This window comes from Chitinophaga sp. 9-1-y, from assembly GCF_059511905.2.
The window spans coordinates 7,261,884-7,319,554 of sequence record NZ_CM197955.1 but is presented as its reverse complement, the minus strand read 5'-3'; the positions used below and the strand labels follow the sequence as shown (position 1 = coordinate 7,319,554).

At 45.0% G+C, this 57,671-nt stretch carries 50 protein-coding genes (2 of these 50 cut by a window edge); 23 read left to right on the top strand and 27 right to left on the bottom strand.

Annotated elements, in window-relative coordinates:
* Positions 1 to 1,038: the 3' portion of a transporter gene (locus tag AC5ZC7_RS29100; protein ID WP_496160922.1), read on the top strand. The gene continues 156 nt to the left of window position 1, outside the view; only the last 1,038 of its 1,194 coding nucleotides appear in the window; the start codon falls outside the window, past its left edge; it ends in the stop codon at positions 1,036 to 1,038.
* Here AC5ZC7_RS29100 and AC5ZC7_RS29095 read toward each other — a convergent pair.
* From AC5ZC7_RS29095 to AC5ZC7_RS29085, 3 genes are all read right to left on the bottom strand, one after another.
* Positions 1,035 to 3,590, bottom strand: a complete 2,556-nt coding sequence (locus tag AC5ZC7_RS29095; RefSeq protein WP_496160921.1) for a DUF3857 domain-containing protein — start codon at positions 3,588 to 3,590, stop codon at positions 1,035 to 1,037. The two genes, AC5ZC7_RS29100 and AC5ZC7_RS29095, sit on opposite strands and share 4 nt — an antisense overlap.
* 72 nt (positions 3,591 to 3,662) lie before the next feature.
* Complete coding sequence (locus tag AC5ZC7_RS29090; RefSeq protein WP_496160920.1) at positions 3,663 to 4,700, bottom strand: DUF2891 family protein; 1,038 nt, start codon at positions 4,698 to 4,700, stop codon at positions 3,663 to 3,665.
* A 63-nt stretch (positions 4,701 to 4,763) separates the two neighbouring features.
* The gene (locus tag AC5ZC7_RS29085; protein WP_496160919.1) at positions 4,764 to 5,999 is read right to left on the bottom strand and encodes a geranylgeranyl reductase family protein; all 1,236 of its coding nucleotides are present in this window, start codon (positions 5,997 to 5,999) and stop codon (positions 4,764 to 4,766) included.
* Positions 6,000 to 6,170: 171 nt separating this feature from the next.
* Between AC5ZC7_RS29085 and AC5ZC7_RS29080 the strand changes: the two genes are divergently transcribed.
* The 5 genes from AC5ZC7_RS29080 (at position 6,171) to AC5ZC7_RS29060 (ending at position 10,447) form a co-directional block, all read left to right on the top strand.
* Positions 6,171 to 6,470 carry a YbaB/EbfC family nucleoid-associated protein gene (locus tag AC5ZC7_RS29080; RefSeq protein ID WP_496160918.1) on the top strand — a complete coding sequence of 100 codons (300 nt, stop codon included), beginning with the start codon at positions 6,171 to 6,173 and terminating at the stop codon, positions 6,468 to 6,470.
* Between the two features lie 161 nt (positions 6,471 to 6,631).
* On the top strand, positions 6,632 to 7,918 hold the full coding sequence (locus tag AC5ZC7_RS29075) for a PepSY domain-containing protein (protein WP_496160917.1): 1,287 nt from the start codon (positions 6,632 to 6,634) through the stop codon (positions 7,916 to 7,918).
* Positions 7,919 to 8,289: 371 nt separating this feature from the next.
* A complete protein-coding gene (locus AC5ZC7_RS29070) occupies positions 8,290 to 8,655 on the top strand; it encodes a DUF7674 family protein (protein ID WP_496160916.1) in 366 nt (121 codons plus the stop codon).
* Entirely contained in the window at positions 8,642 to 9,184 is a 543-nt protein-coding gene (locus AC5ZC7_RS29065) for an N-acetyltransferase (protein WP_477077773.1), read from the top strand. The genes AC5ZC7_RS29070 and AC5ZC7_RS29065 overlap by 14 nt, the downstream gene beginning before the upstream one ends.
* Positions 9,185 to 9,322: 138 nt before the next feature.
* The gene (locus tag AC5ZC7_RS29060) at positions 9,323 to 10,447 is read left to right on the top strand and encodes a TPR end-of-group domain-containing protein (protein ID WP_496160915.1); all 1,125 of its coding nucleotides are present in this window, start codon (positions 9,323 to 9,325) and stop codon (positions 10,445 to 10,447) included.
* A gap of 6 nt (positions 10,448 to 10,453) precedes the next feature.
* On the opposite strand, the gene AC5ZC7_RS29055 is transcribed toward AC5ZC7_RS29060, so the two are convergent.
* From AC5ZC7_RS29055 to AC5ZC7_RS29035, 5 genes are all read right to left on the bottom strand, one after another.
* Positions 10,454 to 11,137, bottom strand: coding sequence for a DUF2306 domain-containing protein (locus AC5ZC7_RS29055; RefSeq protein WP_496160914.1), 684 nt, complete (start codon positions 11,135 to 11,137; stop codon positions 10,454 to 10,456).
* A 1-nt stretch (position 11,138) separates the two neighbouring features.
* Positions 11,139 to 11,894 (bottom strand): hypothetical protein, encoded by a 756-nt coding sequence (locus tag AC5ZC7_RS29050; protein WP_496160913.1) that lies wholly within the window; start codon positions 11,892 to 11,894, stop codon positions 11,139 to 11,141.
* Between the two features lie 29 nt (positions 11,895 to 11,923).
* Positions 11,924 to 12,631: a hypothetical protein gene (locus AC5ZC7_RS29045; protein WP_496160912.1), complete on the bottom strand. Its 708-nt coding sequence runs from the start codon at positions 12,629 to 12,631 to the stop codon at positions 11,924 to 11,926.
* A 76-nt stretch (positions 12,632 to 12,707) separates the two neighbouring features.
* Positions 12,708 to 13,721 (bottom strand): GTPase ObgE, encoded by a 1,014-nt coding sequence (gene obgE, locus AC5ZC7_RS29040; protein WP_496160911.1) that lies wholly within the window; start codon positions 13,719 to 13,721, stop codon positions 12,708 to 12,710.
* Positions 13,722 to 13,892: 171 nt separating this feature from the next.
* Positions 13,893 to 14,480, bottom strand: a complete 588-nt coding sequence (locus AC5ZC7_RS29035; RefSeq protein ID WP_496160910.1) for an adenylate kinase — start codon at positions 14,478 to 14,480, stop codon at positions 13,893 to 13,895.
* Between the two features lie 280 nt (positions 14,481 to 14,760).
* Between AC5ZC7_RS29035 and AC5ZC7_RS29030 the strand changes: the two genes are divergently transcribed.
* On the top strand, positions 14,761 to 17,745 hold the full coding sequence (locus tag AC5ZC7_RS29030; protein ID WP_496160909.1) for a glycoside hydrolase family 3 N-terminal domain-containing protein: 2,985 nt from the start codon (positions 14,761 to 14,763) through the stop codon (positions 17,743 to 17,745).
* Positions 17,746 to 17,829: 84 nt separating this feature from the next.
* Here the strand turns inward: AC5ZC7_RS29030 and AC5ZC7_RS29025 are convergent, their stop codons facing one another.
* Positions 17,830 to 18,285 (bottom strand): hypothetical protein, encoded by a 456-nt coding sequence (locus AC5ZC7_RS29025; RefSeq protein ID WP_496160908.1) that lies wholly within the window; start codon positions 18,283 to 18,285, stop codon positions 17,830 to 17,832.
* 216 nt (positions 18,286 to 18,501) lie between these two features.
* On the opposite strand from AC5ZC7_RS29025, the gene AC5ZC7_RS29020 reads away from it, so the two are divergent.
* Entirely contained in the window at positions 18,502 to 19,518 is a 1,017-nt protein-coding gene (locus AC5ZC7_RS29020; RefSeq protein WP_496160907.1) for a COX15/CtaA family protein, read from the top strand.
* A gap of 203 nt (positions 19,519 to 19,721) precedes the next feature.
* Positions 19,722 to 21,956 carry a patatin-like phospholipase family protein gene (locus AC5ZC7_RS29015; RefSeq protein ID WP_496160906.1) on the top strand — a complete coding sequence of 745 codons (2,235 nt, stop codon included), beginning with the start codon at positions 19,722 to 19,724 and terminating at the stop codon, positions 21,954 to 21,956.
* 1 nt (position 21,957) lies between these two features.
* Here the strand turns inward: AC5ZC7_RS29015 and AC5ZC7_RS29010 are convergent, their stop codons facing one another.
* Positions 21,958 to 22,902, bottom strand: a complete 945-nt coding sequence (locus AC5ZC7_RS29010) for an alpha/beta fold hydrolase (RefSeq protein ID WP_511911288.1) — start codon at positions 22,900 to 22,902, stop codon at positions 21,958 to 21,960.
* 320 nt (positions 22,903 to 23,222) lie between these two features.
* On the opposite strand from AC5ZC7_RS29010, the gene typA reads away from it, so the two are divergent.
* Positions 23,223 to 25,031 (top strand): translational GTPase TypA, encoded by a 1,809-nt coding sequence (gene typA / locus AC5ZC7_RS29005; protein WP_496160905.1) that lies wholly within the window; start codon positions 23,223 to 23,225, stop codon positions 25,029 to 25,031.
* Between the two features lie 220 nt (positions 25,032 to 25,251).
* Here the strand turns inward: typA and recA are convergent, their stop codons facing one another.
* The 5 genes from recA to AC5ZC7_RS28980 form a co-directional block, all read right to left on the bottom strand.
* Positions 25,252 to 26,262, bottom strand: coding sequence for a recombinase RecA (gene recA / locus AC5ZC7_RS29000; RefSeq protein WP_496160904.1), 1,011 nt, complete (start codon positions 26,260 to 26,262; stop codon positions 25,252 to 25,254).
* A 584-nt stretch (positions 26,263 to 26,846) separates the two neighbouring features.
* Positions 26,847 to 27,542 (bottom strand): hypothetical protein, encoded by a 696-nt coding sequence (locus AC5ZC7_RS28995; RefSeq protein WP_496160903.1) that lies wholly within the window; start codon positions 27,540 to 27,542, stop codon positions 26,847 to 26,849.
* A 10-nt stretch (positions 27,543 to 27,552) separates the two neighbouring features.
* The gene (gene rpoN / locus AC5ZC7_RS28990; protein WP_511911287.1) at positions 27,553 to 28,977 is read right to left on the bottom strand and encodes an RNA polymerase factor sigma-54; all 1,425 of its coding nucleotides are present in this window, start codon (positions 28,975 to 28,977) and stop codon (positions 27,553 to 27,555) included.
* 184 nt (positions 28,978 to 29,161) lie between these two features.
* Entirely contained in the window at positions 29,162 to 29,761 is a 600-nt protein-coding gene (gene rnhB, locus AC5ZC7_RS28985; RefSeq protein WP_496160901.1) for a ribonuclease HII, read from the bottom strand.
* Positions 29,762 to 29,851: 90 nt separating this feature from the next.
* On the bottom strand, positions 29,852 to 30,289 hold the full coding sequence (locus AC5ZC7_RS28980) for a hypothetical protein (RefSeq protein WP_496160900.1): 438 nt from the start codon (positions 30,287 to 30,289) through the stop codon (positions 29,852 to 29,854).
* Positions 30,290 to 30,495: 206 nt separating this feature from the next.
* Here AC5ZC7_RS28980 and AC5ZC7_RS28975 point away from each other — a divergent pair, with 206 nt between their 5' ends.
* The 9 genes from AC5ZC7_RS28975 to AC5ZC7_RS28935 all read left to right on the top strand — a co-directional run bounded on the left by AC5ZC7_RS28975 (position 30,496) and on the right by AC5ZC7_RS28935 (position 40,740).
* Positions 30,496 to 32,658 (top strand): S46 family peptidase, encoded by a 2,163-nt coding sequence (locus AC5ZC7_RS28975; RefSeq protein ID WP_496160899.1) that lies wholly within the window; start codon positions 30,496 to 30,498, stop codon positions 32,656 to 32,658.
* A 147-nt stretch (positions 32,659 to 32,805) separates the two neighbouring features.
* Complete coding sequence (locus tag AC5ZC7_RS28970; protein WP_496160898.1) at positions 32,806 to 33,984, top strand: porin; 1,179 nt, start codon at positions 32,806 to 32,808, stop codon at positions 33,982 to 33,984.
* A gap of 11 nt (positions 33,985 to 33,995) precedes the next feature.
* Positions 33,996 to 35,426, top strand: a complete 1,431-nt coding sequence (locus AC5ZC7_RS28965) for a DASS family sodium-coupled anion symporter (protein WP_496160897.1) — start codon at positions 33,996 to 33,998, stop codon at positions 35,424 to 35,426.
* 22 nt (positions 35,427 to 35,448) lie between these two features.
* Complete coding sequence (locus AC5ZC7_RS28960) at positions 35,449 to 36,117, top strand: succinate dehydrogenase cytochrome b subunit (RefSeq protein ID WP_496160896.1); 669 nt, start codon at positions 35,449 to 35,451, stop codon at positions 36,115 to 36,117.
* A 6-nt stretch (positions 36,118 to 36,123) separates the two neighbouring features.
* Positions 36,124 to 38,034, top strand: coding sequence for a fumarate reductase/succinate dehydrogenase flavoprotein subunit (locus AC5ZC7_RS28955; protein WP_496160895.1), 1,911 nt, complete (start codon positions 36,124 to 36,126; stop codon positions 38,032 to 38,034).
* Positions 38,035 to 38,049: 15 nt separating this feature from the next.
* Complete coding sequence (locus tag AC5ZC7_RS28950) at positions 38,050 to 38,796, top strand: succinate dehydrogenase/fumarate reductase iron-sulfur subunit (RefSeq protein WP_496160894.1); 747 nt, start codon at positions 38,050 to 38,052, stop codon at positions 38,794 to 38,796.
* Positions 38,797 to 39,007: 211 nt separating this feature from the next.
* Positions 39,008 to 39,346, top strand: coding sequence for an IPT/TIG domain-containing protein (locus AC5ZC7_RS28945; protein ID WP_496160893.1), 339 nt, complete (start codon positions 39,008 to 39,010; stop codon positions 39,344 to 39,346).
* A 90-nt stretch (positions 39,347 to 39,436) separates the two neighbouring features.
* Positions 39,437 to 40,231, top strand: a complete 795-nt coding sequence (locus AC5ZC7_RS28940) for a DUF6597 domain-containing transcriptional factor (protein WP_496160892.1) — start codon at positions 39,437 to 39,439, stop codon at positions 40,229 to 40,231.
* An 80-nt stretch (positions 40,232 to 40,311) separates the two neighbouring features.
* Positions 40,312 to 40,740, top strand: a complete 429-nt coding sequence (locus AC5ZC7_RS28935) for a VOC family protein (protein ID WP_496160891.1) — start codon at positions 40,312 to 40,314, stop codon at positions 40,738 to 40,740.
* 73 nt (positions 40,741 to 40,813) lie between these two features.
* On the opposite strand, the gene AC5ZC7_RS28930 is transcribed toward AC5ZC7_RS28935, so the two are convergent.
* The 11 genes from AC5ZC7_RS28930 to rlmD form a co-directional block, all read right to left on the bottom strand.
* Positions 40,814 to 42,232 carry an META domain-containing protein gene (locus AC5ZC7_RS28930; RefSeq protein WP_496160890.1) on the bottom strand — a complete coding sequence of 473 codons (1,419 nt, stop codon included), beginning with the start codon at positions 42,230 to 42,232 and terminating at the stop codon, positions 40,814 to 40,816.
* A gap of 109 nt (positions 42,233 to 42,341) precedes the next feature.
* Complete coding sequence (locus AC5ZC7_RS28925) at positions 42,342 to 43,247, bottom strand: hypothetical protein (protein WP_496160889.1); 906 nt, start codon at positions 43,245 to 43,247, stop codon at positions 42,342 to 42,344.
* Positions 43,248 to 43,263: 16 nt separating this feature from the next.
* Entirely contained in the window at positions 43,264 to 43,884 is a 621-nt protein-coding gene (locus AC5ZC7_RS28920; RefSeq protein WP_496160888.1) for an alpha-ketoglutarate-dependent dioxygenase AlkB, read from the bottom strand.
* Positions 43,885 to 43,925: 41 nt separating this feature from the next.
* Positions 43,926 to 44,567: a DNA-3-methyladenine glycosylase family protein gene (locus AC5ZC7_RS28915; protein ID WP_496160887.1), complete on the bottom strand. Its 642-nt coding sequence runs from the start codon at positions 44,565 to 44,567 to the stop codon at positions 43,926 to 43,928.
* Positions 44,568 to 44,625: 58 nt separating this feature from the next.
* On the bottom strand, positions 44,626 to 45,618 hold the full coding sequence (locus AC5ZC7_RS28910) for a M28 family peptidase (protein ID WP_496160886.1): 993 nt from the start codon (positions 45,616 to 45,618) through the stop codon (positions 44,626 to 44,628).
* A gap of 20 nt (positions 45,619 to 45,638) precedes the next feature.
* Positions 45,639 to 47,135, bottom strand: a complete 1,497-nt coding sequence (gene cysS, locus AC5ZC7_RS28905) for a cysteine--tRNA ligase (RefSeq protein WP_496160885.1) — start codon at positions 47,133 to 47,135, stop codon at positions 45,639 to 45,641.
* A gap of 159 nt (positions 47,136 to 47,294) precedes the next feature.
* Positions 47,295 to 48,401 (bottom strand): endonuclease/exonuclease/phosphatase family protein, encoded by a 1,107-nt coding sequence (locus AC5ZC7_RS28900; RefSeq protein ID WP_496160884.1) that lies wholly within the window; start codon positions 48,399 to 48,401, stop codon positions 47,295 to 47,297.
* 64 nt (positions 48,402 to 48,465) lie between these two features.
* Complete coding sequence (locus AC5ZC7_RS28895) at positions 48,466 to 49,563, bottom strand: endonuclease/exonuclease/phosphatase family protein (RefSeq protein WP_496160883.1); 1,098 nt, start codon at positions 49,561 to 49,563, stop codon at positions 48,466 to 48,468.
* Between the two features lie 123 nt (positions 49,564 to 49,686).
* On the bottom strand, positions 49,687 to 50,619 hold the full coding sequence (locus AC5ZC7_RS28890) for a rhomboid family intramembrane serine protease (RefSeq protein WP_496160882.1): 933 nt from the start codon (positions 50,617 to 50,619) through the stop codon (positions 49,687 to 49,689).
* Between the two features lie 47 nt (positions 50,620 to 50,666).
* Entirely contained in the window at positions 50,667 to 51,491 is an 825-nt protein-coding gene (locus AC5ZC7_RS28885) for a rhomboid family intramembrane serine protease (protein ID WP_496160881.1), read from the bottom strand.
* A 6-nt stretch (positions 51,492 to 51,497) separates the two neighbouring features.
* Positions 51,498 to 52,913: a 23S rRNA (uracil(1939)-C(5))-methyltransferase RlmD gene (gene rlmD, locus AC5ZC7_RS28880; protein ID WP_496160880.1), complete on the bottom strand. Its 1,416-nt coding sequence runs from the start codon at positions 52,911 to 52,913 to the stop codon at positions 51,498 to 51,500.
* 120 nt (positions 52,914 to 53,033) lie between these two features.
* On the opposite strand from rlmD, the gene AC5ZC7_RS28875 reads away from it, so the two are divergent.
* The 3 genes from AC5ZC7_RS28875 (at position 53,034) to AC5ZC7_RS28865 (ending at position 56,189) form a co-directional block, all read left to right on the top strand.
* The gene (locus AC5ZC7_RS28875; protein ID WP_496160879.1) at positions 53,034 to 54,443 is read left to right on the top strand and encodes a DUF5106 domain-containing protein; all 1,410 of its coding nucleotides are present in this window, start codon (positions 53,034 to 53,036) and stop codon (positions 54,441 to 54,443) included.
* A 277-nt stretch (positions 54,444 to 54,720) separates the two neighbouring features.
* Positions 54,721 to 55,335, top strand: a complete 615-nt coding sequence (locus AC5ZC7_RS28870; protein WP_496160878.1) for an outer membrane beta-barrel protein — start codon at positions 54,721 to 54,723, stop codon at positions 55,333 to 55,335.
* A gap of 170 nt (positions 55,336 to 55,505) precedes the next feature.
* Entirely contained in the window at positions 55,506 to 56,189 is a 684-nt protein-coding gene (locus AC5ZC7_RS28865) for an outer membrane beta-barrel protein (RefSeq protein WP_496160877.1), read from the top strand.
* Between the two features lie 312 nt (positions 56,190 to 56,501).
* Here the strand turns inward: AC5ZC7_RS28865 and metF are convergent, their stop codons facing one another.
* Complete coding sequence (metF, locus tag AC5ZC7_RS28860) at positions 56,502 to 57,455, bottom strand: methylenetetrahydrofolate reductase [NAD(P)H] (RefSeq protein WP_496160876.1); 954 nt, start codon at positions 57,453 to 57,455, stop codon at positions 56,502 to 56,504.
* A gap of 163 nt (positions 57,456 to 57,618) precedes the next feature.
* On the opposite strand from metF, the gene lptB reads away from it, so the two are divergent.
* Positions 57,619 to 57,671, top strand: partial view of an LPS export ABC transporter ATP-binding protein gene (lptB, locus tag AC5ZC7_RS28855; RefSeq protein WP_496160875.1) — the 5' portion only. 709 nt of this gene lie beyond the right edge of the window; the window shows 53 of its 762 coding nt (coding positions 1-53); it begins with the start codon at positions 57,619 to 57,621; its stop codon lies beyond the right edge, outside the window.

The following is a 57,671-nucleotide window of genomic DNA, read 5'->3' as shown; positions in this document are numbered from 1 at the left end:
AAAAATCAAAATGAAACAGCCGACTTCCTGGTAATCAATAAAACCATCACCAATGGCATGATGGGGCACTCCTCCAAAAGTATTTTTACCCCGGAAGAAATTGCCACTATTAAGCAACAACCTTTCGTACAGGCCTTTGGGTTAGTTACCTCCAGCCAGTATAAAGTAGTCATACAAGCGCCCGGCGATCTGCATTTTGCAACAGATATGTTCTTTGAGGCCGTGCCGGATAGCTTTTTGGATGTGAAAAATGAAGACTGGAAATGGAACGTGGGGGATCGTACCATTCCCATTATTTTGCCAAACGACTTTCTTAATCTCTATAACTTCGGATTCTCACTAAGCCAGGATCTGCCACAGATTTCACAGGAAACAGTGAAAGCGCTGCCTTTGCAGGTAAGCATTTCCAACAACCTGGTAGCAGATCCGTATATGGGCCATGTGGTGGGCTTTTCCGATCGTATTTCTTCCTTCCTGGTCCCTGCTTCGTTCATGGCCTGGGCCAATGAAAAATATGGAACCGGCACCGTGGTGGGGACTTCCAGGGTGATCATTAAAACGCCGGACCCTTCTAATCCGGCGCTGGTAAAGTTCCTGGAAGATAATGGTTATACCACCAACCAGGATAAACTGAAGTTCAGTAAAACCAGGTTGATTGTACAAACCATTGTATCTGTAGTAGGATTTTTTGGATTGATATTGTTGTTCTTTGCCTTGTTGGTGTTCAGCATGTTTATACAGCTGGTCATTGCTTCCTGTAAGCGGGAAATCCAGTTGCTGGTAATATTAGGCACAGCGCCGAAACAGTTGCAACGTTACCTGATGAAGCAATTTGTTCCCATCTATATTATTATAGGTATTGTATCATTGATGATAGTAACGGCATTACAGTATTGGGCGTCCGGCACTTTAGCCTCGCATCAGATGGAGGTAAGCGCCTGGCCGGGCATACCCGTATTTGCAGGCACTTTACTGGTGCTGGCATTGGTATACATCGTTAACCTGCTCACTGTACGCAAATACGTAAACGATATTTAGGATTCCCGTTTCTCCTGGTACGGAACTACAAAGGTTGTTTTTGCCCGCTCTGAGGTAAGCAGGTAAGGCACCCAGATGGCCATACGCAACAGCGGCCACAGGATTGAATTCAGTCGGAGTAAACTTTCTTGTTCATTGGTGTGGAAGTAGTATCTGCTGAGGGTATTATCTGTATAAATAAATACCGCTGAAATAAAGTAGTACGTAGCGAGGGCAAAAGGAAAGGTATCCCGCCGGTTAAAGAATAAAACTGCCAGTAATACGCTGTAGCTGAGCAGGAATACATTGATCACCATTTCCATAACCAGGAAAAGCTGCACCAGTGTGATATTGCCCAGATCCTTCCTGGCGGAAGTTTCTGTCCAGAAAGAATAGTCGAATACCGCCATTTTGCACACGTTGGCCAATTCTCCCATAGGGCTGAATATTAAGCCTATGGCCAGTATCGCTAACCCACCGCCAATAGGGATGCCCGAAGGCGCTTCCACGGATGGTGTTACAGAGTGTTTATAATAAACAGTTCCCAGGTAAGCAAATACCCCGGCAAATAATACTGCCAATACGATAGCCAGCCAGTTGCCACGTGTACCGTGTGGTCCGGCAATAGGCGTCAGATCGGGTTTCCACGTTAAATCCAGTGTAGTAACTTCACTCATTCTTTTCAGGTCTTTCACGTACTGTGGGATGAATTTTACTGGTACATGATCACTGAAAGTTTTGAAGCGATAGCCCAGGGTCACTACGTTGCCGCGTTTGGAGGCAGTATAGTCGAAGGCGTAATAGTCGTTTTGAATATGCACAGGCGTTTGATCCAGCGACCACTCAATGGGCGTATGCAAGATGAGCTGGTAGTCCAGGTCGTAAGGGTAGCGCAGGGTTACCGGCACCTTTCGTTTTTCGTCGGATATAAAAGACAGCACATCGTAAAACGATTGTGCAGTGGCGGAAAACAGCAGTTTGCTGGTAGCACTGTCTTGTTTCCAGAGGTCGTGAATCAGGTAGTTTTCCCGGATATGGACCACATTGCCGGAGTCCTGGGTATTGATAGAATCCTTGATAGCTACATCTCCATATAGTTTTCTATAATAGTTGAGATAGGATTTTTCTTTATCCTTCATGCTGGTACCTGCCAGGTCTGCACGTTGAGCATCTGCTGCGTCCCGGTGGTAGGCGGTCATTACTTCCAGGTGGCCATCTTTATTGTCATTGTCGGGCAGGGTAAAAGTTTCGCGCACCACAATGCTGCCACGGGTAGTGGGCTTGATGGGGGTGAGTTGGGTAGTAGTATCTGTGATCACCAGTGCCTGTTGATAATCCGGTTCACAGAAGTCGGCCAGGGTGCCGCGCTGATAGGTCATAGTGCCGTCCAGCCAATAAGTTTTGCCATCCAGGATTACCTGTGCAATAGCATGGTTAAAGGCACTGGGAGAGGGCAGGGCGTCGCTTACGGTGCCTTTATTGTCAGTATTTACATAGGCCATGTTAGCGGTGATGCCGTTGGCGCGGAGCATGGTGCAAAGTAAAAGCGCTTTGTCTTTGCAATCGCCGAAACGCTGCATTAGCACACGGTCAGGTACATTGGGGCGGTGTGAATATTCTCCCATTTCAATGCCCATATAGCGGATATCGTCTTGTACAAACCGTAAGGTTTGCAGGAGGTAGGTGCTTTTATTGCCGTTGGCGGCTTTTTTGAGCGCGGCAATTTTATTGGTTAAAGCGGTGCCGGGAGCGGGCATGGTATTAATTTTCCTGGCCCAGTCGGCTACTTCTTTCCAGGAGTTGTATTGGCTTACCTGTACGCGGGTAAATGGATTGTACCAGGAAGGAACGTAGTTGGCGTTTTCCGCTTCCCGCACGTCCACATGATTCCACTCATATATATTGAAACCATTCCAGCTTTTTTGAACAGGCGTACTGGCATTATTGTATAGCTTAAACCGGATGGGCCTTTGGGGACTTACGATCAGGTTTTTATAGTAGTTAACGATGGGTTCATAAGCAACAAAATAAATGCGGCTATCGAGCTTTCCGTCAAAGATGGGGTTGTCGCCGGTAACGGAATAGGCGTATTCAATCTGATCGCCTTTTCTCACATCTTCTAAAATGAGATAGGCCGTATAAGTACCGCTATAAATAAAGCGGGACAGGTCTTGTTCTTTCTGTAACAGTTTGAAAGCCGCGTTGGGCAGACGGTTAATTTCCTTGCCATCACGATGGATCACTATTTTATGGAAAGAGAGTTTTTCGTATTGGGGGTCATAGTCAACCGAAATCTCAGAGCCGTTTTGAATGCCGGCTTCTGAAATGATTTGACGGATGAAGTGTTGATAATTGCTTTTCAGCTCTACCTGTCTTTGTTCTTCCAGCAGCAGCAAATAGTAGCCATCGCTGATATTTTTAGCATTGGGCTTTTTCGTCAGGTCCGGGGAATAGGGTACCAGCCATGCCGGCGTGGGGCTGGTGTTTACTTTCTGGGCAGTGGCGATGAAGAACGATACTATCAATAATATTGACAATATTGATTTCAAGGCGAGGGCAGTATTAGGGCGCATAATCGCGTTGGTTGATATTCCTTTCGGACAGAACTATAGCTTTAACAGGGATAAGAAATTTCAGTAGGAAAATTACGGTTGTTTTCCGACAGTTAGCATATAAACAGCAAAGGAGGCGAGCCAGTGTTCACCGGCGTAGTTGCCGCTGAAAACTTGTTGCAGACCGGCTTCCATGTGTTGATGTGCCAGTTGACGGATGGCGGCTTCATTTTTGCCGCCATGTGCTGCGATGGCTTCCAAACACCAGGTACGGCTAAGGTTGAGTCCATCGAGGTGCACCAGTTTACCGTCGGTACGATCTTTTACCTGTGCAATCGGCAGGATATTTATCTTGTTTTCGAACAGGCCGGGTAAAAATGCGTATAACCATTTGCGGTAGTCGGGTTGAGGCATTACGCGACGCATCAGGTCCGCTTCTTCCAGGCTGGGCGACAGGAAATCGTATCCGCCGGGCTCCCAGGCAACCGGTGCATTTTTATCTGCTGCATAGAAGCGCATCGCCGCATCATGTATCGCTTTTTGAAGCGCTGCATCTTTGGCCGTGATGGCGTAATCCCAGGCCAGGCATAAGCCGAATGCGAGGTTGGTATGTTCACCTACCCGGATCGGATACATGATTTTATCCAGGAACTGGACATAGGCCGTAGAAAACTGTGTAGCCAATGGTTGCAGGTTTCTGCTCAGTTCCTTGCCCAGTGGGTCGTTCCAGGTGAGGAGCTCATTTTGTAGTTGCAGCAGCCAGCTCCAGCCGTAGATGCGCTCAAAGCTTTTGTTATCAGCGGTGCTGAACAGTTGTTGTTCAATTCTTATGTTTTCGGCAGATAGATGCGCGGCCAGTTTACTTCTGATGGTACTGGCTTTGGCCAGATCCGGGTATGACTTTAACAGGCGTACCAGCATCCAGTGACCGTGTACACTGCTATGCCAGTCGAAGCAGCCATAAAAAGCCGGGTGATAATTTTTAGGAGCAGTGAGTAGCGAGCTATCGGTAAACACAATGCCCGTTTTGTAAGGAAATTCCAGGTCCAGGCATTTCAGGGGCAGGTCCGCCAGTTTGTTGGCGATTTCAGGAGTAAGGCGGGTAGCTGCCGGCTGTATTTGTGCGCTCATAGTCAATGAGGTGAATACGATGATGGATAATTGGCTAAGGAATTTCACTTCGGGAAAATGCTTTTATCTGTTAAATAACAATTTTACGTAGAACATAGGTTTGCCCAGTTTCTTGCGCAAATCTACTTCATGGAACATACATGACATCAGGTCTTTTAACTGCTTGTTGCGGGAACCCATCTTCATCAGCATGTTAAACAGCCAGGGATATTTGATGAGTTTCTGCAGTTTGGTGCTGACCTGAAGCTCCGGACCCAGGATGCGGTATAGGTTTTCATCGTAGGCGTCGAAGAACTTGTCTGAATAATCGTTGGCGGCAATAGCGGCAGCAGCTTGTTGGGCGGCAATTCTACCGGAATAGAGTGCGTTGCCGATCCCTTCTCCCGTAAAAGGATCTATCAGGTAGCCGGCATCACCTACCAGCATGTAGCGGTCGCCGTGTAGTTTTCTTTTTTTACTACCCAGTGGAAGACCATAACCGTCAATGCTGCCTACCAGCTCTGCATTGGCAAAGCGTTCTTTCATCACAGGGTCGGTGGCCAGGGTGTCCAACATCAGCTGTTTCAGGTTCACTTTGTTATTACGGGCGGAGTTGCTGAGCATTCCTACGCCCACATTGGCTTCGCCGTTGGGCAGAGGGAATATCCACAGGTATCCGGGGAGCATATTTTTCAGGAAGTGCAGCTCAATGAAGGCATCGGTATGTAACCCGGATATGCCTTTGTAGTAGGCGCGGATGCCAGCTACATAATGCTCCGGCTCCATTTTAATGCCTGCCACATCTTTGGTAAAGCCGGAGTGGGCGCCGTTAGCCACAATAACGATATCCGCTTTTACCTGGAAAGTACCGTCTTTGCTGGAAAGTAGGTAGCCATCTGGTTGGAGTTCATATTTATCGATGCTCACGCCTTCGAATAAACGAATTTCGGAGCGGCGTTTCATCTCATCCACCAGGAAATTATCGAAGTCAATACGTTTGCACACAAACCCGCGGGGATTGCTCATATCTTGCTGATAATCCGGCCGGTAGGGGATATCCATACCAATGCGATTCGGTGCCACAAAGGTAACACCCCAGCTATCCATTTTAAACATGGCTTGCTGTAAGCGTTGTCCAATACCTTTATCGATGCGTTCGAGTAATGTCAATACTTTACCACTTAGTCCATCTCCACAAACTTTGTCCCTGGGAAATACTGCTTTATCTACTACTATGCACTCAATGCCAAGCTGGGCCAGTTGGAGGGCTGCGGTGGCACCGCCGGGGCCTGCTCCTATAATACAAACTTTTGTCTTCATCAGGTTATAATAATATTATATGGTTACCTGTCGGTAAGATACGTAATTGTTGCTTGCCCTGTTTTGTATGTTGAATAGTAGTAATATTTGAGAAGGAGTTGGTTACCAGACAATTTCTTCTGCCGAAGGCGGAAAATATTATCTTTGCTGTTCTTACAAAACACACGAAACATGTTTGATATACTTGGAAAGCTGACGCAGATCAAGCAAAAAATGGCGGAAGGAAAAGAGCGCCTGGCCTCAGTAACGTTATCCGCAGAAGCCGGGGATGGTGCCGTAAAAGTAACTGTAGACGGTAACCGCCAGGTGAAAAGCATTGATATTGCTGAACGCCTGTTTGCGCCAGAGAACAAAGAAGAAATGGAAGACCTGCTGCTGACGGCATTAAATCGTGCCCTGAAAGATGCAGAAAACTCCTGGGAAGCAGAAATGAAGAACGCTGCCGGCGGTATGCTGGGAGGTTTGATGTAATATATTTGACCGAAAAAGCGCCCCCACAGGAAGCGGGGCGCTTTTTTATGCCCTGTACCAAGCGGATTCTATAGAAATTCCGCATTAGATAAATCATTTTCCGGTTTCGAGTTACCAATACCCCGCGCGCGTAGTTTCTTTGCACCACGACCAATTTGGATATGAAAGTTTTTTTTAGACGCATTCATTTATACCTGGGCCTCGCTGCCGGCCTGGTAATCACCATCAGTTGCCTGACTGGTGCATTACTGGTTTTTGAAAAGGAGTTGACAGAAATGTTCAACCACGATCGTTACTATGTACAGCCAGCCGGTGAACGGCTGCCACTGGACAAAGTAGCCGAAATGGTGCAGCAACAGGTGCCCGGCGCCCGGATTTCCCGCATACAGCTTTTCGCAGATCCTGCGCGGACCTTACAGGTACAGTTGGAAGAAGGAAAGAAAGGCGGAAAAAAAGAAGGTAAGAACGAGGCAAAAGGAGAGAGGAAGGCGATTGGAAAAGAAGGTGCTATGAAGGAAGAGGGGAAAGTAGCTTCCATGGGCGATCAGAAAGATAAAAAAGAGGGAGCTGCACCTAAAAAAGAGAAAGCTGCTGGCCGTACGGCTTTTGTAAACCCCTACACCGGTAAGGTGGTAGAGTTATACAGCTATTCCAAAACATTTTATTACCAGGTATTTTCCCTGCATCGCTGGCTGCTGGCTGGTCCTACCGGCAAAGCAATAACCGGCGCCAGTACCTTGATATTTTTGTTTATCCTGATCACCGGTATCATCCTCTGGTGGCCTAAAACAAGGAATATTTTAAAGCAACGTATCAAAGTAAAATGGGACGGAGGTTGGAAACGCCTGACACATGATTTGCATGTGGTGTTGGGGTTCTATGCGTCTATTTTCCTTTTTGTATCTGCGTTTACAGGCTTAACCTGGTCGTATGAATGGTTCAGCAATGGCTTTTATGCAGCATTAGGTACCTCTCCCAAAGCGATGGCAGCACCAGTATCTGTGCCGGTAGCAGCACCAGCAAGTCAACATATTTCTTATGAAGCGGCATTGGCAACGGTAAAACAACAGGTACCGGACGCCATATTTTATTCGCTGGCTGCCCCGAAAGACAGCGCAGCTTCCTTTATGGTAAGCCTGCTGCCAGCAGACGCTTTCCAGGAAGCAGCCACCACTACCTATTACCTGGATCAGTTTAGCGGAAAGGTATTGCAGTCGCAAACTTTTGCGCAAAGAAACCTCGGACAAAAGATCCGTGGTACTATTAAACCGTTACATACCGGGGCCATCTTTGGTACCCCGTCTAAAATATTTGCCCTCTGCCTGGCCTTACTGGGAGCTATTTTCCCTACCACCGGTACCATTATGTGGATCAACAGAACCCGGAAGAAGAAGAAAGCCAAACCCGCTAAGACCACCCAGGAAAGCCTGACACCGCAGGCGGCATAAACTGATTTTTGTTCCCCCAAAGAAGAGGTGATTTCCGGCCGGAAGTCACCTCTTCTTATTTACTCTTTTCCATTTCGGCAAAATGGGTGTACCGTTTTTAAAAACACCCTGCAAAAACGGAAGGCTTTTTCAGGTTGTTCCTCCTTGCCGCCTTTAACATTTTCTTTGCAAAGCCTTGCGGGTACTAAGTTTTAACATTCCATGTTTACAATATGGAATAGCATTTGGCATATACTAAGAAATGAAACACAATGCGAGCATATCCAAAGCCGCCGGTACCGAATCATAGAGCGATGTATTTTATAGCTATCGGCGTTATCACGATTTCTATTCTTGCAGAATTATTACACAAAGTGTAAAAACAAAGAACTATGATTAATCAATATGAAGTACCGGCCTGCATTGAAGACGCAATACCGGCATTGAGAAAGGCACTGCACCAGTTCCCCGCTACATTTCATATATACGATACCGTTAGTTGCTTCAGTGAGTACACTGACAGGCAGTTAAGGGAGCAAAACTTCCAGGTGGCTGCCACCTGTTTGCAACTGGCGGGTAAATTATATGAACGGGGCAATGCCGTGGTAAAAGAAGCGATTACCCGGGTTTTTCTACCGGTACTCTGCAGCGTTCCGCTGACAGATGCCATCAGCAGAATTCGTTTGTATGGCCTTATTCCCGACGCAATTTATCCACTTTACATACAACATCAACTTACAGGAAATGGAAACAGATGAGGAAATAGTCGTCCGCCTGGCTACCGCCATGGACGTAGATTTTGCCCTGCCCATTGTTGCAGAGATGGAAGCATCTGCTAAAGCAAGAGGTACAGGTATCGCTAAAAGAGATCCGGCCGTTATCAGGAAAAAGATCCTGGAAGGAAAAGCGGTGATCGCCTTTACAGCAGATGGTATCTGGGCAGGATTTTCCTATATACAGGCCTGGGAAGAAGGCCATTTTGTATCCAACAGCGGATTGATTGTAGCGCCAGCCTTCCGTAAATTGAAGGTGGCTGCAGCCATCAAACATAAAATATTCGAGTTAAGCCGAATGATGTATCCGTCTGCCGATATATTCAGTATCACCACGGGTTTACCCGTCATGAAATTAAATAGCAGGTTGGGCTTTGAGCCAGTAACATATGATCAGCTACCACACGACCCACTCTTCTGGGAAGGCTGCAAAAGCTGTGTTAACTATCCGATCCTGACCGCCAAAAACTTTAAAAACTGTTTGTGTACTGCCATGCTGTTCCACCCACAATAACGGGGAAACGGGAAGACTTTTACGGTGAAAAATTACAGCCAATAACCTCAACACCGGCGATGCTTTTGCGTTGCCGGTTTTCCTTTTGATAGAAACGCGATTTTTCTTCCCTATCTTTATAGCCCAAATTCTATCCTTATGCGCTTAATCACTTTGTTTGCCTTATGCGCGCTGTTAGCCTCCTGCCATACAGGAAATAAGGCGGACCAGTCTGCGAAGCTTACATTATCCAACATTTACAATGTCGACTCCGTAAAATGGGTGGCGGCTAATGCATCCAATAAGAACAATGCGGCAGAAAAAGAATTTCTGAAAGGCATTGATCTCTATCGGAATAAAAAGAACCCCAAAGGCGGTATTGATCAGTTTATCAAGTCTATTTTACTGCAGCCACAGGGTAAAAGTTACTATGAGCTGGGTAATGCGCTGCTGGATATCCGTAAAACAACAGACGCTATTCAGGCATATAATATGGCGGAAGTCCTGGACTACAAGCCGTTATCAAAGCTGCTGTATAACAAAGCCTGTGCATATTCTCTTTCCGAAAAAACAGATTCTGCCCGCTATTGCCTGCTGGCAGCCATTGAATTTGGATATAATAACATGAAGAATATCATGAGCGATCCGGATCTGTCTTATTTCAGAGAGAATTATAATTTTAAGACAGAAGTGATGGCCGCCTTCAGCGGGGCAGGGGATACAGAAAAATTAGAGTGGAATCTCTTTTCCAGCCAGTTCAAACAGCTACCTATGCCACTCGCTATTGATACGGCTTACGTACACCAGTTGGGCAAAAATTTTATTCCTTACGACTTTGAAATGTATGTAGCAGAAATGCGGGATTCCAAGTTTTCAAGAGATGTGGGCAGCAACTTTTATTATGTAGGATTGGTGAAAAAGGCAGAAGCCTTCAAAACCCTGATATACGCCGTAAGTGATGATGTATATGAATCAGAAGACCAGGTATCACCCGCGCCGGCTTACTATTTTATGGTGAGCTATGATAATACCGGAAAGCTGATTGACAAAATGTTAGTATCAGGCCAGCGGCTTATTGAAGACCCGTATCGTCTCCTGAAAATGCCGGGTAACAGTGAGTTTGAAGTAACAGAGTATCATATTGAATATGAGAAAAATCCTTCGGAGAACGGCTTTGTCAACAATCCGGAAAAGTCAAGAACAGAAACTAAAAGAACCACTTTTGCCATTACTGATGATGGCCATTTTACACCAAAAACACAACAGCTGGCCCTCAACCGCTAGTTAAATTTATATAGCTGCGGTGTTTCCATCCGGAGATACCGCAGTTTTTATCCCCATCCGTTTTATCAATACCCGCTTCAATAATACTTCCGCCAGCAGCAAGTTAACAGTCCAGCTTAACCAGGAGATAGTGATATAAGCAGTTACCGGCCTAAGTGGCATGTGCATCAACCCCAGCAGCAGTGCATACAGCCGGAGGGTAAGTGCGGATAAAGTCAGGGCATAACTACGCAGCATCCAGGTGATATGTTCCGGCCAGCGCGCCTGAAGGGCTGTTCTCCAACCCATTGCTGTGAAAAAGATCCAAAGCACCGATAATAACACAAAGCTGATCCTGGCATATATACCACCATTGGCATAAAAACCCATTACCAACCCGGAAGGGCCACTGAGGAAAATGACTACTATCGCATAAATTTTTCCGCTGTTGCGGTGCAGCCGGGGATATTTATCCAGCAGGTATTTGCTGAATTGCAGCAACCCGGTGATCAATACAGAGATACTTACAAAAATGTGGAGATAAAAGCTAATGCGCCAGTGGCGGATGGGATATACCCTTTGTTTGGTAATGAGAAAGTCGGTATACTTTTCAAAAGCAGTATAGGGGATGGTGAGTAACAGCATCAGCCAGGCTCCGTAGAGTATAGCCGCTGCTGTTAGTGTCCATCCAATTTTTTTTAACAACGACATATTAAAATCCCTGCACAAATTCTAAGCTATCGATAACGATGCCATAGTAATAAGGTTTACCCTCATTGTCCACATCACCTTTTAGCTTGTAAGTATTGGTACGTTCTTTAAAAAGGGAATTTTTTTCCCAGTTAATAGTAACCGTGCTGTCTGTTGCTTTTTGATAAGTGCCTTTGATTTTGATCATTTGTTCCGCAAAGGTGGAGTCGTTTATTTTTTCGTAGTACTGTAATAAGCAGCTACCATCTGACTCAAAGGCGAAATCACTTTTGTTGTTGTTGGTTTCTACCAGGGTCATGTTGAAGGTGCTGCCAGTCATGCTGTAATCGCCTTCCTCTGTTTTTTGCAGGTTGAATGATTTTGCCTTCAGCGTAGTATTATTCAATGGTGTCCAGGTGCCCTTTCCTTTGGTAAACTGGTGATCGAAAGAGAGCTCAAACTTTCCATCGAAGGGATGGTCACCTGGTTCAGAGAGGGTGATGATCCAGTTGTCATTATCTCTTTTAACTTCTCCCCGCAGGTTGCGGCGTAAGCCTTTGTGTACATTGTAACCGGCTACCTGTTTCCCGTTGGAGTAGTTCAGGGTAATGTAAATGTTTCCACTGCCAAAGTCGCCCATGTAGGTGCCTGGCAGCTTAGTTACAGCAAGTGTGTCGTCATTGGCGGCAGGCTGTTCGGTGTTGTTATTGTTAGCTGCGGGTTTGCAGGCAAAAATCAACAGCAGTACAGCCAGCAGTGAGCTGGATAATAATTTCACAGGGTGTTTTTTTGTAAATATAGATGTTATCAGCTTTTAAATGCTACTTCGATAATGAGTAGTTTATTGATTTTGTTGGTGGTTTTGTTGGTGAATCCATCCAGCCGGATGTAATAGCGGCTGATGGCAATGTGAACGGGCGCCATGGGAAAACTATTCAGGCGGGCTACTGAAGCATATTGTGCAGGAGTGCCATGATGTTTCAGGTATTGTTGTAGCTGGGTAATGTTGGTGGGCGGGAATAATTTTTTTTCTGCGGGCGTATATTTTTTGCAAATGAAGAAGTTACTGGCTTCGGGGTTGAGTGGTTCCCAGGGAGAGTGGTAATGTTTCCAGTTGAGTAAGGGCTCGTGGCCAATAACAGCACTGGTTTCGTAGGATTGAGATACGTGAATTTTCCGGGTTTCGCCGGTGGTAACGGCGAGCATTTGTCCTTCAATGCTGTGTAGGTAATCCTGCAGGAAGAAGAGGGTGTCCGGATGCAATTCGAAGTCGTTACGTTTTGCATCCGGTTTGATCCAGTCCAATGAAAAGTAGCAGTCACCGAAACGGATATACGTAGTGGAGTCACGGGTCACTACGTTTACTTCATTGGAGGCTACTTTAACAGATGCTGCCGGGGGAGCCACCAGCTGCATGGTATCAATCTGCACAGCCCTGGCTTTTTCAGCTTTGGGGGCGTGTTGGCAGGCTGTCAGCAGTAACAGGGTGGCTGCAAAGAAAAAGGATGTTTTCATGATATACGGGATACTGTAACGAACATTGGCGTCGAAAATAGTTTTTCCCGTAAATCCGGCAACAGTTATGCTGCGTTTACTGCACCTCGGTATCTATTTTTCTGTTCAGGGCTTCCCACAAAATATCTTTCAGTTCACTGAGGCCCTGGTTGGTAACAGAGGAGATGAATACATGAGGTACATCTTCCGGTAGCTCCGCTGATATAGCGGCTTTCAGCTCATCATCCAGCATATCGCTTTTACTGATGGCCAGCAGAAACTGTTTATCCAGCAATTCGGGATTGTATTGTTCCAGCTCATTCACAAGTACCTCAAAATCTTTGCGGTGATCTGCGCTATCTGCCGGAATCAGGAATAATAATACGGCGTTTCTTTCAATATGTCGTAAAAATCGATGACCTAATCCTTTTCCTTCATGTGCACCTTCGATGATACCCGGCAAGTCGGCAATACAGAACGATTTGCTGTCGCGGTATTCCACCATACCCAGTTGGGGGGTAAGTGTTGTAAAGGCGTAGTCGGCCACTTTAGGTTTGGCCGCTGTGATAGTAGACAAGAGGGTGGATTTGCCGGCATTAGGGAAGCCTACAAGGCCTACATCTGCCAGTACCTTCAACTCTACTACTTTCCAGCCTTCTTTACCAGGCATGCCTGGTTGGGCATATTCAGGGGTTTGGTTAGTGGCAGACTTAAAATAAGCATTGCCTTTACCGCCTTGTCCGCCCGGAATCCAGATGATTTCCTGACCGTCGTGCAGAATTTCTGCTTCTACTTCGCCGGTTTCTTCGTCTTTGGCCTGGGTGCCCAGTGGTACTTCAATGATAATATCCTTACCAAAACGGCCGGTACAGTTGTCGCCGCTGCCGTTTTCGCCGTCTTCTGCCAGCAGGTTCTTGTGCCAACGGAGATGCAGAAGGGTCCACAGCTGTGAATTACCTCTTAATATAACATGTCCGCCTCGACCGCCATCGCCGCCATCAGGGCCGGCCTGCGCATTAAATTTGGTACGCATAAAGTGCATACTGCCTGCGCCACCTTTCCCGGATTTACAAAATACACGGATATAATCTACGAAGTTCGCTTTTTCCACTAATCTCTGATTTTAAGTCTGTTGCTTCCATAACAACAGAAAAACAAAACGCAAAGATCGGAAGTTTACGCCAATTAGCACCATCCAGGTGCCAAGAGCAGTATACTTACCATCTTTGCGTTGTATGATAAAATGCTATAAGTCTTTGTGATAGCGGTATTCCGCTTACAACTATACTTTTTCTCCTACCAGTTCATCCAATTCTTTGGACAACAGTTCGAAGACTTCCGCTTCTGTGCCATCACCTTTCACCTTCTTGAACTTGCCAAATTTGGAATAGTGATCCGCTACAGGAGCCGTTTTGTTGTGATATTCTACGATACGTGCCTTTACTACTTCTTCAGAAGCATCATCGCTACGACCAGAGGTTAAACCACGGTTCAGCAGACGCTTAATCAGTGCATCTTCCGGCACTTCGAGAGACAGCACCGCGGAAATAGCCGTTTTCTTCAATGCCAACAGCTTGTCCAGTGCCTCTGCCTGCGCAGTGGTACGGGGAAAACCATCGAAAATGAAACCACGTGCTTCCGGGTTAGCTTCCAGTTTGGAGCTAATCATGCCAATCACCACTTCGTCAGGTACTAAATGACCCTGATCCATGAATTTCTTGGCCTCAAGACCCAGCGGCGTCTTATCACCAATCTCACTACGCAGCAAATCGCCGGTGGATAAATGAATAAGTCCATACTTCTGGATGATATTAGCACTTTGTGTACCCTTGCCGCTACCGGGAGGGCCAAATAAAATGAGATTGACCATGTTTAATTAAAATCTACTTTACTCGCAAGGCTGCAAATATATGAAACAGATGAATGTATTGGTAATTAAAATTACGATTGATTGAACTAAATGTAAATATTCTGACAAAATAGTAAACATATTTCAATTTTTAACCAGAATACCTAAATTATCTTCAACAGGCTATCCTAATTTAATCAATTACTTTCTATCTAACAAAATCATATGATTATTATTAGTAATTCTTTGATATTCAGTGGAACAGCACTGGATTTACACCCGAATTTTGTAAGTTTATGATATGAGGAAACAATTATTGGTTGCAGGACTTACAGGTTTAATGATGACCGGGAGCGCTATTTCCGCACCCCTGATGTTTAAACAGAAAAAAAAGCAGAAAAAAGCCACCACACAACAAATAACACCACAACAAGATAAAGCTTCCCAGTGGGCTGATAGCGTGTTTCAGTCGCTCACCCCCGAAGAACGTATTGCTCAACTCATTATGATACGCGCCCACTCTAACCTGGGCCCCGATCACATAAACGCAGTAATTAAAGATATACAAGACAATAAAGTAGGTGGCATTATCTTCTTCCAGGGCGGCCCGGTAAGACAAGCCGGCTTAACTAACTACTACCAATCTATCTCTAAAGTACCATTGCTGGTAGCCATTGATGGAGAATGGGGACTCGGCATGCGCCTCGACAGCGTTATTTCCCTGCCCCGCAATATGATGATTGGCGCCGTACAGGATACCACCCTGGCCTACGATGCCGGCAAATTAATTGGGGAACAATGTCGCCGGATGGGTATCCACATTGATTTTGCCCCGGACATGGACGTGAATAACAATCCCGCTAACCCGGTCATCAACGATCGTTCCTTCGGAGAAAATAAATACCAGGTAGCCCGCATGGGCGTAGCCACTATCCGGGGTATGCAGGATGCCGGTGTGATGGCCTGCGCCAAACACTTCCCCGGTCATGGTGATACCAATGTAGACTCACACCTCGACCTGCCTACCATCAACAAAACAAGGGAACAACTGGATTCACTGGAGCTATATCCCTTCCGCGAAGCCATTGCTGCCGGCGTGGGATCTATAATGATTGCTCACCTGTATATCCCATCTATCGATAAAAAACCTAATACGCCTACCTCTATTTCTTACAATGCGGTTACAAAACTGCTGAAAAATGAACTGGGCTACAAAGGGCTGATTGTAACCGATGCCCTCGAAATGAAAGGCATCGCAAAATTTTATACTAAAGGACAGGAATCCCTCCAATCACTGCTGGCCGGCAACGACCTGATGATCCTGCCTTCTACTGCCGCCGGTAGCGTGGACGCCATTAAAAAGGCCATTAAAGCAGGTAAAATTGACCAGGACGAAGTAGACGAACGCGTAAAGAAAGTTTTACGCGCCAAATACAACCTGGGCCTCTGGAAACCACAACACATTGACACTGATCACCTGGCCGACGACCTGAATGCACAAACAGACAGTCTCCGTAAACGCATCGCGGAAAGTGCCATCACACTGGTACGCAACGATAAAAAGCTGGTGCCGTTTTCTCCGGCCATGACCCAGCAAAAGCTGGCGGTTATTGCCATTGGCGCCGATGCCAGCAATACGTTTCTACAAACGGTTAAAGAATATAAACCAGGCACCGACGCCTTTATTTTTACTTCCCGGCAGTCGGTAGATCAGATAGCACCAATCGTATCCCGCATCCAGCGCGATTATAAAGCCGTAATCATCAGTCTTCACGACTATAGCCGCCGTCCGGCCAATAACTTCGGACTAACGATGGCCGAACGCCTCATTATCCGCCAGCTACAAACGGAAGTACCTTCTGTAACCATTGCTTTCGGCAACCCTTACGCAATCCAGTATTTCTGCGATGCGCCTGCCATCATTGCCGCCTACGAAGATGATAGCACCACCCAGAAGGTAGCGGCAGATCTGCTGTTTGGTAAACTGGGCCCTTCCGGTAAGTTACCCGTCACCGTATGTCCCGGCCTGCCTTCAGGTACCGGCATTACCTATAAAGTGAATCAGTTCACCATTTTGCCCATGGCTTCTGCCAAAGATGCGGGTGTAGATGAACAGGCCCTGCTAAAGATCGATGGCTTTGCCAACGATATGATTGCCCACGGAGCGGCTCCCGGGGCCCAGGTACTGGCCATGAAAGATGGGAAAGTGATATACAACCGCTGCTTCGGTCATTATGAGTATAACAAGGCAGAACCAGTATCACCGCAATCTATATACGACCTGGCGTCTGTAACCAAAATATGTGCTACCACGCTGGCTGTCATGCATCTCTATGATGAAGGCAAATTAAACCTCGATGCCACATTGGGCGTATATCTGCCCCAGGTACTGGGTACCGACAAAGCCGGGTTGCGTATCCGCGATGTTTTATTGCATCAGGCCGGATTGGTGCCTTTTATACCTTTTTATAAAGAGACATTATATCCCAGTGGCTATCCGGATACCATCCTGTACCACACTACTCCGGATGCCACCCATGGCATCCGTGTAGCAGAAAATATGTATATGGAAGACAGCTATGTAGACAGCATCTGGAAAAAGATCCTGGACAGTAAGTTATCTCCGCATCAGGGTTATGTGTACAGCGACTGTGACTTCATTTTTTTGGGAAAGGTGGTAGAACAACTCACCGGTAAAAAATTAAACGACTATGTACGTGAAACGTTTTATGCACCCATGGGGCTCGCTACTACCGGTTTTTTACCCAGACAGCGTTTCTCTTTGTCGGAAATTGTGCCTACCGAACATGAATATTCTTTCCGGATGCAGCAGCTACGTGGCGATGTACATGATCCTGGTGCTGCCATGTTTGGTGGCGTAGCCGGCCATGCAGGCCTGTTCTCCAATGCCAACGACCTGGGCGTGATTATGCAGATGTTGCTGAATAAAGGCACTTTTAATGGGGTACAGTATATAAAACCGGAAACAGTGCAATTATTTACTGCGTATGGCAGCTCCCTCAGCCGTCGCGGGCTGGGCTTCGATAAACCCGAAAAAGACAATGCTTCCCGCCGGGAGCCTTATCCGGCTAAAAGTGCCTCTGCTACTACATTCGGACATACCGGCTATACCGGCACCTGTGTTTGGGCAGATCCTTCTTCCGGGATTGTATTTATATTCCTGGGCAACCGGGTATATCCTAACGGCGGCGCTAATACGAAATTAGCGGCGATACATACCCGCGAAAAAATGTTCGAAGCGGTATATGAATCGATAAAGAAATAGGATACATCAAAAAGCTGTTTAAAAGAAAAGACCTAAGCGCATCATCGCTTAGGTCTTTTCTTTTAAACAGTTTTTAATTTTTGCTTACTCGGTAACGGAAACGTTTCTGTTAACGAGGGTCTGAGTTTTTATAGCAATTGCTTTTTCTGCCAGTTTATTTTTTCCTGCTCTGATTTCGAAGATATAATCGCCATCTTCCAGGGATGCGAGGTTATAGCGTGCTTCGAAGCGCAGTGTAGAAGGCAGTATTTCGCGGTGCAGTGTGTTATTGAAATTGTCTTTAATGTAAAGCGTCAGCTTTTCGTTGCCCGGATTATCAACAGACAATTGAAATAACAGTTGATCTTTCTGTAATTGTGTAATATGAACGTTGAAAGATTCAACAGGAGCAACGGCTGCAGGTTTTTCGCTGGTACGTCTTTCTACATTATAAGCAAATGTGGTAGACTGAGCGGCGGCATGCAGGATGGGTAACAGAATAGTAACAAATAATAACAATGCTGCTTTGGGTGCTAAAAAAACAAAACGTAAGTGTTTCATGACTTTATTTTTTTTATTGTGTTCATCTTTTTAAATGAGGGCGGTATTAGCTAATACAATGGTGCCTTATGATTTCGATGCAAATCTCCGACGACAGGATTAACAGAACATTACGCCTTTGTTAAAATAATGTGAGTATTTAGGGGACTTGTTCGGCATTCATTCCCTATTTTTGCAGCGTTTATGGAAGCAGTAACAATAAAAAATAATCGGCCGGTGGCCATTTGGCTATATATCGGCGTGGGCATGTTGATAGTGCAGGTTTTACTGGGTGGAATCACCCGTTTAACCGGATCCGGGTTATCCATTACAGAATGGCAGCCGCTGTTAGGCGCGTTTCCTCCTACAAACGAAGCTGCCTGGCAACGCGCATTTGAAGGATACAAGGAAATTGCGCAATATAAATATGTAAATAACCATTTTACATTATCTGATTTTAAATTTATCTTCTTCTGGGAGTGGTTGCACCGCGACTGGGCCCGGTTAATGGCGCTGGTATTTATTGTACCATTCATCTATTTTATTATTCAGAAGAAGATTAACAAAAGTATGATCAATCCTATGATCATATTATTTGTACTGGGCGGCCTGCAGGGATTGATAGGATGGGTAATGGTGATGAGCGGGCTGAACGAAGAGAATTTATATGTTAACCACATCCGTTTGGCGATTCACTTCATTTCTGCTTTGGTGCTACTGTGTTATGTGTTTTGGTTTGCATTGAAACTGAGTGTGCGCGATGAAGAAATATTAGCGGTGCCAACATTAAAGAAACTGAATATCACCTTATTGATATTATTGGTGGTACAATTGGTATATGGCGCATTCATGGCAGGATTGCATACCGCTTTGGTGGCTAATACCTGGCCGGATATCAATGGAGCCTGGGTACCAGCCAACATGTTCTCACAGGGCGGTTTCCTGGCAGATATTGCGCATAATCCTATTACCATTCAATTTATACACCGCGGACTTGCCTACCTGATAACATTACTTATTGCTATTTGGTGGTGGAAATCAGCACAAACCCATAACCATAGCCAGTTACATATGATTCGTTACCTGCCACTGCTGTTGGTTTTATTACAGGTATTGCTGGGCGTATTGACCTTGTTAAACAGCCAGGTTAAAATTCCAATTAGTTACGGTATACTGCACCAGGGCGTTGGTATGTTATTATTGCTGTCATTGATATGGACACTTTTCCTGAGTAGGGGAAAGCAGCAGGCATAAGTGCTAAAGCACCTGTAAACAAAGTAAAAAGCTATTAAAGCAAATGACCAGGGCGGGTATTCAAATTTACTCATTCGCCCTGGTCATTTGCTTTAATAGCTTTTTGCATTTTGCTTTGCGCTTTATGCTTCAGGAGAAATTCCTTCGCGGCAAGGCTCATAAATCCGTAAATTTTCCGTAGGTTTATTTGCAATAATCGTCTGATGAAGGTGAAGTTATTATTGATAAAAACTTACTATTCTTTCCCTATACAGCTACTGCTCCTGCATTTCAGGAAGTACCAGGTGTTACTTATTTTTTGGGTGATACTCTTTAGCACCATCAATGGCGGTTTCGCCAAGGTGTTTGGCGGAGATGCGCTGTACCTGGCGCCGGAGTACCTGGGTAAAGTAAACTTCTATAGTACTACGATATTAGGATTAGCCACCGGTATGTTTATCATGAGTTGGCAAATCACCACTTTTATTTTGCATACAGGCCGTTTCAAGTTTCTGGCCACCACTTCCCAGCCTTTTTTCCGTTATTGTTTGAATAACGCGATTATCCCACTGGTTTTCATTCTCAGTACGCTTTACCGCGGATGGGAATATCAGCGATATGAACAGTTGAGCGATATTCCGGATATTCTGTTGCTGGGAGAGGGTTTCATCTGTGGGGTATTGTTTATTTTTTTCTTCTGCTTTTTTTATTTTTTTAATGCAGATAAGAATATTGGTCGTCGTTTGGAAAAGCGATTCGGCAATCCACGCAACTTTCTGCGGATGATTATGAAGCCCACACAGGAACCAGACGAAAATGCGTTGCCAGTACACAACTACTTTTCCACTCCGTGGCGCATTCGCAGAGCCAGGAACGTAGACCACTATAATAAACATTACCTTGACAGCATCCTGAAGCAACATCACTTTGCCGCCATGATCACCGTGGGCTGCTCCCTCATTTTCCTGGTGATACTGGCCTATATGATGGACTATGATGTATTCAGGATCCCTGCGGGCGCCAGTGTGCTCATCTTTTTCGCTTTCCTTATCGGGGTGGCCGGCGCCTATTCGTATATGCTGCAAACCTGGTCTATTCCTATTTTGCTGGTAATGCTGTTTGGCCTGAACTGGATGGTAGAACACAACTGGGTAGATAACCGGAACAAAGCCTATGGCCTGAATTACCGGCAAAAGAAGGATCGCCCGGAATATAGTGTGGCTGCATTACAACAGTTTTTTACGAGAGAGAAATATGAGGCAGACAAGAAGCAGGGGATTCAGATTTTAGAGAAATGGAGAAAGAAGTTTCCGGCTAATAAAAAGCCACCATTGATTGTCATGAATTTCAGTGGGGGAGGAAGTCGGTCTGCCACCTGGAGCGTGAACGTGCTGCAGCGGCTGGATAGCTTACTACACGGGCATTTGATGGAACATACCGTATTAATGACCGGCGCATCCGGTGGTATGTTGGGAGCCAGCTATTTCCGGGAATTGTATTACGAGCAGCAACAGGGGAAGCCCATCCGGCTTTCTAATCCGGTATATACCGAAAGGGTATCGATGGACTTGCTCAATTCGGTGTTTACTTCCATGGCGGTAAATGATTTTATTACGCCATGGCGAAGCTTTTCCATTGGGAAAAATCAGTACGCAAAAGACAGAGGCTATGCTTTTGAAAGACAACTGAACGAGCATACCGACAATATATTGGATAAAACGCTGCAAGAATACCGGCAGCCGGAGGCAAATGCAGAGATTCCCATGCTGATATGGAATGCAACGATCAACGCCGATGGTCGTCGCCTGATGATTTCACCGCAGCCAATCAGTTATTTGTGTAGTCCACAGTACCTATATCCAACCCGGCAGGTGAGAGATATTGATGGGGTTGATTTTGCGCAATACTTTGCTGCACAAGATGCTATGGACCTACGGGTCACCAGCGCTATCCGGATGTGTGCCACCTTCCCTTATGTATTGCCCAATGCGTTTTTACCCAGCAATCCTATTGTAGATGTGATGGATGCCGGTATCCGTGATAACTTCGGTCAGCAAACCACTTTGCGATACCTCTATACCTTTAGCAAATGGATCGATGAAAACACCAGCGGGGTGGTGTATATACAGATACGCGATACCCGTAAGAACGATATTTCCCCTATCAAGAAAACGAAAGATCTCAGCGACCTGTTATTTGAACCATTATTTACGATGCAGCAACACTGGAGCGCCATGCAGGATTTCGACCAGGATGATTTGCTGAATTATATGGAAGGATACTTCCCAGATAAGTTCCACCGCATTATTTTCCAGTATGTACCACAGAAAACAGATAAGGCAGCGGCGTTGTCGTGGCACCTTACTTCCCGCGAAAAATTAGACATTGCCCACGCACTTGATAACCCGGCCAATCAGAGCGCATTGGATTACGTGGTGAAGCTGCTGGAGAACCAATAAATTATTGTTGTAAAAATTTCAGCAGTGACGCGATGAACTGCGTATATGCTTCAATGTGGGGAAGATGCCCCACACCTTCAATAGGCACCAGTGTGGCGTGTGGAATTTTTTTGGCAGCATTATTCCCCAGTGTAGGGTAGTCGCCTAACGTTTTGCGCACTTCCGGCGAAACAGCCGCTTTCCCAAGGGCGGTGCGGTCGCGTTGCCCAATGATGAGCAGGGTAGGAGCCGCTATATTTTCAAATTCATATAATACGGACTGGGTAAAAATCATGTCATAGGTTAAAGCGGCGTTCCAGGCTACTGTGGAATAATCAGGATTACTGATCCAGCTGGCCTGAAGCTGTGCCCATTTATCATAAGCAGGAGACCACTTACCGGCGTAATAGCTGTCCATCATGTATTGTTTAATTTTTTCGTAAGACTGCTGTAGTTCTGCTTTATACCATTTATCTATTGACTGATAGGGTACTTTTACTTTCCAATCTTCCAGGCCGATAGGATTTTCCAGTATGAGCTTTTCTGTCATTTCGGGATACATCAGTGCAAAGCGGGTGGCGAGCATACCTCCCATAGAATGCCCCAATACAGCGGCTTTGGTGATTTCCAATGTATCGAGCAGGGCCTTGGTGTTTTGAGCCAGTTGTTGGAAAGTATATTGGAAATGTGCTGGTTTGGAGGATTTACCGAAACCGATCTGATCAGGTATAATTACGCGAAAGCCATTATTGCTGAGGTCTGCTGCCGTGCTGTCCCAGTAGGCGCCGCAAAAATTTTTGCCGTGCAGGAGAACAATGGTTTTGCCATTTGGTTTAGAAGGTTGTACATCCATATAAGCCATTTTGAGCTGTTGCCCTTGTATATGGAGTGATAGAAAATGTACCGGAAAGGGATATTTATATTGAGAGAGGGTGATATCCTGGCCAGGCATTTGTTGAGCAACCACAGGGGTATAAATAATTGTAAAACAGGCGATTATTAGGGTGTATATGTATTTTATCATCTTTAACGGATTAAGCGGTGAGAACGTTGTGGACGAAACAAAATTGACGCCACAAAGCGGTGGGGTTGTCATGTTGGCTTATAATTAATTGTAAATCAATGGCTGTCAGTGTCTTATGAGATATAAATGCAGTGTGACTAAATGATTACATTTATTTAAAACGTGTTTCCTTCATTCTCGCTATGTTTTCGTACCTTTGCGCCTTCTTTTTGTAGCTATTAGCGTAAATTTTGTTAATGGCTGATAGCTAAAGATTTAAGCATATGAACATTCGTAATATCGCAATCATTGCACACGTAGACCATGGTAAAACTACCCTGGTTGACAAAATCCTTCATCAGACCAATGTATTCCGGGCTAACCAGGAATCGGGCGAGCTGATCATGGATAGTAACGATCTTGAAAGAGAACGTGGTATCACCATCTTCAGTAAGAACGCTTCTGTTGAGTATAAGGGGACCAAAATCAACGTTATTGATACTCCAGGCCACGCCGACTTTGGTGGTGAAGTGGAAAGAGTATTGAAAATGGCCGATGGTGTTATCCTGTTAGTGGATGCTTTCGAAGGGCCGATGCCGCAAACGCGTTTTGTGTTGCAGAAAGCCTTACAGCTGCACCTGAAGCCAATTGTTGTTATCAATAAAGTTGATAAAGCAAACTGCCGTCCTGATGAAGTACACGATGCTGTTTTTGAATTGTTCTTTAACCTGGATGCTACAGAAGATCAGTTGAACTTCCCAACTTTCTATGGTTCCGGTAAAAATGGCTGGTTCAACAGTTCATTAGAACAAAGCGAAGATATTACGCCGCTGATGGATGGTATCCTGCAATATGTGCCAGAACCTAAAACACCAGAAGGCAACCTGCAAATGCAGATCACTTCCCTGGATTACTCTTCTTTCCTTGGCCGTATTGCGGTAGGTAAAGTTGCCCGTGCTTCCATCGAAGAAGGTCAGTGGATTACTTTAATGCAGGCGGATGGTACTAATAAAAAGCAGAAAGTACGTGAGTTATACATCTTTGAAGCGTTAGGTAAAAGAAAAGTAACAAAAGTATTTGCTGGTGATATTTGCGCGGTAGTAGGTATTGAAGGTTTCAACATTGGTGATACTATTGCTGATGCAGAAGAACCAGAAGCATTACCTGTTATCAGTGTAGATGAGCCAACCATGAACATGTTGTTTGGTATTAACAACTCTCCATTCTTTGGTAAGGATGGTAAGTTTGTTACTTCCCGCCACCTGCGTGATCGTTTAACAAAAGAAACTGAAAAGAACCTGGCACTCCGTGTAATGGATTCTGACAGTGCTGATAGCTTCATGGTATATGGTCGTGGTATCCTGCACTTAGGTGTATTGATTGAGACCATGCGTCGTGAGGGTTACGAGTTGACCGTTGGTCAGCCGCAAGTAATTGTGAAGCATGTAGATGGAAAAAAATGCGAACCGTACGAAACCCTCGTGGTTGACGTTCCGCAGGAATTTGCCAGCAAAGTAATTGACCTGGTAACCCGCCGTAAAGGTGAAATGCTGATCATGGAAACCAAGGGTGAAATGCAACACCTGGAATTTGAAATTCCTTCCCGTGGTTTGATTGGTTTGCGTACACAGATGCTCACAGCTACTGCTGGTGAAGCGGTAATGGCGCACCGATTTAATGATTACAAACCATGGAAAGGTGCTATCCCAGGCCGTAACAATGGTGTGTTGATTGCGAAAGAAGCTGGTACTACTACTGGTTACTCTCTCGATAAACTGCAGGATAGAGGATCTTTCTTCGTTGATCCGGGAGAAGAAGTGTACAAGGGTATGATCATTGGTGAAACCAACAAACCAGGTGACCTGGTGGTGAATCCAAACGAAGGAAAGAAACTGACCAACATGCGTGCGAGCGGAACTGATGGTGCGGCTAACATTGCACCTAAGATTCTGATGACACTGGAAGAATGTATGGAGTATATCCAGCATGATGAGTGTATTGAAGTTACACCTAACTTCATCCGTATGCGTAAAGTTATCCTGGATGAGGAAGAGCGTAAGAGAACAGCTAAGAGCATGAAAGCAGAAGCTTAATTGCTTTGTAAGATAAACTAGTGAAAAAAGAAAAACCCGCTCCGATTACCGGAGCGGGTTTTTCTTTTTCGGGGTTAAGGGTCAAAAAAATCCCCGCCCAGGACAAGGCAGGGATGTGCATACTAACCCAATGCTTACTAAAACTAAAACTAACTTCTGTGTATATCTTTAAAGTAAGATTTAATCAAAATGTTTCTGACAACGTTCAAAAAGCGATCACTTATTCAGCGTCTTGCTTTTCCTGGATCTTCACTTTAATCTTCGTTTCTATTTCTGCTGCCAGTTCAGGATTATCGTTCAGCAGTTGTTTTACTGCATCACGGCCCTGACCTAATTTATTGGTATCATAGCTAAACCAGCTACCACTTTTCTGGATCACACCATATTCAACCCCCATGTCAATGATCTCACCCATTTTGGAAACACCCTGACCATAGATGATATCAAATTCAGCCTGGCGGAATGGTGGAGCTACTTTATTCTTTACAACTTTTACTTTCACGCGGTTACCAACTGCTTCGTCACCATCTTTTATCTGGCTCATACGGCGTATGTCGAGCCTTACAGATGCGTAGAACTTCAGCGCATTACCACCAGTGGTTGTTTCAGGGTTACCGAACATCACACCTATCTTTTCACGTAATTGGTTAATAAATATGCAGCAGCAATTTGTTTTGGAGATGGTGGCGGTTAACTTACGCAGCGCCTGTGACATCAAACGGGCTTGTAATCCCATTTTGCTTTCACCCATTTCACCTTCCAACTCGCTTTTTGGTACCAGGGCAGCTACGGAGTCAATTACTACTACATCTACTGCTCCGGAAAGGATCAGACGATCTGCGATTTCCAGTGCCTGCTCACCATGGTCCGGTTGTGATATCAACAGGGAATCTACGTCTACTCCCAGTCTTCTTGCGTAAGAGCTATCAAAAGCATGCTCCGCATCTATAATGGCGCAGATACCACCTTTCTTTTGTGCTTCTGCAATAGTATGTATGGCGATAGTGGTTTTACCGGAAGACTCAGGTCCATATATCTCGATAATTCTTCCTTTCGGTAAACCTCCAATTCCAAGTGCAATATCAAGCCCCAGAGACCCGGTGGAAATAACTTCCATAGGTGCTTCTGCTTTTTCTCCCATCATCATCACAGATCCCTTACCGAAATCTTTCTCAATCTTGTCCATTGTGAGGCGCAGGGCCTTCAGTTTTTCTGCATTGGCTGTAGACATATCATTAATGTTTTTACAAATTTAAAAGATAGCTGATCACAATTAGAAAGCATGTTAATTGGATTGCTAAGTTATAACCTAATTTTTTATTTTCCTAAATTTTTTAGCAATTTCTTTTAAATGCTAAATTAAATAGTATTCGCTTTTATATCTTGTTGATTACCCACGTTTGCTGCTTAACAGCTTCATCTTTAAAGGATAACCCCCAACGACATAACAAAGATGCAATCCCATTACGCATTGAATGTGCGTATCAACAAACCCGCTCAAAAAAATTATACATCTCCGGAAATGAGAATTCTACTGCATTTTTAAAAAGCGTAGTTATACGCTTGAGTATCAGCGTAGAATGTTTGACTTTTGTATTGTCAAGTTTAGTTGTTGAAAGTTAATCCCCCTACTGTTTGTTAAGATTGTTTGTTAGCCTGCCTTGTGGCCTTGCATCCAATGTGTGTGAGTGATACAGTGAAGTGGTCCAGGTTAAACCCCAAAAATTTTTTTGGCCATTCTATCTATATACTGTTCTCCCCGTTCCCTGTTGGTTAATTCAGCAGGGAACAGGGAAATAGAATGGCTATTAACCCCTATTTTACTAAGAACCAGCAGGCTACCAGCTGTGAAGTAATACCAATCAGGAAACCAATATATATTTCGCGCGGGGTATGGGCATCCAGCACCATCCGGGCAGTAGCTACTACGGCTGCGACAAAGAAAGTAATAACCAGGGGTACTGTAACATTCATATGCATTCCCCACATCAACGACAGTAAAAAACCAATCACGCCACCCCAGCCTACTGTATGCATGCTGGTTTTGATAAAGTTATTAGAGATAAACGAAATGGAGACGCTGATAAAAACGCCCAGGAAGAAAGCGGTGTAGAACTTAGGCGCCCGACCCTCCTGTAAAAAAGTATAAAATGCCCAGAAGTAATACGTGATCATCGCTACATAAGGAATAATCCTGTCGCGCTGCGTTTTCATATATACAGAGGACACAAACTTCAAAGCTTTAGCCAGTAACATGGTCAGTACCGGAAAACCAATACTGATAATGGCTACCCTGAAATATAGCATGTCAAAGGCAAAACGCTTGCTGATAGACTTAAACGCCACCATATATTCCGGGATCGACTCCAGCACTAAAAACGTTACCAGCAGCGGAATGAACAGCGGATGTGTAAGGTAGGAAATGACCTGGGCCAGTGATCTCATTACGGGTGAAAACTCCGGCGCCGCCTCTAAATTTCCGTTCCGGTCTAAAACTGCATGTTCTTGCATGGTATCGTGCTTATAATTCTTTACGTAAACGGGCTACCGGTATATTCAGCTGCTCCCTGTATTTGGCCACCGTACGGCGGGCAATATTGTATCCTTTGTCTTGCAACATCTTCGTCAGATTTTCATCACTCAGCGGCTTACGCTTGTTTTCCGCCTCTATCAGATCTGATAAAATCTTCTTTACCTCTCTTGTAGATACTTCTTCTCCGCTGTCGGTAGACAAAGATTCAGAGAAGAAAAATTTCAGCTTAAAGGTACCAAACTCCGTTTGCACATACTTGCTGTTGGCCACCCGGCTTACCGTGGAAATATCCAGCTGCGTACGATCCGCGATATCTTTCAGGATCATTGGCTTCATCGTGGTTTCATCTCCCGTAAGGAAAAATTCGCGCTGATAATCCATGATAGACTCCATGGTAGACAATAGCGTATGTTGCCGTTGCTTAATAGCATCTATAAACCATTTGGCGGCATCGATTTTTTGCTTGATAAATAATACGGCTTCTTTCTGACGCTTATCCTTTTTATCCCCACGGTCATATTCTTTCAGCATTTCCCGGTAACCACCGGAAATACGCAGGTCGGGTGCATTGCGGGAATTCAGGGTGAGCTCCAGTTTGCCGGCATTATTTAAGATGAAGAAGTCGGGCAGTACATAGCTTTCCGCTTTATTCAGCGTGGCAAAATTACCACCTGGTTTAGGCGTTAGCTTAATAATTTGTGTGATGGCTTCTTTCAGGCCTTCATCGGTCAGACTCAGCGCCTTCTGTATTTTCTCGTAGTGCTTCTTGGTAAACTCATCGAAGTAGTTCTCCAGGATAAGATAGGCATTGTGTACGCCTTCATCGTCCTGGGATTTGCGTTTCAGCTGCAGGAGTAAGCATTCTTTCAGGTCAGTGGCGCAAACGCCAGCCGGATCGAAATCCTGTATTTTTTTTATCAGCGAGTAAATCTCTTCTTCTGTGGTATCAATGTTCTGTGAAAAAGACAGGTCATCTACCATAGAGCTGACTTCCCTGCGCAAGTACCCATCATCATCAATACTACCAATGATATGTTCTGCAATAGCATTCTGGTGGTCATCCAGTTCCAGCATGCCCAGCTGACTCAGTAAATGTTCATGGAAGGAAGTTTCCACCCGGATAGGAATGGTTTTATTGCTTTCATCCGGGTCGGGGTAGTTGTCATCGCGCAATTTATAATCCGCCACATCATCATCTCCCTCACTTACATATTCAGAAATATCTATATTGTCGTATTCATTTTCGCTGCCATCCGGTTCAAATTCATCCTCTTCAGCGGGGCTTTCAAACTCGTCCTGCTCCTTAAACTCATCTTCTCCGGCTTCTTCACCGTATTCGAGGGCCGGGTTTTCTTCCAGTTCTTCTTTTATTCTTTCTTCCAGATTGACAGTAGGTACCTGCAGCAATTTCATAAGCTGAATTTGCTGAGGTGAAAGCTTCTGTAATAATTTTTGCTGTTGTGTCTGCTTTAGCATAATTGTTTCCCAGGGGGCAAAATTTTAACAGAGCGGTTAGCTTTAGTGTTTAGCTTTTAGTAGATCAACAACATATCGTCTCTGCTACATTTACTAATAGTTAACAGCTAATGGCTAACAGCTATAAGTCCAGTTCCAATTGCTCCGGCAACAAACGGAATGTTTTACGATGGTACGGTGTATCACCAAATTCCCGTATTGCATCACGGTGTTGCCTGGTCGGATAACCTTTATTCACATCCCAGCCAAAATGAGGATATGTGGCATGTAACTGCTGCATATATTCATCCCGGTAGGTTTTGGCCAGAACGGAAGCTGCTGCAATGGAGGCATATATACCATCTCCCTGTATAATACAGGCATGTGGTGTATTGCCGTATGCATAAAAGCGGTTACCATCCACCAGTATGAACTCCGGTTGCTGCTGTAGCTTCTCCAATGCCAGATGCATGGCTTTGAAAGAAGCTTTTAATATATTTATCTTGTCTATTTCTATGTTATCCACACTGGCCACTGCATAGCAAATGGCTTTTTCCTCTATCACGGTCCGTAGTTTCTCCCGGTCTGCTGCTTTCATCTGTTTAGAATCATTGAGCAATGGGTGTCTGAATTTCCGGGGCAATATTACTGCCGCCGCAAATACAGGACCCGCCAGGCATCCTCTTCCGGCTTCATCACAGCCGGCTTCTGTTAATAATTCCTGATGATAAGAAAGTAGCAAATCCTGATATATTAAGCCGGGTAAAATTACAAGATTAATGTACAAGGAACAAGGATTGTAGAATTTTGAAGGAATACTGCAGTATTGCCCTTAATCCTTTTTAAACAGATCTTTGAAGTTCTGTTTGAAATCCGTCCACTCCTTATCAGATTTTTTCATCAGCTGATCCGCTGCCACCCGGGTGCTATCCCAGGTTTCTGCACTGCTGTTTTTTACATCCTGTAGCTTCTTGTTCATCTCTGCTTTCAAAGTTTCCAGCTTTTTACGGGCTGTTTCACTTTTTTCATCTCCATCTTTTTTCAATTCGGCCGTGGTCTGGTCGATATCCTTAATCCTTTCGCGGATAGCATCTTCCGCCAGTTTCTTTTGCTCAGACAAATAATCGCCGGTATTACTGGCAGCAGATTTTAACTCATCACCTGCTTTTTGCAGATTTTCTTTTACATCTTCCTTTTTTTCCTGCTGACTGCTACTTTCATTGCAGGCGAAAAATGCGGCGAGGCCTATTATTAAAAATATTTTTTTCATGCTGCAATCGTTTTTTTTCAAGGTAATAAAATATTGGCATAGCCTATAGGCATTTCCCCTTATCAAAACATATTCCAGTTTTTGACATGGTGCCGGTATCATATAAAAATAATTATCAGATAACTATGCCATTGGTCCCTATACCTGTGCCTGTTAACGAAAAATTGGCTAGGTTTGAGGTCCTTAAAAACAAAACCTGACTTAATATGAGAAAAAAATTACTGGTTTTGCTCTTATTGCTTAGCGTAAGTATCAAGTGGGCTAAAGCTGACGAGGGCATGTGGCTTCCTTATTTATTGGGGCAGCAAACCTACAATGACATGGTCAAGAAAGGGCTGAAGCTCACCAAAGAGCAGCTGTATAGCATCAACAAAGCTTCCCTCAAAGATGCCATTGTTATTTTTGGTGGTGGATGTACGGGAGAAATTGTAAGCAATGAAGGCCTCATCTTCACCAATCACCACTGCGGATACGGCGCTATTGCAGCCGCCAGCTCTGTGGAACATAACTACCTGAAAAATGGTTTCTACGCAAAAAGCAAACAGGAGGAAATCGCTTCTTCCCAGCTGTCAGTGCAATTCCTGGTAAAAGTGGATGACGTAACCAAACAGGTGGAAGATGCTGTAAAAGGCCTGGATGGCGCAGAAAGAGCAAAAAAAGAACAACAGGCATATAGCGAAATCATCGCTAAAGCCACTGAAAATACCAACTACGAGGCTAAAGTAATACCTATGTTCAAAGGCAACCAGTACCTCCTGTTTGTTTACGAACGCTATAAAGATATCCGCCTGGTAGGAACTCCTCCTGAAAGCGTGGGTAAATTCGGTGGTGACACCGATAACTGGGAATGGCCCCGTCATACCGGCGACTTTTCCATTTTCCGTGTATATACCAGCAAAGATGGTAAGCCTGCTCCTTATGCGGCTGATAACGTTCCCCTGAAGCCTAAACACTTCCTGCCGGTATCTATCAAAGGCGTAAAGGAAAATGATTATGCCATGATTTTTGGCTACCCCGGTGGTACCAATCGCTATGAAACCTCTTATGGCGTTCAGCTGAAAACAGCCATCGAGAATCCATACCTGGTAAACCTGAGAGATGTAAGACTGAAAGCTATGTTTGAGCAAATGAAGAAAGATCCTGCGGTAAAACTGCAATTGGCTTCTTCTTATGCCGGCATCGCAAACTACTGGAAATTCTTCGATGGTGAAACCAAACAACTCGAAAAACACGGTGTTCTGGCCGATAAACAAAAACAGGAAGCTGCTTTTGCCAAATGGGCACAGGACAAACCAGAGTTTGCCAATATTCTCCGCGACTACGAAGCATCTTATAAATCATGGACGCCATACGCTAAACAACGCGTTTACCTGAATGAAGGTATCCTCGGCTCCCCGGTGGCCTCTTTTGCAGGTACCCTGATGGCCGTGGAAAGAGCACTGGTAACCCCGGGCGCACCTAAAGATGCAGTAAAACAAGCCATAGAAGCAGCTGATAAAGCAAGAACCACTTTCCTGGAAGGCGAAAATAAACCCAGTGATCAGAAAATTCTTGCCGCTACCTGCCGCATGTACTATACCGACATCGCTAAAGATCAGCAACCAGCTGGCTTTTACGAAGGCCTGAAAGCAAAATATGGTAGCCTGGACGACGACAATACCTTCCGTACCTGGGCCGCTGCAGTAATGAACAATACCTTCATTTTTGATGATGCCAAATGGAAAGCATTTGTTGCTAACCCGGATGCAGTAACCCTGCAGAATGATCCGGCATTTGCTTACGCAGGCACATTCATTAAGAATTATATCGGCAAATACCTGCCGTTATATAACCAGTTCATCGCTAAAAACAATGACCTGGGCCGCGCTTACCTGAAAGGCGTCATGCAGATGAGCCCTAACGCCAACAGATATCCGGATGCCAACTTTACCATGCGCTTGTCTTATGGCCAGGTAAAACCATACGCTCCACGTGATGCTGTACACTACGACTACGTTACTACCATGAAAGGCGTAATTGAGAAATATGTACCGGGCGATTACGAATTTGATCTGCCTGCAAACTATGTGGATCTCTACAACAAAAAAGACTTTGGTCAGTATAAAGACGCCCGCAAAAATGATATCGTAGTAGGTTTCATTACCACCAACGACATCACTGGTGGTAACTCCGGCTCTCCTGTGATCAATGCTAACGGAGAACTGATTGGTCTTGCTTTCGATGGTAACTACGAAGCATTGAGCCACAAAATCCAGTTCGATTCCGAATACAACCGTACTATCTGTGTAGATGTACGCTATGTATTATGGTGCATCGAAAAACTGGGTGGTGCCAAAAATATTATCAATGAGCTGAAGCTGGTAAAGTAATCCGGTAGTCAGTAATAAAAGATTTCCCGTGTCGGTTATACCGGCACGGGATTTTTTTGTCCCCTATATTCTGTTAAATGGCAAACTTTTTTTTGATCGGGATGTTATCCGGATAAGCCCTTGTTCAAAACCATTTAACAACCGTGCATGCATAAACGAATTTTACGCGTTGCCATCTTTTTAATCACATGCTGTTGTACTGCCAGCTATACATATGCCTGGTCACTTGCTCCTGCAAGACAAGACAGCACTGCAAAAGATTCTTCTGTACCGAAGGTGATAGGTTTTATTAAGAAGATCTCTTTTGGCGGCGTTTTTCAGGCCCGCTATACCGGCTCTTTAGTGAAAGATGTAGACGTTAATGGCGTACACCAGCCTAACACGGACGAAGTAGTACGGAATAGCTTTAGTATCAAGCGGGCGCGTTTACAGGCAAAAGCGCAGGTAAGCGACCGGTTTACAGCAGCGATACTGATAAACCTGGCTGAATTTTCCGGCGATACCAAAGGGAAGGTGCTGGAAAATGCGTATATCTCTTACCGTTGGAATGATGCAGTCAACTTTACCATCGGGCAGTTCAGACCCTCCTTCGGATTGGAAGACTTGTTCCCGGTAGACATTATCCAATCCATGGATTTCTCCAATCAATACTATGCCTTTGGCAGCAATGGCTGGCAGAGCTTCCAGATAGGCGTATCTATGTTTGGCGCCTTTAATAAAGAGAGTAAAGTGCCTATGAAGTATGCCCTCTCCGTGGTGAATGGCAATAACCGCAACCAGCCATCAGACAATGATAATGGTAAGCTGGGTACTGCCCGGCTGGAATTTGGAGACATGAATAAAATATCGCTGGGACTAAATGGCGGATTTGGTGCTGTAAAACGACAGAGCGTATATGCGTTAGGGATAGATGTCAGCGGCGTAATTCCCCTGTCGCCCAAATGGGATTTGCAGTTGCAGTCGGAATATAAACAGGGGAATAACCATCAGCTGTATTATGCCCTGCCGGATAGCTTGCGCAAAGGTGGTGTGGGTAACTACATCATGAATGGAGTTTATGTATTGCCCAACTTCCGGTATAAGATTAATTATCATAAACTGACGTCTATTGAGGTGTCAATGCGATATGAATATTTTAATGAAGATCATAAGAATAACGGAAATGTCCGCCGGTCTTACATTCCTATGGTGGGCCTGGCTTTTCTGAAAGATTATGGAGGGCGTATTCAGTTAGGAATGCAAATAGATCAGTACAATAAAGATATTTCAGGAACCAAAACGCATAACAGCAATCTCCTGATTGCACAGGTACAATGTAGATTTTAAAGGCAATTTTTATGAAGGAAATTAAATATCCGCAACTATTAATTACCCTGGCTTTTGGCCTGCTGATCTGGTTTATACCGCCACCGGCCGGAGTAAAGCCAGAGGCCTGGCATCTGTTGGCTATTTTTCTGGCCACTATTGTTGGTATTATCATGAAAGCGGCCAGTATGGGTACGATGTCGATGATAGCCATCACGCTGGTAGCCGTTTCCGGGGTGCTGGCACCGGGAGCCCCGGCTAAGTCTATTGCGCTGGCACTCAGCAGCTTTGGCGACAAAGTGATATGGTTGATCGGTATTTCTTTTTTCATTGCCCGTGGATTTATTAAAACAGGATTAGGTAAGCGGATTGCTTACCTGTTTATCCGGGTATTTGGACGGAGTTCATTGGGCTTAGCTTATGGTCTGGGGCTGGCAGACCTTGTATTGGCACCTGCGGTACCCAGCAATACGGCCAGGGGCGGAGGGATTATTTATCCCATTATGAAATCTATGGCCATCAACTTTGGTTCTATACCAGAAGAGCCGGCCACGCATCGCAAGTTAGGCGGGTATCTGACATTAAACAGCTATAACATGAACCTTATTACTTCTTCCATGTTTTTAACTGGTACCGCCAGTAATCCCATGTGTCAGAAGTTTGCGAAAAATATGGGAATTGATATTTCCTGGATGTCTTGGTTTACGGCCGCTATAGTACCGGCCATTGCGTCTGTCATTCTGGTGCCCTGGATTTTGTATAAAATATATCCGCCGGAGTTAAAATCAACCGGTGATGCGCCGGCAATGGCTGCGGAGAAGTTAAAAGAGATGGGACCGGTACATAGAAATGAATGGCTGATGCTTCTCGCGTTTGTTATTCTCTTGTTCCTGTGGATTACCGGAGATCTTTTTGGTATTGATGCAACTACTACTGCCTTAATAGGACTGGTATTCCTGCTGATATCCCAGGTGCTTACCTGGGAAGATGTGAAGTCGGAAAAAGGCGCCTGGGATACCATCGTGTGGTTTTCAGCCCTGGTAATGATGGCCAGTTTTTTAAATACACTGGGTTTTATTCCCTGGTTCAGTGATCTGATGAAGCAACAGGTGGGTGGCATGAAATGGACGATTGCCTTTCCAATTATTGTGCTGGTATATTTCTATAGCCATTACATTTTTGCCAGTGCTACTGCCCACGTGGCGGCCATGTATGCTGCTTTCCTGGGAGTGGGTATTTCTGTAGGGATACCAGGCACGTTGCTGGCGCTGGTATTGGGATTCTGCGGCGGGATATTCGGCACATTAACGCATTATGGACATGGTCCGGCGCCGGTATTTTTCGGCAGCACTTATGTAGATCTGAAAGACTGGTGGAAATGTGGGTTTGTGTTAAGCGTGGTATTAATCATTATATGGATGGGACTGGGCGGGATTTGGTGGAAAGTATTGGGTATCTGGTAAACGTATCGCTAAAAATATTTTTATGGGTCAATGGAAGCAGCAAACATTATCCAGGAAAAACTGGATGGCATTTACAGGGTTATTTCTCTGCTTTTTCCTGGTGATACACCTGGCCGGTAATCTACAATTGTTTTTGCCGGCAGAAAGGGCGCATACGCAGTTTAACCTGTACTCCCATATCCTTTCGGATAATATCATTATCAAAGTGATTTCCTATGTACTCTTTGCCAGTATTATCGGGCATGTGGTGTATGCTATCATTATTACGATGGCCAATAACCGCGCCAGCAAAGTTAAATATCATTATGATCGCAGAGGGGCTGTGAGTAAGTGGTACAGCCGTAATATGGGGCTCCTGGGTACCATTATTTTTATTTTCCTGGTACTTCATCTGAAAGATTTCTGGTACATGTACAAATTTGGCAATCTGCCGCTGGATGCTAATGGACATAAGGATTTATACATCCTGGTGGTGAGCGTTTACAGCGAGTTATGGTACGTGATATTATATGTGATTTGTATGGTAGCGCTCTGTTATCACTTATTGCACGGCTTCTTCAGTGCAGCCCGCACATTAGGACTTTATCATCCGCGGTATGCGCATTGGGTCAGAGTGTTTGGCTGGATATTTAGTATTGGCATCAGTGCTGGATTCGCGGCAATGCCCATTTATGTTCATTTCTTAAAATAGTTGGTTATGCTGGACGCAAAAATACCGGGTGGCCCACTGGAAGACAAGTGGAGTTATTACAAAGCACATGCAAAGCTGGTAAATCCGGCCAATAGGAAGAAGCTGAATGTAATTGTGGTAGGAACGGGGTTGGCGGGCAGTTCTATTGCCGCTTCGCTGGGAGAGATGGGATATAACGTGAAGAGTTTTTGTTTCCAGGATACGCCCCGGAGGGCGCATTCTGTGGCAGCGCAGGGAGGCGTGAATGCCTGTAAAAATTACAAGAATGATGGTGACAGTGTATATCGTATGTTTTATGATACCATTAAAGGGGGCGATTTCCGGGCCAGGGAAGGCAATGTATACCGTATGGCAGAATGCAGTGCTAACCTGATTGATCAGGCCGTGGCACAGGGTGTTCCTTTCGGCCGTGAGTATGGCGGATACCTGAATAACCGGTCTTTCGGTGGGGTACAGGTTTCGCGTACTTTCTATGCACGGGGGCAAACCGGGCAACAGCTTTTGCTGGGTTCCTATCAGGCGCTTATGCGGCAGGTGGGGGCGGGTACGGTGCAATTGTTTGCCCGTCATGAAATGCTCGATCTGGTAGTGGTAGATGGAAAAGCGAAAGGCGTGGTTGTGCGTAACATGGATACCGGGGAACTGGAGCGCCATGGCGCACATGCAGTGGTATTGGCAACCGGTGGATTCGGTAAAATTTATTACCTGTCTACGCTGGCGATGGGCTGCAATGGTTCTGCCATCTGGCGGGCGCATAAAAGAGGGGCTTATATGGCTAATCCCAGTTGGACCCAAATTCATCCTACCAGCCTGCCACAGTCGGGGGAATACCAGTCAAAGCTCACATTGATGTCGGAGTCCCTGCGAAACGACGGACGTATCTGGGTCCCCCAAAAAGAAAGGGAAGAACGGGAGCCGAACCAGATCCCGGAAGAGGAAAGAGATTATTACCTGGAGAGAAGATATCCCGCCTTTGGCAACCTGTCTCCCCGTGATATCGCCTCCCGTGCCGCCAAAGAGCGGATAGATGCGGGTTATGGCATAGGGCCGCTAAAAAATGCGGTGTATCTCGATTTCTCAAAAGCCATTAAGGATCAGGGAGAAGATACGATTCGTAAAAAGTATGGCAACCTGTTTCGCATGTACGAAAAAATTACCGGAGTAGATGCGTACAAGGAGCCGATGCGTATTTCTCCGGCAGCGCATTTTTCTATGGGTGGATTATGGGTGGATTATGAGTTGATGACCACCATCCCTGGATTGTTTGCTTTGGGAGAAGCCAACTTCGCTGACCATGGGGCCAATCGGTTAGGCGCCAATTCTCTCTTGCAGGCCTGTGTTGACGGCTATTTTATTGCGCCCTACACCATGGCCAACTACCTCGCAGAGGAGATAAAAACGGGGCCTATAGATATCAGGAATGCGGCATTTGCGGCGGCAGAGGAAAATGTGCAGGAGCAATTGAAAAGATTAATGGGCATACAGGGCAATCTAAGTGCAGATTATTTCCATAAAACATTGGGGAAGATCTTATACGATAAATGTGGTTTAAGCCGGTCGAAGGAAGGACTGGAAGCGGCTATCAAAGAGATAGCGGCATTACGGGAGGAGTTCTGGCAGCGGTTATACGTTCCAGGTGGATATGCTATCAATACAGAGTTGGAGAAGGCCGGGAGGGTAGCCGATTACCTGGAGTTGGGAGAGCTGATGTGTTATGATGCACTTGCCCGTGATGAATCCTGTGGCGCACATTTCCGGGTAGAACACCAAACGCCGGAAGGGGAGGCGATGCGCAATGACCAGGATTTTTCTTTTATATCTGCCTGGGAATGGGAGGGCGCAAACAAGCCACCATTATTACACAAAGAGCCTTTGCATTTCGAATTTGTAACACCTTCAGTAAGAAGCTACAAATAACTTAAACTAACGGTTATGCGTATACGATTAAAAATATGGCGGCAGGAAAACCAGCAGGAACCTGGGAAAATGGTGAATTATACTTTGGAAGATATTAACCCGCATATGTCTTTCCTGGAAATGCTGGATACGCTTAATGAGCAATTGTTGCAGGAAGGCACGCGCCCGGTGGAGTTTGATCACGACTGCCGCGAGGGCATTTGCGGACAATGTGGTGTAATGATTAACGGGCGTGCGCATGGTCCGTTAGTGAATACTACCACCTGTCAGTTACATATGCGTACGTTCAGAGATAATGAGGAAATTGTAATAGAACCATTCCGGGCTACTGCTTTTCCGGTAAAATGTGATTTGAAAATAGATCGTACGGCGTTTGACCGGGTGATACAATCTGGTGGATTTATCTCTGTAAATACAGGACAGGCGCCGGAAGCCAACGATATGCCGATAGGTTCGCCGGTGGCGGAAGCGGCCTTTGATGCCGCCGCTTGCATTGGTTGCGGCGCCTGTGTAGCAGTATGTAAAAATTCCAGTGCGGCCCTATTTACCAGTGCAAAAATATCGCACCTGGTGCTGTTGCCGCAAGGAAAAATAGAAGCGGAAGAAAGGGTGAGAAAAATGGTAGATCAGATGGACAAGGAAGGCTTTGGTCACTGCAGTAATACGGAAGCGTGTGAAGCTGAATGTCCGCAGCAAATATCCGTGCTGCACATTGCCCGCATGAACTATGAGTATAACAAAGCGCAGGTGCTGAAAAAGTAAAATTCTCTTTTCATATGTCCGTACACGTAATACTACTTATTTTAAAAATAAGTTAGGATACTTGTCTTTTTTTGAAAATTACGTCGTAAATTTGCGTCCGTTTGAATACCGAAATATGCTGTTGCTGAAATGAGTTGCAATTGCAATAGTGTTAACCCCGGTGAATATTTGTTAACAGGGCTTGTGACCCCCCAAAAAAAGAATTAATAAGATGAAAATTAGAATGTTTGTAGCAGCTATTATGCTGTTGATAACAGCCATGACGGCCTGTTCCCCTAATCAAAAAGAAAACACTACTGAAGTAGTAACCGGTAATGCTGGTAACTTCCTGATTATTAAAGGACACGGTTTTAGTGAAGACAAAAACCAGAACAAAGTAATCTTTGGAACGGTGCCTGCGCAGGTGTTGCGGGCAGAATCGAACTATTTGCTGGTACAGGTACCTGTACAGAAAGTAGCTACTGTACCCGTAGTGGTAACGGTTGGAGACAATATCTCTAACGCCATGATGTTTGCCTATCATCCTAAGTTGGTAGCAGCCAGCTTTTAAAAGAGTGTGAGTTAAATGTAATGGGTAGAGGTCTTTTAAGATCATCTACCCATTCTGTTTTAATTCAGTTTTTTTGCCTACACTTGCTGTATGTACAAAGAGATACGGCCTCATCATTTATTAAGTAATTATATAGACGCCTATTGGGTAAGCGCGGTAACGTCGCTTGGCCAGCAGCGCATCTTGCCGGATACTTGTGCAGATATTATATTTAATATTGGGGAAGAAGTGATTACCATTGATAATGGTGATAAAATTGCGCCACATACCGCTTTTGCAGTAGGTACTATGACTGCTTTCCAGGACTCACTGATAGCAGCAGGTACGCAATTGTTGGGTATACGGTTTCGCCCGGGTGGCTTGTATGCCTTTATCGGTTTGCCGTTACAATTGATTACGGATGCACACCTGCCATTAAAGGAAATGGCGGGGAATTGGCATGCCCTGTTGGAACCCTTACTGGCAAAGGAAATTTCGTTGCCGGCAAAAATACATTGCCTGGAGAAATTCCTGTTGCAACAATTACCGGAAAAGAAAATCATCACTGAAAGTATGCACCACGGTATTGCGTTAATTCAGCAATCCAAAGGTAACGTAGCCGTTGAAACGCTGGCTGCCGCAGTATTTATGAGCCCCCGTAATTTTGAAAGACATTTCCTGCAAGCAGTAGGAGTGTCCGCAAAAAAATTTTCGCGCATTGTGCGTTTTATTACCATCAAGCAGCAGTTGAAAAGAAACGGGCATACGCCGTTGTTATCGCTGGCATTAGAGAATGGATTTTATGATCATGCACATCTCACACGTGAGTTTAGTGCATTTTCCGGTGTGAGCCCTACTACATATTTGCAGCGCATTAATCCGGTATTAGCCGCAAAGAGCTTGTAATTACATCATTGTCGTTTTTATACAAACAACATTTTTCGGGGTTCTCTACCTTTATTGATGAGTGATAAAGCACCTTTTTTATGCAACAACGATTAACATTAATAACGCTGGGCGTGCGTGACCTTTCGCGTGCATTACAATTTTATGAACAGGGCCTGGGCTGGAAAAAATCTGCTGCCAGTAACGAGCATATCGCATTTTTTTCGCTGGGAGGAATACTGTTTTCGCTTTACTCGCGGGAGAGCTTAGCAGAAGATGCACTTCAGCCGGCCGAAGGAACAGGATTTAGCGGCATCACGCTGGCTTATAATACCAGGAGCAGGGAAGAGGTAGATGAAGTGTTACAACTTGCCGCCAGGGCGGGAGCTGAGATCGTTAAATCGGCCCGGGAAGTTTTCTGGGGTGGCTATAGCGGCTATTTCCGTGATCCGGAAGGCCATTTATTTGAAGTAGCACACAACCCATTCTGGGAATTGAATGAGCGGGGGGAAGTAGTATTGCCTGCATAATACCGGAGAGTAAAATATAATGGCAGCCAATAACGGGATGTTACTGGCTGCCATTACTTTTATATACAGTTGATTATTTATCCTGCATACCAAACATGAGGATAATTTTCCCGTCTTTATACAGGTTGAGTGTTTGATCCGCTACATCATAGTGGTAGGTATTGTCGCTCAGCAGTTTGATGAATTCGGTTTCACGACGCATCGCGGCGGCATCGGGGCAGGCCATACGGGTGCTGATGACCTGGGAGAATTTGATGTCGTCTTTTGTAGCATTGTAGCCGCCGGAAATGCTGTTGCATCCGCCTTTGCCATGAAAGCGATTTTTGTTGGTGTCGAATTCTACCCACATACCTGCATTGGTAAGTGTAGCATCATTCATTTTAATCACGTTCCATTTTTTGCTGGCAATGAATGCCCATTGCTTGCTATCGGGAGCAGCGGCATCATCTTTTGCTTCCGTAGAAAACTGCATCACGGCTTTACCATTTTGAGAAAGGGTTACTACGTCTCCATCTACAGAATAGGTGAAGCTATGTCCGCCCAGCAGTTGCTGGAATGCGCTTTCACGACGCATCACATCCGCATCGGGGCAAGCCATCATGGTGCTTACGCCACGGGTGAAAGTGATTTTATTACCAACCATAGTGTAACCACCGGAGATGCCATTGCATCCACCTTTACCATGATAGTTTTTCTTTTTGGCATCCAGTTCAATCCACACACCGGAGTTGCTGATACTTTCATCGTTGAGTTGTGTCAGTGTCAGTTTCTTGCCGGTAATGCCTTTATTACCGGTATTACCAGCGGCTCCGCCTTTAGGCTGCAAGCTGAATTGCATCACTGTTTTACCGTTTTGAACCAGGTTTAGGGTGCTACCTACTACTTCATATCTGAAGGTTTGGTCGTCCAAATGCTGTTGGAAAGCTCCTTCCCGTTGCATGATATCTCTATCCGGGCATGCCATCAGTGTACCTGCCATTTTGCTGAAGGTAATGTTGCTACCTGCAGTAGAGAAGCTTCCCATGGTGCGGTTACAGCCGGCATTACCGGAAACACGTTTGTTGGTGGCATCAAATTCCAGCCAGGTTTTACCATCAGCAATGTTGGCGTCATCCATTTGAACCAGTACCCATCTTTTGTCGATAATAGCTGTTAACTGGCTGCTGGTACGGATTCTCTTTTTTTCCAACACTTTTGTTAAAGTGTATTTAATATTAGGCGCATCTGCCGGTGGATTTTTCACCGGGGTAATTCTTACTCTCAATTTATAACGATAACCGGGAACGTATTTAAAGCCGTTAATATTGGTGTATAAATTGGACCAGTCTGCGTCATTAACGCCTTTTATCTGCAAACACTCCATAGGCGCCACTCCTGTGCAGGGCTCCTTGGTTTCTTTCACATAGATCACCTGCGTTTTTGCAGATGCTGGCTTGTTTTGAACGGGGGCCATGAAAGTGGTGGCGAGCGTGATGGCTAATTCGAATAGCATAAAATATAGATTTTAATAAATAACAACAAAAGGAACGATCAGGTTTTATCTTTTGTTACAACAATCCATATTTTTCAAAAACGCTGCCAGACTCACTCTTAGAGGCGTATTAATCGCTAATGCAGCCATGGTAGGCTGTTTTATTTGTTTTGCCAATGCCATATATAATAGATTCATAATAGGCCAGCTTATCTTTTCCAGGCAGGGCAATGACGGTGACATCATTGGCCGCGAGCAGATCCAGCTTGAATTTGGAGGCAGCTACATATTCTTCCGGTATATAGTAATATATTTTATTGGGTACCGGTACATTTTTATGATGAAACTTTTGCCGCGCCCTGTAGGTGAGTAACCACCAAAGGTCTGTTTCAACAAAGTCGAGCGACAACCCAAAAATGTGAACATCATCCGTAAAGAAGAGATCAATCCAGGAATGAAAGTATACTTCTTTCGAATGTATACGGCGTAGTAAAGAGCGGCGTGGCACTTCTTTCGACGTATACACGGTGCCACTGACTACGTAGTTACGCATCATCTGTAGTTGCCCACCATAGTGTTCAAAGCCAAGATTAATACTCATCGGGTTAAGGCAATCGCCGTGGATATGCCAGTAATTAGTATCGCCAACTTTATATTTTCTGAAAATGCTGTAAAACTTTTCGTTGATTAAACTGGTGTTTTCCAGCGGCGTACTGCCTTCCAGGGTAAACTCATAGTTGGTAGTCAGGATATGTGCTGGTTTGAGCGCCCTGATGGCGCTGTGTATGGTATTACCTTTTATTTCCGCGGCTTTGATAGCGATGAAGGATTTCAGATCTTTTTCACGGATTTTATGATTTTTGCTGGCCGTTAAAAATATTTCTTCATACAACAGGGGGAAAGGCTTTTTGTTGTCCAGCTCTACACAATCGCCTGCATGACAGAAAGTGATAATGTCCTGTAGGAGGTCTTTCCAGCTTTGTCCGCGGGAAATGTTGTTGATATCATTTCCAATTAATAGTACGTGGTTTTTCATAAGATACAATCGGTTTTTAAGGGTAGATGAATCGGAAGGTGAGGTTAATCCTCCCCGTGCTTATTTTAGCTGTTTTAGGCACCTGGTGTTCCCAGTATGTTTGCAGGGAACCTTTCATAATGAGCAGTGAGCCGTGTTGCAGTGGCAATTCATATTTGCGGTGATGGTCACTTTTATAACGCAGGAGAAAGCGTCTGGTAGCTCCGAAGTTTACGGAAGCAATGATCGGTTCGGGTCCCAGTTCCGGCTCGTCATCTGCATGCCAGCCCATGGAATCGTTTCCGTTACGGTATAAATTCAATAACACGCTGTTGAAAGCATGCCCACTCACCGGGGTAATACGATCGCGTATTTGGGTTAAGGCCTGCGTCCAGTTTTCGGGTGCATAGGTGTTCCCGGAAAAGCGGTAAGAAGAGGTGGCATCGCCATGCCAGGCCATCAGTCTTGGAAATAAAACAGGTTTCCCATACATCATCATAGATTCCTGTTTCCAGGCAATGCTATTGGTGAGTATACGCATGAAATCGTCACTCTCCACGGTAGTAAAAAACTGTGGATAATAGACCAGCTCCCCATTCAGTAATGAAATCTCTTTGGCTGCATCCTGATCATCGAAGAAACTTCCCTGCACATTCATAATATAAATTTAGGAACACGCTACGCAGTGTATATGTGGAGTTATTTATCCGGCGTATTATCTTTCCAGGCCCACAGATAGCGGCAGGCATGGGTTCGGTAGGGCGACCATTTCGCGGATATTTTGCGGAGCTGATCCCGGAATTCTTTTTTGTTTTCCCGGTCCAGGTTGTACAGCTTAATCATTGCTTGTTGCAGACCCCAGTCGTCGATCGCAAAAATATCTTCCCGGCAGAGATAGAACATCAGCAGCATTTCTACCGTCCAGCGGCCTACGCCTTTGATTTGCGTAAGATAGGCGATGATGGTTTCATCATCCATTTTCTTCAACTTACTATCCGTAAGCTTTTCTGTAATAACGAAAGCAGCCACGTTATGCACATAAGTGACTTTGGCGTTAGACAAACCAATTCCACGGAGGGTAAGGGCCGGGGTATCCAGTATTTGTTGGGCAGTAGGCTCCTTGCGGCCGTAAAGGTCCAGGAAGCGGGAGTAGATTACATCGGCTACCTTAACAGACAACTGCTGACTCATAATAGAGCCAATCAGTTTCAGGCAGATGTTTTTTCGTATAGTCAGCTCCGTTAAAGGGCCGTCAATAATTTTTCGGAGTTTTTTATCCTTGCCAAGATGGTCCTGGTAGTGAACCGGCCTGGCCTCCGGAGTGCCTTTTGATTTGGGCATAAAACGTTTTTTAGTAAGTATGTCACCTTATCTTCCACCCCGGAATACCATGAGCTGATTAGTAATTGAAAGGTTGTGTATAGATTACCTGCAACAGGGTTTGACCTACTGATTGCAGCGTTTTTTTGTCTATCACGTCCATATTATCGTTCTGGGTATGCCAGTGAGGAGCAAAGTCGTTATTAGCCTGCAGTGCAATAATATCGAATGTAGGGATGTTGGCAATCGTGTTTACCGCGATATGATCATCAGTGATAAAAGCGCCATTGTTTTCATAACGGAACTGATCAGAGTAGCCCAGTTTGTTGGCTACATCCCAGAACATTTTCATTTGTGCAGATGCATATTGTTTGGAAGATCCTTCCATGTAGAACTGTGTGCCACGGCCACCTACCATGTCCAGCAGGATGCCGTAGTTGGCCTTGTAGCCCGGTATATGCGGGTTTTTAGCCCAGTACTGTGTGCCAAGACAAAAAGAGTTTTCATCATTTTTGGCACCATAGTCTTCCACATCTACCAATAAAATATCCACACCCGCTTCCGGCTTCTGCAAGCGGAATTGGCGGGCTACTTCCATGAGTACAGCCACACCGCTGGCGCCATCATCTGCGCCATCCAGCTTCTTTGTTTTGTCGAAAGCATCCTCATCTGCCCAGGGCCGGGTATCCCAGTGGGCCAGCAATAATATGCGCTGCTTAGCCGCCGGATTGAAACTGGCGATGATATTAATACAAGGCAGCTTCTCATTTTTAGGACCAGTAACAGTAGTCTTTTGCACATATACCGTATCTGCCCAGGAACGAAAACGGCCAACCAGGTAGTTGGCGCACTTCTCCTGTGCGGGCGTATTGGGTATTCTTGGCCCAAAACTCACCTGTTTGGCGGTGTAAGCATATGCCGAGTCTGCCTGGAAAACAGGCACTGGTACGTCCAGTTTGGCTACCTTGCTGGCGCCGGTACTGTCGTTGTTATTGTCGCTTGTCTGGCCATTCTGCTGACAGGCGCCGGCCGTTAAGGCCAGCGCAGTCAACGTAATAAGAGCTTTACGCATTATTGTCGGAAATATTTAGTTTATTGAAGACTGTATGAAACAGATCCGTCTTTTTCATCTTTCAGCTGCACGCCAATAGATAATAATTCATTCCGGATTTTATCGGAAGTGGCGTAGTCCTTACGGCTTTTCGCTTCTTTCCGCATTTCAATCAGCATCTGTAATACGCCATCCAGTTTATCATCTTCTCCGGTGATAGTTTCGGGTTGAATGCCCAGGATGTCTACCAGGAAGGTTTTCCAGGTTTGTTGCAACAAGGCGAACGTGTCTTCACTGAGTTCGTGCATTTTTATTTGCCCGCCTTTCAGGGAGTTGATCACCGGTGTTAATTCAAACAGGTTCGCCAGTATTTTCGCCGTGTTAAAGTCATCATTCATGAACTCCGTGCATTCTTCGCACCAGGTGCGTACCTGCTTGTCCAGCTCTTCATTGATGCCTTCTCCATTGCTGGTATAAGTGAGCTTTTGTAATGTTTCGTAGGCTGCCCATAAGCGCTGTAACCCCTTCTCTGCCGCCTGCAGGGCTTCATTGGAGAAGTCCAGCGTGCCGCGGTAATGTGTCTGCAACACAAAGAAGCGGATGGTCATGGGGCTGTAAGGCTTATCCAGTTGTGGATTGGAGCCGGAAAACATTTCGGTAAGCTTAATCGTATTGTTGTAAGCTTTCCCCATTTTGCGGCCGTTAATGGTGATCATATTATTGTGCATCCAGTAGCGGGCCATCATCTCTCCGTGAGCTACTTCACTTTGTGCTATTTCGCACTCGTGGTGTGGAAACTGCAGGTCCATGCCTCCGCCGTGAATATCGAACTGACCGCCGAGATATTTGGCGCTCATAGCAGAGCACTCAATATGCCATCCGGGGAAACCTTCGCCCCAGGGGCTTGGCCAGCGCATCAGGTGCTCTGGTGGCGCCTTTTTCCACAGTGCAAAATCGGCTTTATTGCGCTTATCATCCTGTCCTTCCAGTTCCCGCGTGGTTTCCAGCATGTCTTCCAGTACCCGGCCGCTCAAAATGCCGTAGTCATGGCTGGCGGCATATTTTTTCACATCAAAGTATACACTGCCATCTACTTCATAGGCATAGCCTTTTTCCATGATGGTTTTGATCATTTCTATCTGCTCAATGATATGACCGGTAGCAGTAGGTTCTATGCTGGGTTCCTGGCAGCCGAATTGCAACATGGCCCAGTGGTACAGGTTGGTGTATTTCTGTACAAGTTCCATGGGTTCGAGCTTTTCCAGGATGGCAAACTTCGAAATTTTATCTTCTGCGGCACGGCCTTCTTCTTCAAAGTGGCCGGCGTCGGTGATGTTACGTACATAACGTACTTTATAGCCCAGGTGCTTTAAATAGCGGAATACCACGTCGAACGTAATATACGGACGGGCATGGCCCAGGTGCGATTCCCCGGATACGGTGGGTCCGCACACATACATGCCTACGTGGCCAGGGTGTAAAGGGGTGAATACTTCTTTCTGTCGATGTAATGAATTGTATATCCTTAGTTCTGACATATGCTGTAAATGACAGATGCGGTCCGGGTGTTCCGGATCCCGACATCTTATTTTTTATTGATGGATGGCAAAGATAAAAATTGTTTTCCGGGTACGATTAATTCCCGTAACAACATCGGTCTGCCCAATAAATATGATACATTTTCATAATGATTACAGTTATTTATTTACTTCTACTTCCGCTTTTCCGTTGCCCATTAAACTCATATTGGCAATTACAGGATAATGATCAGACAGGTCGGAAATGATTTTCCGGAAGCTATTTACCTTAAAATGGTTACTCACAAAAACATAATCAATACGTAATGTAGGTGCCAGCCCTGTAAAAGTACGTCCTATTCCGAAACCTTTTTGCAGAAAAGCGTCTTGTAAATCCCCTTTAATGGTAAAGTAGGTATAAGAAGCCGGGGTATCATTAAAATCCCCACAAACAACTACCGGATAAGGGCTTTGCCGGATAAAATCACCGACAATATCGGCTTGTTGACTGCGACGTATATACGCTTCCCGCATTTTTTGTATGATGCTTTTAGTTGCTTTTAAGCCGGTATCTTCCTGTTTTTTGATTTTTTCGATAGCCGTATAATCTTTTTTATCGAACCGGTATGATTCCAGGTGCATATTAATAATCCGGATGGTATCTTCTCCTTTTACAATGTCTGCATAAATCAAGCTCTCACTTCTGGGACCCACACTCATCTTCACCTTATCGGAAGCAATGATCGGAAAACGGGAATAAATAATAGACCCCCAGTGTTGCATGCCATCGCGGTTAAAATCGCTGGAAAAGTAGCGATACGGTAAAGACATCTCTCGGGAAATATCCTCCCGGTTATTAAAATCATTCTTTCTTTCCGAGGTATAAAAGTCCTGGAAGCAGGCAATATCCAGCTCCTGCTTCTTGATCATGGCAAACATCGCCTGACGGTTGTATTTACTGTCCTTTTCCCGGTATAGTCCAAACTGGCTCACATTATAGCTCATAATGGTGAGCGTATTGTCGCCCTTTACTGCCTTATTGCCCGAAGGCAGGTGAAAAGCCACAAAAGCACTGATAGATTTCCATCCTAGTAGCAGTGCAATCAGGGATAGCAAGGCATAGCGATAATTAAAAAATAGCCATCCGACAAGGAATATGGTTAACACACCCAATAAAAACGGGAATGCCAGCGTAATAAAACTGATGGGCCAAAACCAGGCTGGCGAAATATAAGGCGCCAGGCAAGCTCCCAGGAAAAGTAATACTACGGCGAAGTTGATGATCAAAAAAAATCCTTTCGTAAATAGTCGTAAAAATCGCACCGCGTCGTACTTTGTTGAAGTACTAAAGTTAGTGTTTTTTCAACGACAGACAGGCCATAACCGGGAAATGCTCGGAAGGATACGTGGTGAGCACCTCTCCTCCGTTAATACGGAAGAATCGCTGTGCCAATATGTAATCTATCCGCAGGGACGGCGATAAAAAAGACAAGGTACGTCCCCAGCCACGGCCGGTTTCCAGGAAAACATCCTGTAAATCCCGACTGGCAGTTCTATACGTATAAGACACCGGAGTATCATTGAAATCGCCGCAAACGATAGTAGGATAGGGGCTTGCTGCCACCAGCGCGGCCAGTTGTTCCGCCTGCGAGGCCCTTTTCCGGAATGTGGCGCGCATTTTATAAATCAGGCCGGAACTGCCGGGAGCTTTCATGTTTTCATAGTCATCACCTCCAAACATATACGAAGTTAGCTGCACCGAAAATACCCGGATAGTATCACCCCGCACTACCAGGTCGGCCTGTAGGAAAGTACTACCGCTGCCAGCCTTGCTCTCGCCGCAGGGAATGGCCTCCGCAGCCACTATCGGAAAGCGGGAAAACAGGGCAATGCCATAGTGCCAGGTATTCCATGTGGTTTTATCGCAGGTAAAATAATGATACGTGTAGTTTCCTGTTTGCATCAGGCTGTCTGCATGACGCTCCAGGCCCGGTTGATCGTTGCTGTAAAACTCCTGCAGGCACAGAATATCGGGACTGTTCTTCAATACTACATTGTAAATGGCGGCTTCTTTATCCTTATTTGTTTTATAGGCCATCAGCCCCATGCTGCTGGTGTTATAAGTCATGAGGGTAAACTCCCTGCTATGGGGTTGTTTGGTGATGTTGTTATTACGGGAGATGTGAATGCCCCAGGTAGCCAGTGCTGCGGGCATACAACAGAGCACTGCGATACCGCACAGCCACCACTGTTTTTTGTATTTAAACCACCACAATACAGGTATTAAAAGCACGCAAATGGGAAATAGGAGGGGAAAGAAGAAGCCAGAGAACCCGGTAATCCAATATTTGCCAGGGTTGAGATACGGAAGATAAGCGCTTAACAACAGGCCTACCGCAATGATCAAACTAACCCAAAGCAAAAGGTGTCGAAATATTTTTTGTAGCATAGGGTTAGAGGCAATTACAGATTACGGGAATTAAATTACAAATTAAGAGGGACACATCAGCGAATAAACGTCGCACATGTGTCCCTCTTTATCGTAATTGGTATTTTTTAATTTGTAATGCTTTTATTCTGTTCGGCTTGCCCGGAGTAAGGTATCTCTTTCATCTGGTGAAAGGGAAGACAGGCCGTTTTCGTTGATCTTATCAAGGATTTCATTTAGTCGTTGTTCCGGCACTTTACCAATACGTCTGAACGGCTGTTGATCGCCATCACTGGTACTCATCTTTTTTTTAAGTTCGTCCGGGTTCACCTGTTGGGCGGCCGGATGGAAAACGTGTGTGAGCTTAAATGTGAGTCTGTTTAAGCCGGCTCCCCAGTCGTTACCCTTTTTCCATTGCGTCATGTAGATCAGGCCGGCAAGACCACCACCCACCAACACTGGAATGTAGGTATAACCATAGGCAGATGACATTAGCAGGGAACCCACAGAAAGTACAATAAATATCAGGGTAATCACCCACAGGGATATGCCTCCTGACAGTAAAGGGAAGATCCGGTAACGGGGTGCAATGGCAGTAACACCCACAGCTATTGCCATAATGCTACCTGCTGCGCCCAGCCAGTATTCTGATCCGCTGATTACATGAAAGGAAGGGATCAGCGCCATAGCTGCTACATAAAAGAGATTACCAACAATACCTCCAAAAAGGTACAAAGGTAAAATTCGTTGATGGCCAGCCAGGTGTTGCATAAAAGTGCCAAAGCACCATAACCACACCAGGTTGGTAAATACCTGCCAGGTACTGATATGTGTAAACAGAGAGGTGACCAGTGTCCACGGGCGTGTTAACAGTTTGGTCGGGTTGGCGGGAAGCCTCAGCCAGGACATAATATCCTGGTGAAACCGCGGCTCGCCTACATTCTCCATCTGGTAAATAACAAGTGTGAAGAAGAGGAATATAAAAACAGTAAGATTAACGACCAACAATTGTGTCACCATATTTCGTCCTTCTCCTAAAGAGAGGCGGGGCAATTTCTCCTTTTCCAACGCATGCATGGTACATATATTTTTCAATACAAAAATACGCTATTAATACTGTTGTATTAATAAAAATCTGTTCGGTGTTTGTTCCAGTTTCTCAGCAGCAGGTAGGCAAAAAGTGCTCCACCGAGGTGAGCAAAGTGAGCTACGTTATCGGCCGGATTATTCTGGATCCCGGACCATACCTCTCCGATAATCATGAAGGCGACTACATATTTGGCCTTTATAGGGAACATCGCAAAGAAATACAGGTACCTGTTGGGGAACATAAAGCCAAAGGCAAACAAAATACCATATACAGCCCCGGAGGCGCCCATCGTGGGAACACTACGGTACATATGCACATAGTCCCTGACGTATAGCCGCGCAATATCAATAGCCTGGGAGTCATTGTTGGCCAGCGCATTTTTAAGGCTTTCCATACTGGCAGTGCCATTACCAAGATCATATTTGCTATCCAGCAGGGCAAAATTGCTGTACGATGGATCGTTCAGGAAGTTAGTGGCATATTTGGTAAGGTTCACGTTCTCGTAAGTAAGCACGCCCATATGACAAAGCGCGGCACCTAATCCACACACCATGTAGAAAATGAGAAAGCGCTTGGGCCCCCATATGTTTTCCAGCGTGGAACCAAACACCCACAGGGTAAACATATTGAAGAGCACATGCGAAAAATGCCTCGGATCGTGAAGAAATAAATGCGTGACAAACTGATGAGGCCTGAAAAGTTCGGAGCCTATATAGTGGAGGCCAAATAAACGACTCAAATCATAATCATATCTGTTTAGCAGGGTAATCTGCACTAACCAAACCAAACCGTTAATGATCATCAGGTTTTTGATCACCGTAGGAAGGAACTGAAATTTTCCGGGCCTGTACTCGTTCATTGTTGCTTAGTTATTAACTCTTTTTTTCAACAACACCACATTTTCAATATGGTGTGTATGTGGAAACATATCTACTGGTTGTACCTTTTCCACTGTATACAGTGCATCCAGCAAAGCCAGATCCCTGGCTTGTGTAGCCGGATTACAGCTCACATATACAATTTTAGGGGCTGCAATTTCAAGCAGTTTATTGACCAGCTTTTCGTGCATGCCTGCCCGTGGTGGGTCGGTGATAATTACATCCGGTTGTCCATGGTGTGCAAAAAAAGCATCATCACAAATATCAACAACATCGCCTGCAAAAAACTCGGCATTGTTAACATTATTTCTGGCCGCATTTTCTTTTGCATCATCTATGGCTTCTTTAATCAGTTCAATGCCCACTACTTTGCCGGCATTGCGTGATACAAAAATGCCAATACTACCCGTACCGCAATATAGATCGTATACGGTTTCCGTTCCTGTTAACCCGGCAAAATCCCTGGTTACCTTATACAGGACTTCGCCCTGGTAAGTGTTGGTCTGGAAAAAAGATTTAGGACCTATTTTAAATACAAAGTCTTCCAGCTTTTCTTCTGCATATCCTTTACCAAAATATACTTTCGGCTCCAGGTCGAAGATAGTATCGTTGCCTTTCGGATTAATGGTATACAACAAAGTGGTAATGGCTGGTACTGTTTTCAGCAAATGATCCAGCAGTGCCACCCGGTTTTCCTTGTCTTCATGACGGATCACCAGGTTCACCATAATCTCGCCGGTAGTACACAGGCGAATCACCAGGTTCCGCAACCAGCCCTGTTGTGCGCGGATATCGTAAAACGGCAGCTCATGTGCAATGGCGTATTCACGAATGGTATTACGGATCAGGTTTACCGGTTCCTGCATGAGGTAGCAGGTATCTATATTGAGAACTTTATCAAATAATTTAGGTACATGGAAGCCCAGTGCGGGTTTTACTGGTATTTCTCCGTCATTGGCCCTGATTTCCTCATTGGTCAGATAAGCTTTATTACTGAAGGTAAACTCCAGCTTGTTCCGGTAATGCTCCGTATTCACCCCGCCCAGGATCGGATCCATAGGTGGTAATACCAGCTTCCCGATACGTTGTAAATGGTCGGCTACCTGTTGCTGTTTGAATTCCAGTTGCTGCGCATAAGGAAGCATCTGCCACTTGCAACCGCCACAGGTGCCAAAATGCTGGCAAAATGGGGTAACCCGTTTGTCAGAATAGCTATGAAAGTGAACCACTTTCCCTTCTGCCCAGTCTTTTTTGTTTTTACTAAGGCGAACATCCACTACATCTCCGGGTACCACACCACCTTCAATAAATATTACTTTCCCGTCTTGACGGGCCAGCGCTTTACCCTCCGCCGCATAGGCAGTAACAGGTACATTTTCTAAAACAACATTTTTTTTCCTCACGGCTGCAAAGGTAATTGGAAATGCTGAATCCTACGTTCTAATTCATGTAATTACCACTCACCACACAGCTTTCGGTTTTTACTTTTTTCCACTTACATTTACATATTGCTTAGAAATATTATGCGTAAATTATTTGTTATACTGATAGCCACCCTTTTAGGGCACTTCACCCTGCAGGCACAGGGATACCAAATTGCCGTTAAACTGAAGAGTTTTACGGGTGGAAAATTCTTTCTCGCCCACTATATGGGTCGATCAACCTATCTGGCCGATTCGGCAGAGGTAAGCCCAACAGGGGATGCTATCCTGAAAGGCAAAGAAAAACTCCTGCCTGGTATTTACCTGCTGGTATTACCGGGGAAGGAAAAATATGTGGAAACATTGATCGACAAACAGCAATTCTTTAGCGTTACACTCGATAGCTCCGACCTGATCAACAAAACCGTGTATAAAGGCAGCCCGGATAACGATCTGTTCCTGTCTTACAATAAATTCCTGTTCCAGCAGGAAACCCTGAGCCGCAATATCCAGCAACAATTGCAGGCTGCGCGCACCGCAGCAGATACGGCCAAAGTAGCGCCGCTCCAGAAAGAGCTGGGCAAGAAAATCCAGGACTTCCGGAGCGACTTTATTACCAAACATCCGGGCATCATTCTCAGCACTATTTTCCTGGCCATGAAAGAACCGGAAGTACCCCAGCAGCCCGCCGGGGAAGACTCTACCTTTGCCTATCGCTATTTTAAAGGGCACTACTGGGATGAGGTAGACCTGGAAAGCGACCGGTTAGTAAGAACGCCTATCCTGGAAGGAAAGCTGAAAAAATATTTTACCCAACTGGTAATGCCCTCACCAGACTCTATTATAGTAGACTGCGATGCCCTCATTGCCCGCACACGGAAAAGCAAAGAAGCCTTCAAATTTGTACTGTGGTGGCTGACCTACAACTATGAAAGCTCTCCTTATATGGGAATGGACGCGGTATTTGTTCACCTGGTAGAGAAATACTACGTGCCAGGCGAAGCGTTTTGGCTGAGTGATGAACAACTGAATAAAATTGTGGACCGGGCCTATGCCCTGGCGCCTAACCTGATCGGAAAACAGGCAGCTCCACTGGAGTTCAGGGATTCCGCTTCTAATATGCTCTCCTTATATAAAACCCAATCAAAGTATACTGTGCTGGTTTTCTGGGACCCCACCTGCGGACACTGTAAAACAGAGCTGCCCCGCCTGGATTCAGCCTTCAAGGCCAGCTGGAAAAGCAAAGGAGTAGCCATGGTAGCCGTAAAAACAGAAGGTACCCGGGAAGAATGGTTGCAATTCATCAAAGACCACGACCTCAGTGGCTGGATACATGGCTCAGATCCTCAATCTGCTACTAATTACCGGCGGCTATACGACGTATACAGCACGCCCATGATCTACCTGCTCGACGATAAAAAGAAAATTGTGGCTAAAAAACTGGGAGTGGAGCAATTGCAGGAGTTTTTAGACCGGTCAACTACGAAAAATACAGCTACTGCGCGACAATAACAAGAAAAAAATGTGATGTTTATTGTTGATAACCAATGTGATGTGATATTTTAACAATCCTTTGGCATAGTCTTTGGCATGTGGTACCTACAGTGTATCAATTGATTACCTTTTTGGATGAAAATAACCGGGTAACAAACAATTCACTGAATAAGTTGTAATAACAGCAGCAAGCAAAAAAAAGGTTCATTTTATTTATTTAGTTGGCAATCAAAAAAAATTAGAGGCGGTGCCTCACTTGTAGGCACCGCTTTACTATTAAATTAAATTACATCACATGAAAAAGGTATTATTATCTGCAGCGGCTTTATTAATAGCCAGTCTTTCTTTTGGTCAGGTTAAATGGGGTATCGTTGCAGGCCCGCAGTTTTCAAGCATTACGGCGAAAGCTTCAGGTTCCTCAAAAGAAACCAGCAACCTCCTGGTAGGAGTTAGAGCTGGTTTTACAGCAGATCTTCCATTGGGAGATGATTTCTTTATTGGAACAGGATTACTGTATTCCGGTAAAGGTGGAAAGGCAAAACAGGGAGATGTAAAAACTACTTTGTCTTACCTGGAACTGCCTATTCACTTTATGTTTAAACCAGAAGTAGGTAGTGGTAAACTGGTACTGTCTGCCGGCCCATACCTTGCTTATGGAGTAGGTGGTAAAATAAAAAACACAGTCTTAGGTGATATCGATGTATTTAGTGATAATGCCTTATTAGCTAAGCAAAAACGTTTCGATGCTGGTGCCGGTATCAATATAGGCTACGAAATGCCAATGGGCCTTTACTTTGGTTTGAACACAGACCTGGGGCTTATTAATACAGCTGATAACACCAGCAACGACCGCAAATTCAAAAATACCTCTTTCGGCGTATCCGTAGGGTATAAATTCGGCGGCAAATAAGCCACACCAAAATGATTTTTTTATTAACCACCTGGTAATTCCAGGTGGTTTTTTATTTTTATCAAAACCTTTGTTTACTTTAGCATCCAGTAACCAGCTGAGCATTAATACTTTTCCCCAAAGCGTGTGTCACAGTGACTTTTTTATAATCTTTTAGTACCGAACTACTGATGAAGTTTTTTACACTCCTATCTACAGCACTGCTGCTATTTGTTGTTTCTAATTCCCATGCACAAGTCAGTTTAGGAATTCGTGGAGGCTACGTAAACGCCGGACTAGCTGACCCTGATAATAGTACTGCCCCGGGTACTTCACATCAGGACCGTTGGCAGGTAGGCACCTACCTGAATGTTCCCTTATTTAAAAATGGCTACCTGCAGCCGGGAGTAAGCTACATTGTAAAAGGGGCTGACCTTAATTATCTCGTCCCTCATCCGAACTTATTTACATCCGGTCCTACCAAACTAACCATGCGATACCTTGAATTGCCGGTAAACCTGGTATATAAAATACCGGTAAGCTTCGGTAAGCTGGTAGTGGGCGCCGGCCCTTATGCAGCTTATTGTGTACGGGGCGAGTATAAAATGGAGGCCTTTGATGGCAGCGGAAAAGGGGCGGAAGGCTCCAGACGTATCGATTTTAAATCATCGCCTAATGTTTTTGGCACTAATATAAATATGCAGCGCTGGGATGCAGGGCTCAATTTTACTGCCGGTATTGAGTTTAACAACCTTCTTACACTAACCGGCCATTACGGATATGGCATGATGGACCTGGATAAATCAACAAGCGAATTCAAAAACAGGTATTGGGGAATCAGCCTTGGGTTTATATTTGACCGCGAAGACTGGTAACTTTACCACAACGATATATAGAAAAGTTCTTCCCGTAAGGGAGGAACTTTTTTTTTGTCCGGCACGTAAAACAGCCCTTTATATTTTTTTTAAAATGGAGTAGGGGACAATGGTGTTTACTGCGTCTTATTAGCGAAAGAGATCACCGAATGGTGATTTCGATCATTGGACAGTTATAATTAAAAGTGTGACAGTTATAGGGATATGCCACTATGTATCTACATAATGGCATTATTTTTTTATATGAAAGAGAAAACGAAAAAAAGGGAAAGACGTCTGTCCTTCCCTTCTTTTTTATGATGAAGTTATCGCTTACATAATGGCTGCTACTGCCTGGCGAATTACATTCGGTTTGCCAAGGGTATAGTAGTGTAATACCGGTACGCCAAAGGCTTTTAGCTCTTTTGACTGCGCAATCAACCATTCGGTTCCCACCAGCTCTACATCTTTGTCTGTTTTGCATTTCATGATCTCAGAAGACAGATCTGTAGGAATATCTACATGGAAAATGCGTGGCAACATGGTCATTTGTTTCCTGGATGTCAATGGCTTCAGTCCCGGGATAATAGGAACAGTAATACCTGCTTCCCGGCACTTGGTTACAAAGTCAAAGAATTTCTGGTTATCGAAAAACATTTGTGTAACAATATAATCCGCCCCGTTTTCTACTTTTCTTTTCAGGTGTGCCATATCTGTTTGCATGTTCGGCGCCTCAAAATGTTTTTCAGGATAGCCGGCAACACCAATGCAGAAATTGGTTTTAACCCCGCTTTGCAAGTCGTCTTCCAGGTATACACCGTTATTCATGTGAGCCACCTGGTCGAGCAGTTCAATCGCATAGCTGTGACCGTGAGGGTCTGGTTCAAAGAAAGTTTCGTTTTTAGGTGCATCTCCACGTAAAACAAGTACATTGTCGATACCCAGGAAGTTCAGGTCTATCAGCGCATTTTCCGTTTCCTCGCGGCTAAATCCGCCACAAATCAGGTGCGGAACAGCATCTACCGTGTAATGGTTCATAATGGCAGCGCAAATACCTACTGTACCAGGGCGTTTGCGGATTTCTACCTTTTCAAATGAGCCATCCGCCTTTTTCTTGAACATATGCTCGCTACGGTGGTAAGTCACGTTAATAAATGCCGGCTTGAACTCCATTAACGGGTCCAGGTGGTCATAAATAGACTCAATACTCTTTCCTTTTAAGGGAGGGAGGATCTCAAAAGAAATCAGGGTGTCTTTGGCCTGTGCAATATGTTCAGTTACTTTCATAAAGTTTATATGCTTTGGAGAATGCGATGAAAACAGCGATTCCTGCTAAAATACGCCGGCAAAAATAAGATATCCCCTAATTATAATCAGATCATTTTTAATCTTATGACAACTATAACTAGGCTAACTGAATGAATTGCTTATTTTTGCTAAGTTTGATCATATGGCATTAAGAATACATACAGACCAGCTGGTAAAGCGTTACGGCAACAGAAC

What these genes read in the sequence shown, in the direction of transcription:
- AC5ZC7_RS29095 (WP_496160921.1), bottom strand. Translation starts at nt 3,590, where the DNA reads ATGCGCCCTAATACTGCCCTCGCCTTGAAATCAATATTGTCAATATTA.
- AC5ZC7_RS29090 (WP_496160920.1), bottom strand. Translation starts at nt 4,700, where the DNA reads ATGAGCGCACAAATACAGCCGGCAGCTACCCGCCTTACTCCTGAAATC.
- AC5ZC7_RS29085 (WP_496160919.1), bottom strand. Translation starts at nt 5,999, where the DNA reads ATGAAGACAAAAGTTTGTATTATAGGAGCAGGCCCCGGCGGTGCCACC.
- AC5ZC7_RS29080 (WP_496160918.1), top strand. Translation starts at nt 6,171, where the DNA reads ATGTTTGATATACTTGGAAAGCTGACGCAGATCAAGCAAAAAATGGCG.
- AC5ZC7_RS29075 (WP_496160917.1), top strand. Translation starts at nt 6,632, where the DNA reads ATGAAAGTTTTTTTTAGACGCATTCATTTATACCTGGGCCTCGCTGCC.
- AC5ZC7_RS29070 (WP_496160916.1), top strand. Translation starts at nt 8,290, where the DNA reads ATGATTAATCAATATGAAGTACCGGCCTGCATTGAAGACGCAATACCG.
- AC5ZC7_RS29065 (WP_477077773.1), top strand. Translation starts at nt 8,642, where the DNA reads ATGGAAACAGATGAGGAAATAGTCGTCCGCCTGGCTACCGCCATGGAC.
- AC5ZC7_RS29060 (WP_496160915.1), top strand. Translation starts at nt 9,323, where the DNA reads ATGCGCTTAATCACTTTGTTTGCCTTATGCGCGCTGTTAGCCTCCTGC.
- AC5ZC7_RS29055 (WP_496160914.1), bottom strand. Translation starts at nt 11,137, where the DNA reads ATGTCGTTGTTAAAAAAAATTGGATGGACACTAACAGCAGCGGCTATA.
- AC5ZC7_RS29045 (WP_496160912.1), bottom strand. Translation starts at nt 12,631, where the DNA reads ATGAAAACATCCTTTTTCTTTGCAGCCACCCTGTTACTGCTGACAGCC.
- AC5ZC7_RS29035 (WP_496160910.1), bottom strand. Translation starts at nt 14,480, where the DNA reads ATGGTCAATCTCATTTTATTTGGCCCTCCCGGTAGCGGCAAGGGTACA.
- AC5ZC7_RS29030 (WP_496160909.1), top strand. Translation starts at nt 14,761, where the DNA reads ATGAGGAAACAATTATTGGTTGCAGGACTTACAGGTTTAATGATGACC.
- AC5ZC7_RS29025 (WP_496160908.1), bottom strand. Translation starts at nt 18,285, where the DNA reads ATGAAACACTTACGTTTTGTTTTTTTAGCACCCAAAGCAGCATTGTTA.
- AC5ZC7_RS29015 (WP_496160906.1), top strand. Translation starts at nt 19,722, where the DNA reads ATGAAGGTGAAGTTATTATTGATAAAAACTTACTATTCTTTCCCTATA.
- typA (WP_496160905.1), top strand. Translation starts at nt 23,223, where the DNA reads ATGAACATTCGTAATATCGCAATCATTGCACACGTAGACCATGGTAAA.
- recA (WP_496160904.1), bottom strand. Translation starts at nt 26,262, where the DNA reads ATGTCTACAGCCAATGCAGAAAAACTGAAGGCCCTGCGCCTCACAATG.
- AC5ZC7_RS28995 (WP_496160903.1), bottom strand. Translation starts at nt 27,542, where the DNA reads ATGCAAGAACATGCAGTTTTAGACCGGAACGGAAATTTAGAGGCGGCG.
- rpoN (WP_511911287.1), bottom strand. Translation starts at nt 28,977, where the DNA reads ATGAAATTGCTGCAGGTACCTACTGTCAATCTGGAAGAAAGAATAAAA.
- AC5ZC7_RS28980 (WP_496160900.1), bottom strand. Translation starts at nt 30,289, where the DNA reads ATGAAAAAAATATTTTTAATAATAGGCCTCGCCGCATTTTTCGCCTGC.
- AC5ZC7_RS28975 (WP_496160899.1), top strand. Translation starts at nt 30,496, where the DNA reads ATGAGAAAAAAATTACTGGTTTTGCTCTTATTGCTTAGCGTAAGTATC.
- AC5ZC7_RS28970 (WP_496160898.1), top strand. Translation starts at nt 32,806, where the DNA reads ATGCATAAACGAATTTTACGCGTTGCCATCTTTTTAATCACATGCTGT.
- AC5ZC7_RS28965 (WP_496160897.1), top strand. Translation starts at nt 33,996, where the DNA reads ATGAAGGAAATTAAATATCCGCAACTATTAATTACCCTGGCTTTTGGC.
- AC5ZC7_RS28960 (WP_496160896.1), top strand. Translation starts at nt 35,449, where the DNA reads ATGGGTCAATGGAAGCAGCAAACATTATCCAGGAAAAACTGGATGGCA.
- AC5ZC7_RS28955 (WP_496160895.1), top strand. Translation starts at nt 36,124, where the DNA reads ATGCTGGACGCAAAAATACCGGGTGGCCCACTGGAAGACAAGTGGAGT.
- AC5ZC7_RS28950 (WP_496160894.1), top strand. Translation starts at nt 38,050, where the DNA reads ATGCGTATACGATTAAAAATATGGCGGCAGGAAAACCAGCAGGAACCT.
- AC5ZC7_RS28945 (WP_496160893.1), top strand. Translation starts at nt 39,008, where the DNA reads ATGAAAATTAGAATGTTTGTAGCAGCTATTATGCTGTTGATAACAGCC.
- AC5ZC7_RS28940 (WP_496160892.1), top strand. Translation starts at nt 39,437, where the DNA reads ATGTACAAAGAGATACGGCCTCATCATTTATTAAGTAATTATATAGAC.
- AC5ZC7_RS28935 (WP_496160891.1), top strand. Translation starts at nt 40,312, where the DNA reads ATGCAACAACGATTAACATTAATAACGCTGGGCGTGCGTGACCTTTCG.
- AC5ZC7_RS28930 (WP_496160890.1), bottom strand. Translation starts at nt 42,232, where the DNA reads ATGCTATTCGAATTAGCCATCACGCTCGCCACCACTTTCATGGCCCCC.
- AC5ZC7_RS28925 (WP_496160889.1), bottom strand. Translation starts at nt 43,247, where the DNA reads ATGAAAAACCACGTACTATTAATTGGAAATGATATCAACAACATTTCC.
- AC5ZC7_RS28920 (WP_496160888.1), bottom strand. Translation starts at nt 43,884, where the DNA reads ATGAATGTGCAGGGAAGTTTCTTCGATGATCAGGATGCAGCCAAAGAG.
- AC5ZC7_RS28915 (WP_496160887.1), bottom strand. Translation starts at nt 44,567, where the DNA reads ATGCCCAAATCAAAAGGCACTCCGGAGGCCAGGCCGGTTCACTACCAG.
- AC5ZC7_RS28910 (WP_496160886.1), bottom strand. Translation starts at nt 45,618, where the DNA reads ATGCGTAAAGCTCTTATTACGTTGACTGCGCTGGCCTTAACGGCCGGC.
- cysS (WP_496160885.1), bottom strand. Translation starts at nt 47,135, where the DNA reads ATGTCAGAACTAAGGATATACAATTCATTACATCGACAGAAAGAAGTA.
- AC5ZC7_RS28895 (WP_496160883.1), bottom strand. Translation starts at nt 49,563, where the DNA reads ATGCTACAAAAAATATTTCGACACCTTTTGCTTTGGGTTAGTTTGATC.
- AC5ZC7_RS28890 (WP_496160882.1), bottom strand. Translation starts at nt 50,619, where the DNA reads ATGCATGCGTTGGAAAAGGAGAAATTGCCCCGCCTCTCTTTAGGAGAA.
- AC5ZC7_RS28885 (WP_496160881.1), bottom strand. Translation starts at nt 51,491, where the DNA reads ATGAACGAGTACAGGCCCGGAAAATTTCAGTTCCTTCCTACGGTGATC.
- AC5ZC7_RS28875 (WP_496160879.1), top strand. Translation starts at nt 53,034, where the DNA reads ATGCGTAAATTATTTGTTATACTGATAGCCACCCTTTTAGGGCACTTC.
- AC5ZC7_RS28870 (WP_496160878.1), top strand. Translation starts at nt 54,721, where the DNA reads ATGAAAAAGGTATTATTATCTGCAGCGGCTTTATTAATAGCCAGTCTT.
- AC5ZC7_RS28865 (WP_496160877.1), top strand. Translation starts at nt 55,506, where the DNA reads ATGAAGTTTTTTACACTCCTATCTACAGCACTGCTGCTATTTGTTGTT.
- metF (WP_496160876.1), bottom strand. Translation starts at nt 57,455, where the DNA reads ATGAAAGTAACTGAACATATTGCACAGGCCAAAGACACCCTGATTTCT.